The organism is Janthinobacterium sp. GW822-FHT07H11 (assembly GCF_058798615.1).
Window position 1 is genome coordinate 2,394,770 of sequence record NZ_CM179507.1, and the last position, 55,397, is coordinate 2,450,166.

At 62.4% G+C, this 55,397-nt stretch carries 51 protein-coding genes, 8 tRNA genes and 1 pseudogene (2 of these 60 running past the window's edge); 40 read left to right on the forward strand and 20 right to left on the reverse strand.

What is annotated here, in order from left to right:
• A protein-coding gene (locus AC3RCJ_RS10650) for a TonB-dependent hemoglobin/transferrin/lactoferrin family receptor (RefSeq protein WP_492962549.1) crosses the window boundary here: on the forward strand, nucleotides 1-207 show its final stretch. It extends 2,034 nt beyond the left edge of the window; the window shows 207 of its 2,241 coding nt (coding positions 2,035-2,241); its start codon lies off the left edge, out of view; the stop codon is at nucleotides 205-207.
• A gap of 103 nt (nucleotides 208-310) precedes the next feature.
• Here AC3RCJ_RS10650 and AC3RCJ_RS10655 read toward each other — a convergent pair whose 3' ends face one another.
• The 3 genes from AC3RCJ_RS10655 to AC3RCJ_RS10665 all read right to left on the reverse strand — a co-directional run bounded on the left by AC3RCJ_RS10655 (nucleotide 311) and on the right by AC3RCJ_RS10665 (nucleotide 4,560).
• Nucleotides 311-1,669, reverse strand: a complete 1,359-nt coding sequence (locus AC3RCJ_RS10655) for a diguanylate cyclase domain-containing protein (protein WP_492962547.1) — start codon at nucleotides 1,667-1,669, stop codon at nucleotides 311-313.
• Between the two features lie 546 nt (nucleotides 1,670-2,215).
• Nucleotides 2,216-3,409 carry an aminotransferase-like domain-containing protein gene (locus tag AC3RCJ_RS10660; protein ID WP_492962545.1) on the reverse strand — a complete coding sequence of 398 codons (1,194 nt, stop codon included), beginning with the start codon at nucleotides 3,407-3,409 and terminating at the stop codon, nucleotides 2,216-2,218.
• A 233-nt stretch (nucleotides 3,410-3,642) separates the two neighbouring features.
• Nucleotides 3,643-4,560: a DMT family transporter gene (locus tag AC3RCJ_RS10665; protein ID WP_492962543.1), complete on the reverse strand. Its 918-nt coding sequence runs from the start codon at nucleotides 4,558-4,560 to the stop codon at nucleotides 3,643-3,645.
• Nucleotides 4,561-4,686: 126 nt separating this feature from the next.
• Between AC3RCJ_RS10665 and AC3RCJ_RS10670 the strand changes: the two genes are divergently transcribed.
• The 4 genes from AC3RCJ_RS10670 to AC3RCJ_RS10685 all read left to right on the forward strand — a co-directional run bounded on the left by AC3RCJ_RS10670 (nucleotide 4,687) and on the right by AC3RCJ_RS10685 (nucleotide 9,096).
• Nucleotides 4,687-6,126 carry an aminotransferase-like domain-containing protein gene (locus tag AC3RCJ_RS10670; protein ID WP_492962541.1) on the forward strand — a complete coding sequence of 480 codons (1,440 nt, stop codon included), beginning with the start codon at nucleotides 4,687-4,689 and terminating at the stop codon, nucleotides 6,124-6,126.
• A gap of 89 nt (nucleotides 6,127-6,215) precedes the next feature.
• Nucleotides 6,216-8,135 (forward strand): molecular chaperone HtpG, encoded by a 1,920-nt coding sequence (htpG, locus tag AC3RCJ_RS10675; RefSeq protein WP_492962539.1) that lies wholly within the window; start codon nucleotides 6,216-6,218, stop codon nucleotides 8,133-8,135.
• 209 nt (nucleotides 8,136-8,344) lie between these two features.
• The gene (locus AC3RCJ_RS10680; RefSeq protein ID WP_492962537.1) at nucleotides 8,345-8,734 is read left to right on the forward strand and encodes a hypothetical protein; all 390 of its coding nucleotides are present in this window, start codon (nucleotides 8,345-8,347) and stop codon (nucleotides 8,732-8,734) included.
• Nucleotides 8,731-9,096 (forward strand): hypothetical protein, encoded by a 366-nt coding sequence (locus AC3RCJ_RS10685; protein WP_492962535.1) that lies wholly within the window; start codon nucleotides 8,731-8,733, stop codon nucleotides 9,094-9,096. Before AC3RCJ_RS10680 ends, AC3RCJ_RS10685 begins: the two co-directional genes overlap by 4 nt.
• On the opposite strand, the gene AC3RCJ_RS10690 is transcribed toward AC3RCJ_RS10685, so the two are convergent.
• Nucleotides 9,073-9,813, reverse strand: coding sequence for an alpha/beta fold hydrolase (locus AC3RCJ_RS10690; RefSeq protein ID WP_492962533.1), 741 nt, complete (start codon nucleotides 9,811-9,813; stop codon nucleotides 9,073-9,075). The two genes, AC3RCJ_RS10685 and AC3RCJ_RS10690, sit on opposite strands and share 24 nt — an antisense overlap.
• Nucleotides 9,814-9,955: 142 nt before the next feature.
• Here AC3RCJ_RS10690 and AC3RCJ_RS10695 point away from each other — a divergent pair, with 142 nt between their 5' ends.
• Nucleotides 9,956-10,990: a hypothetical protein gene (locus tag AC3RCJ_RS10695; protein WP_492962531.1), complete on the forward strand. Its 1,035-nt coding sequence runs from the start codon at nucleotides 9,956-9,958 to the stop codon at nucleotides 10,988-10,990.
• A 15-nt stretch (nucleotides 10,991-11,005) separates the two neighbouring features.
• Here AC3RCJ_RS10695 and AC3RCJ_RS10700 read toward each other — a convergent pair whose 3' ends face one another.
• The 5 genes from AC3RCJ_RS10700 to kynU form a co-directional block, all read right to left on the reverse strand.
• Nucleotides 11,006-12,031, reverse strand: coding sequence for a leucine-rich repeat domain-containing protein (locus AC3RCJ_RS10700; protein WP_492962529.1), 1,026 nt, complete (start codon nucleotides 12,029-12,031; stop codon nucleotides 11,006-11,008).
• A 2-nt stretch (nucleotides 12,032-12,033) separates the two neighbouring features.
• Nucleotides 12,034-14,100: a toxin-antitoxin system YwqK family antitoxin gene (locus AC3RCJ_RS10705; RefSeq protein ID WP_492962527.1), complete on the reverse strand. Its 2,067-nt coding sequence runs from the start codon at nucleotides 14,098-14,100 to the stop codon at nucleotides 12,034-12,036.
• Nucleotides 14,101-14,196: 96 nt separating this feature from the next.
• A complete protein-coding gene (locus AC3RCJ_RS10710) occupies nucleotides 14,197-14,745 on the reverse strand; it encodes an RBBP9/YdeN family alpha/beta hydrolase (RefSeq protein ID WP_492965508.1) in 549 nt (182 codons plus the stop codon).
• A 20-nt stretch (nucleotides 14,746-14,765) separates the two neighbouring features.
• Nucleotides 14,766-15,653, reverse strand: a complete 888-nt coding sequence (kynA, locus tag AC3RCJ_RS10715) for a tryptophan 2,3-dioxygenase (RefSeq protein WP_492962523.1) — start codon at nucleotides 15,651-15,653, stop codon at nucleotides 14,766-14,768.
• Nucleotides 15,654-15,661: 8 nt separating this feature from the next.
• Nucleotides 15,662-16,912 (reverse strand): kynureninase, encoded by a 1,251-nt coding sequence (kynU, locus tag AC3RCJ_RS10720; RefSeq protein ID WP_492962521.1) that lies wholly within the window; start codon nucleotides 16,910-16,912, stop codon nucleotides 15,662-15,664.
• Nucleotides 16,913-17,522: 610 nt separating this feature from the next.
• Between kynU and flhD the strand changes: the two genes are divergently transcribed.
• The 14 genes from flhD (at nucleotide 17,523) to cheY (ending at nucleotide 30,513) form a co-directional block, all read left to right on the forward strand.
• Nucleotides 17,523-17,840, forward strand: a complete 318-nt coding sequence (gene flhD, locus AC3RCJ_RS10725) for a flagellar transcriptional regulator FlhD (RefSeq protein WP_034758381.1) — start codon at nucleotides 17,523-17,525, stop codon at nucleotides 17,838-17,840.
• Between the two features lie 65 nt (nucleotides 17,841-17,905).
• Nucleotides 17,906-18,469: a flagellar transcriptional regulator FlhC gene (gene flhC / locus AC3RCJ_RS10730; protein WP_492962519.1), complete on the forward strand. Its 564-nt coding sequence runs from the start codon at nucleotides 17,906-17,908 to the stop codon at nucleotides 18,467-18,469.
• Nucleotides 18,470-18,573: 104 nt separating this feature from the next.
• Nucleotides 18,574-19,335: a class I SAM-dependent methyltransferase gene (locus tag AC3RCJ_RS10735; protein WP_492962517.1), complete on the forward strand. Its 762-nt coding sequence runs from the start codon at nucleotides 18,574-18,576 to the stop codon at nucleotides 19,333-19,335.
• Between the two features lie 219 nt (nucleotides 19,336-19,554).
• Entirely contained in the window at nucleotides 19,555-20,415 is an 861-nt protein-coding gene (gene motA / locus AC3RCJ_RS10740) for a flagellar motor stator protein MotA (protein ID WP_070219712.1), read from the forward strand.
• Nucleotides 20,416-20,473: 58 nt separating this feature from the next.
• Nucleotides 20,474-21,445, forward strand: coding sequence for a flagellar motor protein MotB (motB, locus tag AC3RCJ_RS10745; RefSeq protein WP_492962515.1), 972 nt, complete (start codon nucleotides 20,474-20,476; stop codon nucleotides 21,443-21,445).
• A gap of 47 nt (nucleotides 21,446-21,492) precedes the next feature.
• A complete protein-coding gene (locus AC3RCJ_RS10750; protein WP_492962513.1) occupies nucleotides 21,493-22,041 on the forward strand; it encodes a chemotaxis protein in 549 nt (182 codons plus the stop codon).
• Nucleotides 22,042-22,121: 80 nt separating this feature from the next.
• Nucleotides 22,122-22,487 (forward strand): response regulator, encoded by a 366-nt coding sequence (locus AC3RCJ_RS10755; RefSeq protein ID WP_065306416.1) that lies wholly within the window; start codon nucleotides 22,122-22,124, stop codon nucleotides 22,485-22,487.
• Between the two features lie 43 nt (nucleotides 22,488-22,530).
• The gene (gene cheA, locus AC3RCJ_RS10760) at nucleotides 22,531-24,744 is read left to right on the forward strand and encodes a chemotaxis protein CheA (protein ID WP_492962511.1); all 2,214 of its coding nucleotides are present in this window, start codon (nucleotides 22,531-22,533) and stop codon (nucleotides 24,742-24,744) included.
• A 17-nt stretch (nucleotides 24,745-24,761) separates the two neighbouring features.
• Nucleotides 24,762-25,268, forward strand: a complete 507-nt coding sequence (locus AC3RCJ_RS10765; protein WP_071324468.1) for a chemotaxis protein CheW — start codon at nucleotides 24,762-24,764, stop codon at nucleotides 25,266-25,268.
• Between the two features lie 185 nt (nucleotides 25,269-25,453).
• Complete coding sequence (locus AC3RCJ_RS10770; protein WP_492962509.1) at nucleotides 25,454-27,169, forward strand: methyl-accepting chemotaxis protein; 1,716 nt, start codon at nucleotides 25,454-25,456, stop codon at nucleotides 27,167-27,169.
• Between the two features lie 71 nt (nucleotides 27,170-27,240).
• The gene (locus AC3RCJ_RS10775) at nucleotides 27,241-28,113 is read left to right on the forward strand and encodes a CheR family methyltransferase (RefSeq protein ID WP_492962507.1); all 873 of its coding nucleotides are present in this window, start codon (nucleotides 27,241-27,243) and stop codon (nucleotides 28,111-28,113) included.
• A gap of 9 nt (nucleotides 28,114-28,122) precedes the next feature.
• Nucleotides 28,123-28,731: a chemoreceptor glutamine deamidase CheD gene (gene cheD, locus AC3RCJ_RS10780; protein WP_492962505.1), complete on the forward strand. Its 609-nt coding sequence runs from the start codon at nucleotides 28,123-28,125 to the stop codon at nucleotides 28,729-28,731.
• A gap of 164 nt (nucleotides 28,732-28,895) precedes the next feature.
• Nucleotides 28,896-29,966 (forward strand): protein-glutamate methylesterase/protein-glutamine glutaminase, encoded by a 1,071-nt coding sequence (locus tag AC3RCJ_RS10785; protein WP_492962503.1) that lies wholly within the window; start codon nucleotides 28,896-28,898, stop codon nucleotides 29,964-29,966.
• Nucleotides 29,967-30,114: 148 nt separating this feature from the next.
• Nucleotides 30,115-30,513, forward strand: a complete 399-nt coding sequence (cheY, locus tag AC3RCJ_RS10790; protein ID WP_010396677.1) for a chemotaxis response regulator CheY — start codon at nucleotides 30,115-30,117, stop codon at nucleotides 30,511-30,513.
• Between the two features lie 96 nt (nucleotides 30,514-30,609).
• Here cheY and AC3RCJ_RS10795 read toward each other — a convergent pair.
• A pseudogene (locus tag AC3RCJ_RS10795) lies at nucleotides 30,610-30,775 on the reverse strand (IS1595 family transposase); the annotation flags it as partial.
• Nucleotides 30,776-30,936: 161 nt separating this feature from the next.
• Nucleotides 30,937-31,689 (reverse strand): glucose 1-dehydrogenase, encoded by a 753-nt coding sequence (locus tag AC3RCJ_RS10800; protein ID WP_492962501.1) that lies wholly within the window; start codon nucleotides 31,687-31,689, stop codon nucleotides 30,937-30,939.
• Nucleotides 31,690-31,984: 295 nt separating this feature from the next.
• Between AC3RCJ_RS10800 and AC3RCJ_RS10805 the strand changes: the two genes are divergently transcribed.
• Nucleotides 31,985-32,476: a hypothetical protein gene (locus tag AC3RCJ_RS10805; RefSeq protein ID WP_492962499.1), complete on the forward strand. Its 492-nt coding sequence runs from the start codon at nucleotides 31,985-31,987 to the stop codon at nucleotides 32,474-32,476.
• 49 nt (nucleotides 32,477-32,525) lie between these two features.
• Here the strand turns inward: AC3RCJ_RS10805 and panC are convergent, their stop codons facing one another.
• The 5 genes from panC to metG form a co-directional block, all read right to left on the reverse strand.
• The gene (gene panC / locus AC3RCJ_RS10810) at nucleotides 32,526-33,365 is read right to left on the reverse strand and encodes a pantoate--beta-alanine ligase (RefSeq protein WP_492962497.1); all 840 of its coding nucleotides are present in this window, start codon (nucleotides 33,363-33,365) and stop codon (nucleotides 32,526-32,528) included.
• Between the two features lie 54 nt (nucleotides 33,366-33,419).
• Nucleotides 33,420-34,352 carry a segregation and condensation protein A gene (locus AC3RCJ_RS10815; RefSeq protein ID WP_492962495.1) on the reverse strand — a complete coding sequence of 311 codons (933 nt, stop codon included), beginning with the start codon at nucleotides 34,350-34,352 and terminating at the stop codon, nucleotides 33,420-33,422.
• Nucleotides 34,353-34,369: 17 nt separating this feature from the next.
• Nucleotides 34,370-34,579 carry a DUF3460 family protein gene (locus AC3RCJ_RS10820; RefSeq protein ID WP_492962493.1) on the reverse strand — a complete coding sequence of 70 codons (210 nt, stop codon included), beginning with the start codon at nucleotides 34,577-34,579 and terminating at the stop codon, nucleotides 34,370-34,372.
• A gap of 106 nt (nucleotides 34,580-34,685) precedes the next feature.
• Complete coding sequence (locus AC3RCJ_RS10825; protein ID WP_492962603.1) at nucleotides 34,686-35,165, reverse strand: GNAT family N-acetyltransferase; 480 nt, start codon at nucleotides 35,163-35,165, stop codon at nucleotides 34,686-34,688.
• 9 nt (nucleotides 35,166-35,174) lie between these two features.
• Nucleotides 35,175-37,331 carry a methionine--tRNA ligase gene (metG, locus tag AC3RCJ_RS10830; RefSeq protein WP_492962491.1) on the reverse strand — a complete coding sequence of 719 codons (2,157 nt, stop codon included), beginning with the start codon at nucleotides 37,329-37,331 and terminating at the stop codon, nucleotides 35,175-35,177.
• A 160-nt stretch (nucleotides 37,332-37,491) separates the two neighbouring features.
• Here metG and apbC point away from each other — a divergent pair, with 160 nt between their 5' ends.
• From apbC to AC3RCJ_RS10845, 3 genes are all read left to right on the forward strand, one after another.
• Nucleotides 37,492-38,580: an iron-sulfur cluster carrier protein ApbC gene (apbC, locus tag AC3RCJ_RS10835; RefSeq protein ID WP_128139888.1), complete on the forward strand. Its 1,089-nt coding sequence runs from the start codon at nucleotides 37,492-37,494 to the stop codon at nucleotides 38,578-38,580.
• Nucleotides 38,581-38,812: 232 nt separating this feature from the next.
• Entirely contained in the window at nucleotides 38,813-39,220 is a 408-nt protein-coding gene (locus AC3RCJ_RS10840) for a DUF4399 domain-containing protein (protein ID WP_492962489.1), read from the forward strand.
• A 137-nt stretch (nucleotides 39,221-39,357) separates the two neighbouring features.
• Nucleotides 39,358-41,037: an alkaline phosphatase family protein gene (locus AC3RCJ_RS10845; protein ID WP_492962487.1), complete on the forward strand. Its 1,680-nt coding sequence runs from the start codon at nucleotides 39,358-39,360 to the stop codon at nucleotides 41,035-41,037.
• Nucleotides 41,038-41,159: 122 nt separating this feature from the next.
• On the opposite strand, the gene AC3RCJ_RS10850 is transcribed toward AC3RCJ_RS10845, so the two are convergent.
• Both AC3RCJ_RS10850 and lysA read right to left on the reverse strand, forming a co-directional pair.
• Nucleotides 41,160-42,725: a phospholipase D family protein gene (locus AC3RCJ_RS10850; protein WP_492962485.1), complete on the reverse strand. Its 1,566-nt coding sequence runs from the start codon at nucleotides 42,723-42,725 to the stop codon at nucleotides 41,160-41,162.
• Between the two features lie 62 nt (nucleotides 42,726-42,787).
• Entirely contained in the window at nucleotides 42,788-44,044 is a 1,257-nt protein-coding gene (gene lysA / locus AC3RCJ_RS10855; protein WP_492962483.1) for a diaminopimelate decarboxylase, read from the reverse strand.
• Nucleotides 44,045-44,191: 147 nt separating this feature from the next.
• Between lysA and AC3RCJ_RS10860 the strand changes: the two genes are divergently transcribed.
• From AC3RCJ_RS10860 to AC3RCJ_RS10890, 7 genes are all read left to right on the forward strand, one after another.
• The gene (locus tag AC3RCJ_RS10860) at nucleotides 44,192-45,103 is read left to right on the forward strand and encodes a LysR family transcriptional regulator (protein ID WP_492962481.1); all 912 of its coding nucleotides are present in this window, start codon (nucleotides 44,192-44,194) and stop codon (nucleotides 45,101-45,103) included.
• 70 nt (nucleotides 45,104-45,173) lie between these two features.
• The gene (gene gltX / locus AC3RCJ_RS10865) at nucleotides 45,174-46,580 is read left to right on the forward strand and encodes a glutamate--tRNA ligase (RefSeq protein ID WP_492962479.1); all 1,407 of its coding nucleotides are present in this window, start codon (nucleotides 45,174-45,176) and stop codon (nucleotides 46,578-46,580) included.
• A gap of 124 nt (nucleotides 46,581-46,704) precedes the next feature.
• Nucleotides 46,705-46,780, forward strand: a tRNA-Ala gene (locus tag AC3RCJ_RS10870).
• A gap of 67 nt (nucleotides 46,781-46,847) precedes the next feature.
• A tRNA-Glu gene (locus AC3RCJ_RS10875) sits at nucleotides 46,848-46,923 on the forward strand.
• Between the two features lie 134 nt (nucleotides 46,924-47,057).
• Nucleotides 47,058-47,133 (forward strand) — tRNA-Ala (locus AC3RCJ_RS10880).
• A 36-nt stretch (nucleotides 47,134-47,169) separates the two neighbouring features.
• Nucleotides 47,170-47,245, forward strand: a tRNA-Glu gene (locus AC3RCJ_RS10885).
• A 50-nt stretch (nucleotides 47,246-47,295) separates the two neighbouring features.
• Nucleotides 47,296-47,371: transfer RNA gene (locus AC3RCJ_RS10890), tRNA-Ala, on the forward strand.
• A gap of 411 nt (nucleotides 47,372-47,782) precedes the next feature.
• Here AC3RCJ_RS10890 and AC3RCJ_RS10895 read toward each other — a convergent pair.
• Complete coding sequence (locus AC3RCJ_RS10895; protein WP_492965154.1) at nucleotides 47,783-47,983, reverse strand: hypothetical protein; 201 nt, start codon at nucleotides 47,981-47,983, stop codon at nucleotides 47,783-47,785.
• A gap of 113 nt (nucleotides 47,984-48,096) precedes the next feature.
• Nucleotides 48,097-49,032: a LysR family transcriptional regulator gene (locus AC3RCJ_RS10900; protein ID WP_492965158.1), complete on the reverse strand. Its 936-nt coding sequence runs from the start codon at nucleotides 49,030-49,032 to the stop codon at nucleotides 48,097-48,099.
• 204 nt (nucleotides 49,033-49,236) lie between these two features.
• On the opposite strand from AC3RCJ_RS10900, the gene lhgO reads away from it, so the two are divergent.
• From lhgO to AC3RCJ_RS10945, 9 genes are all read left to right on the forward strand, one after another.
• Nucleotides 49,237-50,442 (forward strand): L-2-hydroxyglutarate oxidase, encoded by a 1,206-nt coding sequence (gene lhgO / locus AC3RCJ_RS10905; protein WP_492965155.1) that lies wholly within the window; start codon nucleotides 49,237-49,239, stop codon nucleotides 50,440-50,442.
• 103 nt (nucleotides 50,443-50,545) lie between these two features.
• Entirely contained in the window at nucleotides 50,546-51,859 is a 1,314-nt protein-coding gene (locus tag AC3RCJ_RS10910) for an MFS transporter (RefSeq protein ID WP_492965156.1), read from the forward strand.
• A complete protein-coding gene (locus tag AC3RCJ_RS10915; protein ID WP_492965157.1) occupies nucleotides 51,859-52,095 on the forward strand; it encodes a hypothetical protein in 237 nt (78 codons plus the stop codon). Before AC3RCJ_RS10910 ends, AC3RCJ_RS10915 begins: the two co-directional genes overlap by 1 nt.
• Nucleotides 52,096-52,184: 89 nt before the next feature.
• Nucleotides 52,185-52,260: transfer RNA gene (locus AC3RCJ_RS10920), tRNA-Glu, on the forward strand.
• A gap of 122 nt (nucleotides 52,261-52,382) precedes the next feature.
• Nucleotides 52,383-52,458, forward strand: a tRNA-Glu gene (locus AC3RCJ_RS10925).
• Nucleotides 52,459-52,523: 65 nt separating this feature from the next.
• A tRNA-Glu gene (locus AC3RCJ_RS10930) sits at nucleotides 52,524-52,599 on the forward strand.
• A 99-nt stretch (nucleotides 52,600-52,698) separates the two neighbouring features.
• Nucleotides 52,699-53,868, forward strand: coding sequence for an elongation factor P maturation arginine rhamnosyltransferase EarP (gene earP / locus AC3RCJ_RS10935; RefSeq protein WP_492964916.1), 1,170 nt, complete (start codon nucleotides 52,699-52,701; stop codon nucleotides 53,866-53,868).
• Nucleotides 53,869-54,003: 135 nt separating this feature from the next.
• On the forward strand, nucleotides 54,004-54,579 hold the full coding sequence (locus tag AC3RCJ_RS10940) for an elongation factor P (RefSeq protein WP_070223695.1): 576 nt from the start codon (nucleotides 54,004-54,006) through the stop codon (nucleotides 54,577-54,579).
• 233 nt (nucleotides 54,580-54,812) lie between these two features.
• Nucleotides 54,813-55,397, forward strand: the 5' portion of a protein-coding gene (locus tag AC3RCJ_RS10945; RefSeq protein ID WP_492964917.1) for an amidase family protein. The gene runs 552 nt beyond the window's last position; the window shows 585 of its 1,137 coding nt (coding positions 1-585); it begins with the start codon at nucleotides 54,813-54,815; the stop codon falls past the right edge of the window.

Genomic DNA, 55,397 nt, shown 5'->3' on the forward strand with positions numbered 1-55,397 from the left:
GGCAGCGTGTACCGGCTGCCGCCGTCGAAGGGCTATGCGCTGCACGCGCTGTTCGCGTCATGGAATGGCAGGCAGGGTGTGTGGCGCGGCACGGAAGTGCGCCTGACGGTCGACAATATCTTCAACCGCAACTACATGCCCTACCTGAGCGAGGCGGTCACCGGCGTGGGACGCAACGCGAAGCTGAGCGTGTCCAGAAAATTCTGACCACTGCGGAAAACGGCGGGCCGGAGATGCTTGGCCCGGAGTGCCTTGGCGTCGGGCGTGGGCCTACGCTATGTTCGCTGGGTGTTGCGCTGAATTTCAAACCTTAACGTAACACCAATGCCTTGACTGTTTCCCAGGCCGTGCTGCCCGAGTGGGTGGCGCGCACTTGGTTGCGTCCCCCTTCCTTGGCCACGTACAGCGCGCGGTCGGCGGCGACAAACAGCGCCGCACGGTCGTCCAGCTGGTGCGGGTGGATGGTCGCCACGCCGATGCTGACGGTGATCCACGGCGAGGTGCCCGAGCGCGGATGCGGCAGCTGCAATTGCTCGATGTGGGCACGGATCGCCTCGGCCAGGGACAGCGCGCTGTCGGCATCCGTGTCGGCGAACAGCAAGACGAATTCCTCGCCGCCGTAGCGGGCCGCCAGGTCGCCCGAGCGGCAGGCATGCGAGGCGATGGCTTGCGCCACTTGCTGCAGGCAGGTGTCGCCGGCCGGATGGCCCAGGCTGTCGTTGTACAGCTTGAAATGGTCGACATCGAGCACTACCAGCGACAGCGCGCTGCCGCCGCGCACGGCGCGCTGCCACTCCTTCTCCAGGAAGCTGTCGAAATGGCGGCGGTTGGCGATCTTGGTCAGCGGGTCCAGGTAGGCGGCCCGCTGCAGCGCGTCTTCCGACTGCTTGTGGTGCGTGATGTCGTGCAGCAGGCCGATGTACAGGGGCTGGCGCAGGTACATGGGTGTCAGGGTCAGGTCCATGCTCAGCGCCTCGCCATTGCGGTGGCGGATCGCCACTTCGCGCGTGCCGTGGTTGTGCGCCGTTTCCGGCTTGGCCGCGTACATGGCAAAGTAGTCGAGGTATTCCTGCGTCACCAGGGGGCTGAGCAGTTCGCCGATGGAGCGCCCGGCCAGTTCGTTCTCGCGGTAGCCCAGGTACTGGTCGCAGGCGGGATTGGTGTACTGGATGCGTCCATCGGCCTCGATGATCAGCAAGCCTTCGGCCATGTTGTTGACGATGGTGCGCAGGCGCTCGGCCTGTTCCTGCTGGGTTTCATTGTTGCTGCGGATTTGCAGCTGGGCACGTACCCTGGCGCACACTTCTGCCATGCGCAAGGGCTTGCTGATGTAGTCGACGGCACCCACGTCGAAGCCGGCCACCACGTCGTCCGTGTCCGTCTTGGCGCTCATGAAGATGACGGGAATGCTGTGCGTCAGCGGGTTGTGCTTGAGCTTGCGGCAGGTTTCGATGCCATCCATGTCGGGCATCAGCACGTCGAGCAGGATCAGGTCCGGATGCGCGCGCTGGGCGATCGCCAGCGCCCGCTCGCCGGACGTGGCGACATAGGTTTGATAACCCTGTTCGCTCATGAGCTTGCGCAGCAGCTCAAGGTTGGCCGGCGCATCATCAACAATCAATATGGCGGCTTCACGCCGCTGGGAAAACCCCACACTGCCTGGACTCATTGCTACCGGCCTTTTCGGATGTGCTGCGCTGGGAGCCTGTCTCGGCAACCGAATACGCCTCTTGCTGGCGCCCTCGCAAGCGGGAACTGCGTCGAGCGTCGTCGCGTGGCTTGCCACGCGTGCTACTCACGCCCCGTCCGCGCTCGTGATGCGCTGCCTGCAGAAGACACTCCCTGCCGAGATAAGCTCCAGGCCAGCGTTTTGTTGCACTTTCGGTGATGCCGAAGCCCGACAGGCCGTGGCCGCCGCGCATGGGCGGTCGGGCTGGTGGCGCCGGGAGTGTTGCCCTGGCCGCAGACTGCGGACCATCAGCGCATGTACACGTGCAGTCAAAGGCTGACCCGATTCAAAACTCACGCTTTGGGCGAATCATACCGCTTTGCCAATTTGTTGGGTGAAAAATTGATGGTCTGCGAGGGGGTAAAATGTTGTATTTATGGTATTTTTAAAAATAAATACACGTAGTTGTTACCGTAAAGACTGTTTTTGGAGGGGGCGTGCCTGACGGCAGTGCGCCCCGCGGCAGGCGGGGCGCATGAGGGGAGCTTACACCTTGGCGGCGATCAGCTTGCCGAGGATGGCGATGCCCTCGCGGATGCGTTCCGGCGGCACCGTCACGAAGGACAGGCGCAAGGTGTGCGTGTCCGGCGTGTTCGCATAGAACGGCGCGCCCGGCACGAAGGCGACCTTGTTGGCGATCGCCTCATCGAGCAGTTTCATCGCATCGATGTGCTTGGGCAGCGTGACCCAGATGAACATGCCGCCTTCCGGCTTCGTCCAGGTGACGCCGGCCGGGAAGTGCTCTTCCAGGGCCGACAGCATGGCCTGGCACTGGTTGCCGTACAGGCTGCGGATGCTGGGGATGTGCCGCTCCAGGAAGCCGTCCTTGATCACTTCGTGCACGACCATCTGCGTCAGCTGCGAGGTGTGCAGGTCGGCCGCCTGCTTGGCCAGTTCCAGGCGGCGCACCAGCGGCATCGGCGCCACCACGTAGCCGAGGCGGATGCCGGGTGTGAGCACTTTCGAGAACGAGCCCATGTAGATGACGCCGTCCGGATTCATGTTGATCATCTTCGGATACGGCTCGCCGCTGTAGCTGAGGGCGCCGTACGGGTCATCCTCGATCAGCGGCAGGCCGTGGCGGGCGCAGGTTTCCACCAGTTCCACGCGGCGCGCCACGGACAGGCTGCGCCCGGTCGGGTTCTGGAAGTTCGGCAGCGCGTACAACAGGCGCGCGCCGTCGGCGACCGGGTCGATCGACGACGGCACCAGGCCCTCGTCATCGGTATCGACGGACACGAATGCGGGGCGGTAGACGGAGAACGCCTGCAGGGCGCCCAGGTAGCTGGGCGTTTCCACCAGCACGCGGCTGCCTTCGTCGATCAGCACCTTGCCCAGCAAGTCCAGCGCCTGCTGCGAGCCGGACGTCATCAGGACCTGTTCCGGCAGGATGACGCTGCCATTGCTGGAGAGCGAGTCGGCGATCCACTGGCGCAGCGGCAGGTAGCCGTCGGTGGGGCCGTACTGCAGGGCGACCTTGCCATTGTTCGACAGGACCTTGTCGAAGGCCGTCTTCATTTCCTCGACGGGGAAGGTGGCGGGCGACGGCAGGCCGCCGGCAAACGAAATGATTTCAGGGCGCTGCGTGATCTTCAGGATTTCGCGGATGAACGAGCTTTGCAGCTGTTCCGCGCGTTCGGCAAAGCGCCATTGGATCGGATTCGGATTTTCAATTTTCATACGAGTCTCACAGAAGATGCCGAGCTGCGCCGGCTGGTTTTTATGGTCCGCTTGTGGCGGTTCCTGAAAAAGCGGCACCGGATAGGCACCGCCCGAAATCGCTTAATGGACGGGAAACGACTTGTCCGCATTTTGTATGGCAAGCCTGGCCTGCCCGGCAAAGTGCTGCGGTATTGTACGACTTACCAGCGGCTGTGCCCACTTCGTGTGCGCGGCAACGTTGCAAACGGGCGTCACTTGAGCTTGCGTCCGATGGCGACGACGGCGATCACGGCGCCGGCAAACAGCAGGCTGGAGCGGGTCAAGGGCTCGTTCAGCAGCACGGCGGCGCCCAGCAGGGTGAGGAAGGGCTGCAGCAGCTGCGTCTGTCCCACGCGGGCCACGCCGCCCAGCGCCATGCCCCGGTACCAGAAGAAGAAGCCGATAAACATGGAAAAGACGGAGATGTAGGCGAACGCCAGCCACGCGGCCGGGCCGGCCTGGGCCATCAGTGCGCGCTGCGGCCATGCGTTCCATAGCACGACGGGGAGCACGAACGGCGCCGCCAGCACCAGCGCCCAGCTGATCACGTGCTGGCCGGGCATGCTTTGCGACAAACGTCCGCCTTCCGCGTAACCGAGCGCGCCCAGCAGCACGGCGGCGAACATCAGCACGTCGGCCAGGTGAAAGCTGCCGCCGCCCTGGCGCAGGGCGAACAGCACCACCAGCGCCGTGCCGGCCAGCGCCATCAGCCAGAAACCCACGGAGGGGCGCTCCTTGCCGCGCAGGACGGCAAACACGGCCGTCGCCAGCGGCAGGATGCCGACCAGCACGGCGCCGTGCGAGGCGGGCAGGCTGCGCATGGCGATCGAGGTCAGCCAGGGAAAACCCACCACGCAGCCCAGCGCCACCAGCGCCAGCGGCAGCCATTGTTCGCGCCGCGGCAGCGGCGCGCGCTGCAGCCACAGCCACAGTCCCGCCAGGCCGGCGGCCACCAGCGCGCGGCCCAGGGCGACAAACGTGGGGTCGAGTTCGGCCACCGCCAGGCGCGTAAAAGGCAGGGTCAGGCTGAACAGGACGACGGCGATCAGGCCCAGCAGCAAGCCCTTGCGGTCGTCGCCGAGGCGGGGCGGGTGGGCGGTGGAGGAGGCGGTACTCGAAGGTGAAGACATGGGTTTCCTGGTGCATAGGGTAAGGGAAGGCATGGATTTGTGTGTTCCATGCTGTTATCCTAGGCGCGAATAGCAGTACAGTACAAATACACTTCATCGCATAATTTCACATACTGTAATGGTCATATGAGTCATACACCCGCAGCGCCACCGCTGCCCTTGCTGTCGCGCGCCTCGGGCGAAACCCTGATCGACCAGATCGTCCGCTCGGTGGCGGCGCGCATCGACGACAAGCTGCTGCGCGGCGGTGCGCGCATGCCGTCGATCCGCCAGTTCGCGGCCAGCCTGCAGGTGTCGTGCGCCACGGTGGTGGCCAGCTACGACAAGCTGGTGGCGCGCGACTATCTGGAATCGCGGCGCGGCGCCGGCTTTTTCGTGCGTGAACGCTCGCCGCTGAATACGGCCATGCCGTTGGCGCCTGGCGCAACGGAGCAGGCGGGCGCGCAAAAGTTCGACGTCGTCTGGCTGATCCGCAATATGTTCCGCCAGACGCCGCCCCATCCGGCGCCCGGTTCCGGCATGCTGCCGCCCGAATGGCTCGATGGCGAACTGGTGGCGCGCGCCTTGCGCGACGTCAGCCGCCAGCCAAGCGCGCACATGCTCAGCTATGGCGCGCCGCAGGGCTTCTTGCCTTTGCGGCAACAGTTGCAGATGAAACTGGCCGGCCTGGAAATCGCCTGCCCGCCCGAGCAGATTGTCACCACGGTGGGCGTGATGCAGGCGCTGGATCTGGTGGCGCGCGAATTCACGCGTCCCGGCGACACCATCCTGGTCGACGACCCCGCCTATTGGCTGATGTTTGGCGCCTTCGCCGCCATGGGCATGAAGGTGGTCGGCGTGCCCCGCCTGGGCGACGGTCCCGACATCGCCGTGCTGGCCGAGATGGCCGCGCTGCACCGGCCCAAGCTGTACGTGATCAATTCGGTGCTGCACAACCCCGGTTCCGGCTCGCTGTCGGCGGCCAAGGCTTTCCAGGTGCTGCGCCTGGCCGAGCAGCACGATTTCCTGGTGGTCGAGGACGATATCTATTGCGACATGCATCCGGGCGGCAGCGTGCAGGCGGCCACGCGCCTGGCCGCGCTGGACCAGCTGCGCCGCGTGATTTACCTGGGCGGCTTTTCCAAGAGCCTGTCGGCCAATCTGCGCGTGGGCTTCATCGCCACGTCGCCCGAATGGGCGCAGCGCCTGGCCGACCGCAAGATGCTGGCCACGCTGACCACCAGCGACATCGGCGAGCGGGTCGTGTACAAGATCCTCTCGCAGGGCCTGTACCGCAAGCATGCGGAGCGCCTGCGCGCCCGGCTCGACAAGGTGCGCGAGGGCACGTACCGCCGCGCCGAGCAGGCCGGCCTGCGCTTCGATCCCGCGCCGGCCGGCATGTTCATCTGGGCCGATGCGGGCTGCGACACGAATGTGCTGGCCGAGAAGGCGCTGGCCGAAGGCCTGGTGCTGGGACCGGGCAGCCTGTTTTCGCCGCGCCAGCTGCCGTCGACCCGCATGCGCCTGAACCTGGCCACGGTGCAGGACGAGCGGGTCTGGGACTTTTTCGGCCGCGCGCTGGGATAAGGCGCGGCCTGAAACGGGAGCCCTTGAAATCGCTTATATAATCCCCAACTTCATCAAATCCGTCCCATCCACAAGACTATGAGGTAAAAATGGCTGTCTCCGAAAAGCAAACCCTGGGTTTTCAGACCGAAGTGAAGCAGATGCTGCACCTGATGATCCATTCCCTGTACTCGAACAAGGAAATCTTCCTGCGCGAACTGATTTCGAACGCGTCCGACGCGGCCGACAAATTGCGCTTCGAAGCGATCGATAACGATGCCCTGTACGGCAACGATCACGAATTGAAGATCAAGGTCAGCTTCGACAAGGATGCGCGCACCATCACCATTTCCGACAACGGCATCGGCATGACCCGCGACGAGGCGATCTCGCACCTGGGCACCATCGCCAAGTCGGGCACCAAGGAATTCTTCGGCAAGCTGTCGGGCGACCAGCAGCAGGACGCGGCCCTGATCGGCCAGTTCGGCGTGGGCTTCTATTCGGGCTTCATCGTCGCCGACAAGATCACGGTCGAAACGCGCCGCGCCGGCGTGGACGCTCTTGACGGCGTGCGCTGGGAGTCGGCCGGCGAAGGCGATTACAGCATCGAATCGATCGACAAGCCGTCGCGCGGCACGGACATCATCCTGCACCTGCGCGAAGGCGAGGACGAATTGCTGTCAAGCTGGAAGATCAAGTCCATCATCCGCAAATACTCGGACCATATCTCGCTGCCCATCGTGATGCGGAAGGAAGAGTGGGACGAAGAGAAAAAAGAAACCGTCCTGAAAGACGAATTCGAAACCGTCAACCAGGCCAGCGCCCTGTGGGCCCGCAACAAGGCCGACATCACGCCGGAACAGTACGACGAATTCTACAAACACGTGTCGCACGACTTCCAGTCGCCGCTCACGCACACGCACAACCGCGTGGAAGGCCGCAGCGAATACACGCAGCTGCTGTACATCCCGGCCAAGGCGCCGTTCGACATGTGGGACCGCAACAAGCGCGGCGGCATCAAGCTGTACGTCAAGCGCGTCTTCATCATGGACGATGCCGAGCAGCTGATGCCGACCTATCTGCGCTTCGTGCGCGGGATCATCGATTCGGCCGATTTGCCGCTGAACGTGTCGCGCGAAATCCTGCAGGAATCGCGCGACGTGAAAGTCATCCGCGAAGGCTCGACCAAGCGCGTGCTGGGCATGCTGGAAGAGCTGGCGAACGCGGACGAGCAAGACAAGAAAGACAAGTACGCCGTCTTCTGGAAGGAATTCGGCCAGGTGCTGAAAGAGGGCATCGGCGAGGACGCGGCCAACAAGGAACGCCTGGCCAAGCTGCTGCGCTTTGCCTCGACGGCCAACGACAGCGACGAGCAGATCACCTCGTTCGCCGACTACGTGGCGCGCATGAAGGAAGGCCAGGACAAGATCTATTACGTCACGGCCGACAACTACGCCGCCGCCAAGAACAGCCCGCACCTGGAAATCTTCCGCAAGAAAGGTGTCGAAGTGCTGCTGCTGACGGACCGCGTCGATGAATGGATGTTGTCTTTCCTGCAGGATTTCGAAGGCAAGGAACTGGTCTCCGTCGCCAAGGGCGGCCTGGACCTGGGTGCGCTGGAAGACGAAGCGGAAAAGAAAGAGCACGCAGAAACGGAAACCTCGTACGCCGACCTGGTGGGCAAGATGAAGGCGGCGCTGGCCGACAAGGCCAAGGACGTGCGCGTAACGTTCCGCCTGACCGATTCGCCAGCCTGCCTGGTGGCCGATGAAAACGAATTGTCGGGCAACCTGCTGCGCATGCTCAAAGCTGCTGGACAGAGCGCGCCGGAATCGAAGCCGATCCTGGAAATCAACCCGAACCACCCGCTGGTGACGCGTCTGAAATACGAGGACGCGGAAGGCGGCAAGTTCGGCGACTGGGCCAACATCCTGTTCGACCAGGCCATGCTGGCCGAAGGCGGCTCGCTGGCCGACCCGGCCAGTTTCGTCAAACGCCTGAACGAGTTGCTGCTCAATACGGCGAAGTAATCGCTGCAATGTAGGGAGGTCGGATTTGCGGGGCCGCCGAGGCCAAGCGTAATCCGACAGCCGCAGCGGCGACTGATGCAATGAAGCCGGCCCTTTCTTCGTGAAAGGGCCGGCTTTTTTTATGCTACAGTGCGCGATTACTTTATTTTATGGAAATAGTAATGGCGCATTGCCCGGCATGTGACAGTTCCAACATTCAACGCCTCTCCATGGTGCATGCTTCCGGCATTTCCGGCACCTCTACCCATATCTCGGGCAGGATCGATGGTGATTTCATCCACGGTCATGCGCATACGCGCAGCCAGACCTTGTTGTCGCGCCAGGCCGCCGGGCCGACGATGCAGACCCACCAGAAGGTGGGGCTGATCGTGCTGGGCGTGATCATGTTTATCATCGCCGCCGTCGTCTTTTACCAGGCCGGCGCAAATGGCCTGTTCTGGATCTTCGTGGCAGGGGGTGTCGTCTCCGTCGCCTTGTCGCAAACGTCCTTCGTCGCCAATTGGGACAAGGAGGCCGCCGCCTTGCAAGACAAGTATGCGCGTACCTTCATGTGCCATGCCTGCGGCCACCGCTTCATTCCTGTACTCAAGCAACCGTGAAAATTCGCCTGATGGCGGGCCTGGGCGCGCATGCGCTGGGCTGCCTGCTGTTTATCGCATTGAGCTGGCTGGGGTTTTATTTGTACACGCAGCTGTTCGGCAGCCTTGGCTCGCGCGGCGTGGCAGGCGGCCTTGCCCTGCTGCTGGTGTTTTATGTGTATGCGGGCACGAATCTGCTGCTGGCGCTGCTGCCGCCCGGCAGGTGGAAGCCTGCGCTGTGCGCCTTGCTGGGCGCGGCCGTGCTCGCGTATTTGTTGCCCCAGCATCCGCTGCGGGCCATCTACTTCAGCGTGCTGGCGGGCGGCTTGAGCTGGCTGGCCGTGCTGGCCGGCGCGCGTTTAAGCGGATACCTGCGCGGCTGACAGGCCATCAAGAAAAGCGGCGACGGCGCTGGCGGCCGCTTCCGGCGCCGCCTGCAGCAGCATGTGTGGCGCGGCGATGTCGACCAGTTGCGCGCCCGGTGCCAGCCGCAGTATCTGCAGCGCGTTCGCCGGCGGCACCAGGCGATCGTGGCGGGCGCGCAGATACAGCACGGGCAGGCTGCCGCGCGCGAAGCTGCGCGAGGCCTCCTTTTCCGGTATTTCCAGCACGGCGCACAGGCGCTGGCGCAGCACGCTGGGCGGCACTTGCGCCAGCGCCGCTGCCAGTTCCGCCTGCAGTTGCGGCGTGGAGCAGGGCGCCAGCAGCGCCTGGCGCAGGGCGAAGCCGGGCATGGCGCCAAAGGGCACCAGGCCAAGCAGGTGGCGCAGCGGCGCCAGCATTTGGCGCGGATTGCACACAAACGAACAGCACAGGACCAGGGCGCGCATGCCGGGTGGCGGATCGGCGCGCAAAGCTGCCCCCAGCGGTCCCGAAAACGATTCGGCCAGCACGACGAAAGGGCGGTCCCGCGGCAAGCGCGCGCGCACGAAAGCCTGCAGCGCCGCGTAATCGAGCGGTGCGGCCGGGTAGGCGATGGCCTGGGTGTCGATGGCGTTTTGCGCGCGCAAGGCGGCCTCAAAACGGTGGAATAGCCGTGCCGTGCCATCCATGCCGGGCAGGAGGACAAGGGCGGGAAGGGCCGGGGAAGGTATCGTCATCGCCGCCATCATAACAGCGGCAGCGGCGCAAGCGCCGTCCGCCAGCCGCACGGCGCGGGCCCGGGCGCCATGCTAGAATCGCCGACGCGCCGCGCCTTACGCGTGGCCGGAATAACGGCCGTATCCCCGGGCAGACAGAAACATGCATATCAAACTATCAAACTACCGTTCCCTGGGCGGCGCCTTGCTGGCCGCCGCCAGCATTCTTTCCCCGCCCGCCTGGGCCACGGCGGCGCCGGCGCCAGCGGGGAAAAGCCTGTCGTCGCTCTTGGCCGGCGGTCCCTTGCCGCGCCTGAGCGACGATGCGCAGGTGCGCGCCGCGCTGTTCGATTTCTTCGGCTATGCGCGCGGCAGCTACACGGAGGATGATGAACTGCTGCTGGAGCAGGCGCTCGAAGCGATCAGCGAAAAGCGCGATGCCACCCGCAGCGTGCTGCCCGATGGCCGCCAGCTGCTGGCGTCGATGAATGACCGCAAGCAGGGCCGCGAGCGGGGCGCCATGCTGCTCGACAGGCGCGGCGCCATCGTCGCCTTTGGCCTCGTCAACGGCCATTGCCGCCTGGAGGGACGGCCGCTGGCCAAGGTATGCAATGCCGATCCGAATGCCGTGCTGACGGTGTTCCACCGCAAGGGCATGCTGACCGGCGAGGCGGCACCCCTGCTGGCCTGGGCCCGACAGCTGCCGCCCATGCTGGCGCTGATCGCGGCCGACAAGGAGGCGGGCGCCGATGGGCAGAAGATCGCCAGCGTCGAATATGTGCTGGCGCAGCCGGCGCTGCCGGGCTGGAATCGCGCCCAGCTGCCGCCCGCCTATCCACCGGCGCTGTTGCCGCTGCTGCTCGATAAATCCACGGTGCTGACGTCGGCCGGCGCGGGCGTGTTTGCCTATCCGCTCACGCTCCGGGGCAAGAGGCAGAACAATGTGCTGGACCAGGCCGAAGGCCGCCCGCCGCGCGACCTGGAAGTGGCGCTGCGCAGCTATGCCAGCTTTGACGCCGTGGTCGAGCGCTACCGCCAGCTGGCCAAGGGCGCCCGCTTGCAGCGCAACGAGCGCACCGCCTACCTCGATGGCGACATGGGGCAGGGCAGCTACCGCGTGTACATCCGCAATACGGGCGCCGACGGCGTGATGATCGACGTGGCGCTGTGGCAGCGCAGGCTGGCGGCGGGCCGCTGACCTCAGCAACCGCAGTCAATCAAAGCGCGCCTTGGCGTAGCCCAGTGCTGCCAGTTGCGCCTCGATCTCTTCATCGCGCTTTCTTTTCCCGGTCGCCAGGGTCAGGTGTTTTAGGGCCGCCGGCAAGCCGCCGGCCAGCAGCGCGTCGATGTCGAGCTGGGTCAGGTACACGGCCAGGTTGTTCAGTGCGGGCAGGGGAGCGATGCCCGCCAGGCGTTCCAGCGTCTTGCAGTTGCGCAGGACCAGCCATGCCAGCGCGGTATTTTCACCCAGCCGCAGCTCCGCAAGCTTGATCTGGTCTTCCACCGACAGGCGCCGCAGCCGGGGAAAGCGGCCAAGGTCGCCCAGATCTTCCAGCCCCCGCACGCGCACCACTTCGAGTTCTTCCAGCAGCGGTGCCGTGACGTGGGCGATCGAAGTACGTCCGCCCAGGATGAAGCGCAGCCGCGTCAGCGCCGGCATGGCGCTGATGAAATCGACGGCGTCCTTGCTCTTGATTTGCGACAGCGACAGCTTGGTCAGCGCCGGCAGGGCCGTGATGGCGGCGATGTTTTTCACGTGGCCCGTGGTATGCAGCTGCGCCAGTCGCGGCCAGTGCCGCAGCGGCGCCAGGTCGATGTTGGCCTTGCGCGTCTCGCCCAGGCTCAGATACTGCAGCGTGCGCAGGTTCTCCAGCGCCAGGATGTCGTGTTCCTGCATCTCGTAGGCGCCCAGCTGCAAGCGCTGCAGGTGCCGCAGCTCGCCCAGGTGCCGTAGATTGACAGCACTCGTATGGCAGTCGAGCGACAGGTTGGCCGCATGCGGCAGGGCGCGCAGGATGGCCGCGTCGAACGGCGTGAAGTGATAGCCGAAGAAGCGGATTTCCAGCGCCGCGCCGCAGGTGGCCGCCAGCGCGTCGAGGTCCGCCAGCAGCGGTTCCGGCGCAAAGTGTTCGCCAAACTGCACGATCACCTTGCCGTCGGCGGCGATGGCGGCGCGCAGGGCGGCCGCGTCGATGCTGGACGGATTGTGGATGCGCTGCGGCTGTCTTGCTTGCGTCATGGTCACAGTCCTATCGGGTAGTCGACTTTCCTGGGGGGAGGGCAGCCTTCCGGCCCCGGGAACGTCTGCTTGCCCGTGTCATCGTAGCGCTTGCCGCATTCGACGAGCACGCGCTTGCGGAAGGTATAGATGCTGGCTACCTTGCCGTTCGGGTGGTAGCAGATATTGTCGCCGTCGCGGTCGGCCGAAGCGTAGCTTATCATGGTTTCGCCATTCACCGTGCGCGTGCTGTGGCCGCGGCGCGGCTCCGTGCATTTGAGCTGGCCGCTTGCATAATAGGCGTTGAAGACGGAAGTGTCGGCCGCGCGGTCGACCAGCAGTTCGTCCTTGCGCTTGCCGTCCGGGTAGTTCGAATAGCCTTCCTGGCGCTGGCCGTACTGGAAGGCATAATAGTACTGCGGCTTGCCGTCCGGGTAGTACATGTGGTGGTACTCGCATACGTCGTCGCGCGTGCTGCCGTCCTCCTTGAAGGTGCAGCGGTGGATGTCGTTCATCAGCTGGCCGTCCTCGTAGTATTCGCGCAGGTGCGTGAGCAGGCGGCCCTGGTCGACGATGGCCAGGCGTTCCGGCTTGCCGTTCGGGTAGTAGCGCGCATCGAGGCCCTGCTTCTTGCCCTTGTCCCATAGCGTATCGAGGCGCAGGACCTTGCCGCTGTCGTCGAACGCCTGTTCGCGCCCATCGAGCTGGCCATTGCGGTAGGTGGCCGTGTAGACCGGGTATTCCTTGCCGGCCGGGCCCAGGTAGCGCGTGCGGCTGCCATCGAGCACGCCGGCCTGGTAGTGGTCGCGCTGGCGCAGCGCGCCTTGCGCATCCGTGTCGAGGGCCTCCCCCTGTTTTTTGCCTTTCACGAAGGTGACGCTTTGCGTGACCTTGTCCTTGAGCTTGAGCTTCCACGGGCCGTCGCGCAAGCCGTCGATAAAGCTGCCGTCGCCGTCTTCCGTGATCCACGCGCCGTGGCGCGCCCCATTGACGTAGTTGCCGCGCGTGCGCACTTTGCCGCCCATGCGGCGTTCGTGCGGGCCGTTCAGCTGGCCGTCCGCGTAGGTGTCGAAACCCGTCACCTCCTCTTCATCGGCATAGTTGACGACCGTCCAGCGGCCTTCGCGCTTGCCGGTGCGGTACATGCCGCTCTCGCTTTGCCGCGGATAGTCGAATTGCCAGGTCCCTTCGCGCAGGCCGTTGACGAAATGGCCTTTTTCGCGGCCTTCATGCATGCCTTCGCGTACCCACAGTCCCTGGCGCTTGCCTTTCACGTACTGGCCCCGTTCGACGACTGAACCGTCGTCCCAGGCCAGGCTGTAGATGACGGACGGGCCGTCTTCGCTACCCGTGAACTGTTTCGGCGCCGTTTCCCACGTCACTTGCCACAGGCGGTAATTGGGCAGGATGCCCGCGCCCGCATCGCTGTACAGCGTGTAGCTGGCGGTGAGAAAACGCTCGCCCTTCTTCTGGAAGGTCTTCTTGTAGGTGATGGCATCCTTGCCGCCTGCCGCCACGGGCTTGCCGTCATCGCTGTAGTAGCCGACGATGGTGCCTTGCGTATGGTCGATGGCGTCGACATCCGCATTGCCGCTCTTGCCGCGCGCGACGCTGTAGTCCATCGGCGCCAGCTTGGCCAGCGCGGCCTTGACCTGGCCCGCATTGGGAGCGGCGCTTTGCGCCACGATGCGGTTCAGGGCCGGCTGCAAGCCGTCCAGGCGCCGGTATTGGCCGGAGCTGCGGTGGTAGCGGTAGGCGCGCAGGCCGTTCTTGTCGCCCTGGCGGAACAGCACCAGCATGGTTTGCACGCTGGTGTCCGATTCCTTGTCCAGCGAGGCGTAGAAGACGGAGCGGATGACGGCGTTGCCGAACTGGTCGAGCAGGAAGGTTTTCGAAGCGCTGTTCGTGCACTCGCAGTAATAGCCGTTGACGCCGTCTTTTTCCTTGAGGAAGGCGATGTCCGCGCCGCTGTCCTGCGAGGCGCTGATGGCGGGATGGGCGAGGCTCTTGCCTTCGTAGAAGGGCGCGCCGTGGGCCAGCGCGGAACAGAGGAGCAAGGGCAGCAGAACTGGCAAGAACGGACGTTTCATCGTAAGGCTGGCGCCGGGGCGCCGCAATGGAAAGGCCACGATTCTGCCTGCGTTCTTACTTGTGGGCAAATACAAGTCTATCGTGCGCGCCTGCGTTCAGGGCTGGTGCGCGGCGCAGAAGTCCAGCAGCAGCTGTTCGCCGTCCGGCCAGGGGCCGTAACCGGCATCGCCATTGATATGGCCCGCGTCGCCGATCATGGTGAAATCGCTGCCCCAGGCGGCGGCAAACGCGCGCGCCCGCGCGAAGCTGACGTAGGGGTCATCGCCGCTGGCGACCACCAGGCTGGGAAACGGCAAGGCTTGCAGCGGCATCGGCGCAAAGCCCGTCGTGCCGGACGGGTAGGAGGGCGCGTCCACGTCGCTGGGGGCAACGAGGAAGGCGCCGGCGATCTTGTGCGGCGAGCCGCTGGCAGCCCAATGGGCCACCAGCGCGCAGGCCAGGCTGTGCGCGGCCAGCACAGGCGGGCGCTCGCAGGCGGCGATGGCGCGGTCGAGTTCCATCACCCATTCGTCCTTGTCCGGCGTCTGCCATTCGCGGTGCGGCACGCGCGACCATTGCGGGTGGCGCGCTTCCCAATGGGTTTGCCAGTGCTGCGGCCCGGAATTCCACAGGCCGGCCAGGGTCAGGACGAGAGGCGACATCATTTCTCCTTTTGAAATTGAAATCAGAGCTCCGTGCGCAGGGCGAATAGTTCAGGGAACAATACCACGTCGAGCATCTTGCGCAAATAGCTCACGCCCGCCGTGCCGCCCGTGCCCGTCTTGAAGCCGATGATGCGCTCGACCGTCGTCACATGGCGGAAGCGCCAGAAGCGGAAGGCCGTTTCCAGGTCGACCAGTTTTTCGGCCAGCTCGTACAGGGCCCAGTGTTTCGACGGGTCGCGGTAGACTTCCAGCCACGCCGCCTTGACCGAGGCGTCGGCAGCGGTCGGCAGGGTCCAGTCGGCGTTCAGGCGCTCGGGCGCGATGGGCAAGCCGCTGCGCGCCAGCAGCTTGATCGACTCATCGTAGACGGATGGCGTGCGCAGGGCGGCGTCGAGCGTCTTGTAGGTATCGGGGGCCGTCGTATGCACGTTGAGCAGGGCGGCGTTCTTGTTCCCCAAAATGAATTCGATCTCGCGGTACTGGAAGGACTGGAAGCCGGACGAGGCGCCCAGGTAGGGCCGGATGGCCGTGTATTCGGGCGGCGTCATGGTGGCCAGCACGTCCCAGGCATGCACCAGCTGGTCCATGATGCGCGCCACGCGCGCCAGCATCTTGAACGCGGGCGCCAGGTCGCCGCTTTGCAGGTTGGCGCGCACGGCGTGCATTTCGTGCAGCATCAGCTTCATCCACAATTCGCTGGTCTGGTGTTGCACGATGAACAACATTTCGTTGTGGTTGGGCGACAGCGGATGCTGGGCCGTGAGGATGCGGTCCAGCGCCAGGTAGTTACCGTAGCTCATAGATTCGCTGAAATCCATCTGCGCGCCATGCCACTGCGCCTCCTGGGCGCCCGCATGCATGGGGCAGCCGCTGGTGTTTTCCTTGTTCATATTCTTGTCGTCGCTCATGGGATGGTTCAGGTGACGGCATCGCGCTTGGCGGCGATGTCGTAGGCTAGGGTGTCGAGGATGTCGCGCAAGATTTCCACGGCATCCCAGACGTCGGCAAAGCTCGTGTACAGGGGCGTAAAGCCGAAGCGCATGATGGCCGGTTCGCGGTAGTCGCCGATCACGCCGCGCGCGATCAGCGCCTGCATCACGGCATAGCCGTGCGGGTGCGTGAAGCTGACCTGGCTGCCGCGCCGCGCATGCTCGCGCGGCGTGACGAGGCCCAGCGGATGGCTGGCGCAGCGCTGCTCCACCAGTGCGATGAACAGATCCGTCAGGGCCAGCGACTTGCGGCGGATGGCTTCCATGCTCGTCTGCGCAAAGATATCGAGGCCGCATTCGACGAGGGCCAGCGAAACGATGGGTTGCGTGCCGCACAGGGCGCGGGCGATGCCGTCGGCCGGCGTGTAGCCCGGGTCCATGGCGAAGGGCGCGGCGTGGCCCCACCAGCCGGACAGGGGCTGGCGGAAGCGCGCCTGGTGCTTTGCCGGCACCCAGATGAAGGCGGGCGAGCCGGGGCCGCCGTTCAGGTATTTATAGGTGCAGCCGACGGCCAGGTCGGCGCCATCGCCATTCAGGTCCAGCGGCACGGCGCCGGCCGAATGGGCCAGGTCCCACAGCGCCAGCGCGCCTTGGGCGTGGCAGTGGCGGCTGACGGCGGCCATGTCGTGCTGGTAGCCGCTGCGGTAGTTCACGTGCGTGAGCATGGCGACGGCGCAATCGGCGGCGATGGCCTGCGTCAGCTCCTGCGGGCTGTCGACCAGGCGCAACTGGTAGCCCTGGTCGAGCCAGGCGGACAGGCCTTGGGCCATGTACAGGTCGGTTGGGAAGTTGCTGCGTTCGCTGACGATGATGCGCCGCGCGGCGCGCGCAGGATCGCTGGCCTGCATCTGCAGCGCGGCGGCCAGGGCCTTGAACAGGTTGACGGAAGTTGTGTCGGTGATGACGACTTCGCCCGTGTGGGCGCCGATCAGCGGCGCCAGGCGGTCGCCCAGACGCTTGGGCAGGTCGAACCAGCCGGCCGTGTTCCAGCTGCGGATCAGGTCCGTGCCCCATTCTGCCGCGATGACGTGCTGGGCGCGGGCCAGGGCCGCTGTCGGCCGCGCCCCTAGCGAGTTGCCGTCGAGGTAAATCACGCCCTGGGGCAGGTCGAACTGGCGGCGCAGCGGCGCCAGCGGATCGTCAAGGTCGCGCGCAGTGCAGTCATTGCGAGAAATCATGGTGGCTTTCATGTTGATATGGGACTCGGCAAATGCAATATGTTTTAGGTCTAAAATATTTTGCGGATGGCGAAGTGTAGCAAATTGCGCGGCAAAAGCGTCATGCCCGGCCGACGGCCGGGTACGGAAAAATACGGGTTTGCGGGGCGTAGGCAAAAAAAATCAGGATTTTTCAAAATATTTTCAAAAAACCCTAAAGTTCCCCGACAGGCCGCCGTAAATGAATACAGGAACGGCGGAAAACCGTCACTGGCAAGAAAAGCAGGTTTTTTAAAAGATTTTTCAAAAAAACCCTCAAGTTCCCGCCAAAGCAGCCGTTACTGAGTATAGATGTGCTTGATTCAGGTCAAGTTGTTGTAAAAAAGTGATATTAAATGCAGTTGAAAAGTCAGGAAATCCTGGCTCTTTGCATCAGCCCATATCCACGCGTTTACAGGCGTGCGACCATGATCGAGCAGTGTTTGTCAGACAAACACCTACGATCCCATCTCCTATTGCCCGACCAAAAATACAGCGCTACGCCTCTGTTGCGTTTGATGTTGCTCCTGCAGAATGTATCTCACTGGCAACACACACTGCCAGCTGAATTCAACGGATTGAGGAGATGGAAATGACTGCTAACGATATGATGGCTGAGATTCGCGACGCTAACCTGAGCTACCTGATGCTGGCCCAGCAGATGATTCGTGCGGACAAGGTAACGGCCATCTTCCGTTTGGGCATTGCCGCCGAAATCGCCGAGCTGATCGAAGGCATGAGCAATGCGCAGATCCTCAAGCTCGCTGGCGGCAACATGATGCTGGCCCGCTTCCGCTTCGATGACAGCGCCATCCTGGGCATGTTGACCAACTACAACAAAGACCGCTCGCTGGCCCAGTCCCACGCCGCCATCCTGATGGCCGGCCAGGGCGTCGAAGAAATCGCTTGAGCTGAGCCTCCAGCCTTGCATTTTGCCGGCAACCTTATCAATCAGTCCGTAGCGGAGCACGCAGCATGGCCAAGAAAAGTGTCGTATCGGAAGCGCAGGAAATCCAGCTGGCCATCGAGTTGATCCAGTTGGGCGCCCGCCTGCAATTGCTGGAGACGGAAGTGTCGCTGTCGCGCGAGCGCCTGTTGAACTTGTACAAGGAATTGAAGGGCGTATCGCCACCGAAAGGCATGCTGCCGTTTTCCACGGACTGGTTCCTGACCTGGCAACCGAACATCCATTCTTCGCTGTTCATCAATATCCATAAGTTCCTCGTCGAGCACGCCGGTGCGACCGGTATCGAGGCGGTGATGAAGGCCTATCAGCTGTACCTGGAACAAATGCCGCCCGAAGCGGGCGAAGAGCCGCTGCTGTCGCTGACGCGGGCCTGGACCCTGGTGCGCTTTTTCAGCAGCAAGATGCTGGCCATGGCGCCATGCGGCAAGTGCGGCGGCAAGTTTGTCGTCAATTGCCTGGATTTGAATGCCGATTATGTGTGCGGCCTGTGCCATATGCCTTCGCGCGCCGGCAAGACCAAGAAAGCGCGCGACGAGGCCGCTGCCAGCGCACCCGCCCGCCAGCCCGCCTGAAACGTCCCCTGTGCTGCCGTCAACCGGAGCCGGTCGCCAGATCGCGCTCCGGTTTTTTCATGGCGCTTTCGCTTACACTGGTGTTTTCCTTCCGTCACTGTCCCATGCTGCAACAAATCCTGCGCGCGCCCGCGCTCAAGGCGCTCCTGCTCCAGGCGCTGGCCTTTGCCCTGCTGCTCTTGCTCGTCTATGGCCTGGCACGGGGCGGGGTGGCACTGTCGCTGCCGGCCGTCGCCGGCCTGCAGGGCCTGCTGGCCGCGGCGCTCACGTGGCGCGCGGGCCTGGCGCGCTGGTGGTGCGCCATCGGCTTGCTGTTCGCGCCGGCCCTGCTGGGCGCCAGCCGCCTGGACTTGCCGCCCGCGCTCTTTCTGGCTGCCTTTGTTTTCCTGTTGAGCCTGTACTGGACCACCTTCCGCACGCAAGTGCCGTTCTATCCATCGGGGCCCAGGGTATGGCAGGCCGTGGCGCAGCTGATCGCCGGACGGCCCGGCGTGCGCCTGGTCGATATCGGCAGCGGCCTGGGCGGCCTGGTGCTGGACCTGGCGCGGCGACGCCCCGATGGGCAATTCTGCGGCATCGAACTGGCGCCGCTGCCGTGGCTGCTCAGCCGCCTGCGTGCGTGGCTGGCGGGCAGCCGCGCGCAATTCCTGCGGGGCGACTATGCGGCGCTCGATTTTGGCAAGCATGATGTGGTGTTCGCCTATCTGTCGCCGGCCGCGATGGCGGCCCTGTGGATCAAGGCGGAAGCGGAAATGTTGCCTGGAAGTATGCTTCTTAGTTACGAATTCAAGATTGCCGCGCGGGAGCCCGATAAGGCCATTGCCGCCACAGAGAATGGTCCCTTGCTCTACATATGGTGCTTTTAGGCAATTGTCTGCGTTATTTGCTTGCTCGGAGGACAATCTCACGTTATTGTAGTTCCACACGGCATTTTGTCGGGATTGCGTTGAAATGCGGGTCGTTTCAATCTACCTTCAGTTACTTTTTTTGCCGCTGTTCCCCGCCGCGGCGCAGCCGCCGGCCGCAGGGAGCTGGTTTGAGCATGCCGGGCGCAAAAGCCCGGCCATTATTGGGAGTCAGGGCACTTGTTAGTCATAATCGGATACATCATCGTCTGCGCCTCGGTCTTTGGCGGTTTCGCGATGGCGGGCGGCCATCTGGCGGCGCTGTTCCAGCCGCTGGAACTGCTGATGATCGGCGGCGCGGCCCTGGGCGCCTTCCTTGTTGGTAACAATAACAAGGCGATCAAGGCCACGATCGCTGCCTTGCCCAGCCTGTTCAAGGGATCGCGCTACACCAAAGACCTGTACATGGAGCTGATGTCGCTGCTGTTTGAAGTGCTGAGCAAGGTGCGCAAGGAAGGCCTGATGTCGATCGAGGGCGATATCGACAAGCCGGAAGAGAGTCCGCTGTTTTCCAAGTATCCGGCCGTGCTGGCCGACCATCATATCGTCGAATTCATGACCGATTACCTGCGCCTGATGGTGTCGGGCAATATGGATGCCTTCCAGATCGAAAACCTGATGGATAACGAGATCGAGACGCACCATCACGAAGGCGCCGTGCCGGCCCACGTGATCGCCAAGGTGGGCGACGGCTTGCCGGCCTTCGGTATCGTCGCCGCCGTGATGGGCGTGGTGCATACGATGGAATCGGTGGGCATACCGCCGGCCGAGCTGGGCATGCTGATCGCACACGCGCTGGTCGGCACTTTCCTCGGCATTTTGCTCGCCTATGGCTTCGTCGGGCCGCTGGCCAGCCTGCTGGAGCAGAAGCTGGAAGAGTCGAGCAAGATGTTCCAGTGCGTGAAAGTGACGCTGCTGGCCAGCTTGAATGGCTATGCACCGGCGCTGGCCGTGGAGTTCGGCCGCAAGGTGCTGTTTTCGACGGAGCGCCCGACATTCAACGAGCTGGAAGACCACATCAAGAAATCGAAAACGAAGTAAGCAGTGAAAGCACGCCTGGATATCATGAGTCAACTGCAGTACAGGGAAGGGGAACGCCATGGCCGATGAAGGCATGCGCCCGATTATCGTCAAGCGCATCAAGAAAACGGCCGGCGGCCATCATGGCGGGGCGTGGAAGATCGCCTATGCCGACTTCGTCACGGCCATGATGGCATTCTTTCTGCTGATGTGGCTGCTGGGATCGACCTCGAAGGGCGACCTGAACGGCATTTCCGAATTCTTCAAGACGCCGTTGAAGGTGGCGATGGCGGGCGGCTCCGGCAGCGGCGAGAGCAACTCCGTGATCCAGGGCGGCGGCCAGGACTTGTCGCGCCAGGATGGCGAGGTGCGCAAGGCGCAGGAAACCCAGCAGCGCAAATCGTTCGACCTCAATTCGGCCAAGGCCGCGCTCGAACGGGAAGAGGGGCGCCGTCTGCAGGCGCTGAAGGCGCGCATCGAAGCGACCATCGACGCCAATCCCCTGCTGAAAAAATACAAGAACCAGTTGCTGCTCGATATCACGAGCGAGGGCTTGCGCATCCAGATCGTCGATGAGCAGAACCGCCCCATGTTTGCGCTGGCCAATGCCAATCTGCAACCTTATACCAAGGAAATCCTGCACGCCATCGGCTTCGTGCTCAATGAAGTGCCGAACCGCATCGGCCTGTCCGGGCACACGGATTCGACCCCGTACATGAGCGATGCCGGCTACAGCAACTGGGAACTGTCGGCCGACCGCGCGAATGCGTCGCGGCGCGAACTGATTATTGGCGGCATGAATGAAGACAAGGTACTGCGCGTGGTGGGACTCGGTTCGGCCGCCCACCTGGACAAGCAGGACCCGTTCAATCCGATCAACCGGCGCATCAGCATCATCGTCATGAACAAGCGCACGGAAGAAAATGTCCTGCGCGATGGTTCGGCCATCGAGTTGCCCGTGACCGATGCCGCGGCCGCCGCTGTCACCTCGGGGTTGGCGGCCGGTTCGCCGCCCGTGGCGGCCCCGGTTCCGGCAGCGGCAAAGAAATGACGCGCATGGCCCGTCAGCGCGTGGTGTATTGAAACAATGAGACCTTTATGACAAGAAAGAAAATACTTGGCTCGCATGTAAAGCGCCTGTTGTCCGGCGTGTCGGACCATGGCCGCAAGCACTTGACGGAGGTGGAAACCGACCTGGTGCAGACTGGCATCTTGCTGGAAGAGGCGATCGAGAAGCTGTCCTTCAATTTCATGGCCATCCATGCGGCAGTTGCGGCACAGCAAGACACGATAGCCCTGCTGCTGGAAGGCGGCATGCCGGCCGACGAGCAGCGCGAAAAACTGCTGGCGCTGCAGGACGAGGTGGGTGGCTATGTGAATGCGGCCATCACCAGCATGCAGTTCCAGGACATGACCAGCCAGCTGATCGAGCGCACCCTGAAGCGGGTGACAGGCTTGCGCGAGTTTCTTGGCACGCTAGGGTCGCATGGCGCCGAGATGTTGCCAGAGAGTGACAACGAAGAAATTGTCGCCTTGCTGGGACGGGTCAGCATGGCGCTGGCGATTCAAAGCCTGGAACTGCGCAGCGTGCTGCGCAAGGCTGTCAGTCAACAGCATTTGGAAAGCGGCGACATCGAGCTGTTCTAGCATGGAAATGCGGAACGCTTGCGGTTGCATGGATCAATCAAATACTTGGGCAAGATGCCCGGAATAAAGTGGGAGCAAAGATGGCCAAAACGATACTTGCAGTGGACGATTCCAGCTCATTGCGCCAGATGGTGGCGTTCAGTCTGAAAGCCGCCGGTTACCAGGTGGTGGAGGCTGTTGACGGCCAGGACGGACTGGAAAAAGCCAAGCTGCAAACCGTGGACCTGGTGCTGACGGACCAGAACATGCCGCGCATGGACGGCCTGGAGCTGATCAAGCTGCTGCGCGAATTGCCAGCCTACCAAAAGGTGCCTATCCTGATGCTGACGACGGAGTCGTCGGATGAAATGAAGTCGAAGGGACGTGCCGCCGGCGCCAATGGCTGGCTGGTCAAGCCGTTCGATCCGCAACGTCTGATCGAAGTGGTCAAGAAGGTGATCGGCTGATGCCAGCCGCGCAGCGCAACGATGCAATTGACGGAGTCACCCTATGACCATCGATATTAGCCAGTTTTTCCAGGTCTTTTTCGATGAGGCCGAGGAACTGCTGGCTGAAAAGGAACGGCTGCTGCTGGCCGTCGATATTGCGGCGCCTGACGCCGAAGACCTGAATGCGATTTTCCGTACCGCCCACTCGATCAAGGGCGGGGCGTCGACGTTTGGCCTCTCCGACATGAGCGAGGTGACGCATATCCTCGAGTCACTGCTCGACCGCATCCGCCAGGGCCAGATGGCGCTGACGGCGGAACATGTGGATGCGTTTTTGGCAGCCAAGGATATCCTCAAGATGCAGCTCGACGGCCATCGCCTGGGCAGCGCCGTCGACCAGGATGCCGTGGCCAATGTACGCATGATGCTGCAGTCGTTCTCGCAGGACGTGCCGGTGGCCGCGCTCACGCCCGTCGCGCCGGCCTTCCACACGGCGGAAAAGGAAGTGGTCAGCCATGCCGGCGGCCAGCGCTTCCGCCTGGAGTTGCCGAAGATGGAGTCGCGCGAAGTCGATGCGCTGGCGGCCGAACTGGGCCTGCTGGGCGACGTGGCGGTGTCGACGCTGCCCGATGCGCGCAAGGTGCTGGAAGTGACGACGCATGAAAGCCTGGACGATATCCTGGCCATCTGCTCGTTCGTGCTGAACCCGGACGACATGGTCATCACCCAGGCGCCGCCCCTGGCGCCCGGCGAGGCCGATGCGGCCCGGGCGGCGCAGGAAAAGGCGCAGGGCTACGGTTTCTTCGATCCGCTGCCAGGCGCGCCTGCAGCGCAGGGCGCGGCGGACCCCGGTTATGGCTTCTTCCAGCCGCTCGAGGATATCCGCGCCGCCGCCGGCGTGCAGAGCGAAGCCGAACAGGGCTATGGTTTCTTCCAGCCGCTGGAACAGATCCGCGCCGACGCGGCCAAGGCTGGCGCCTCCACCGGCGCGGCTGCCGTGCAAGCCGTGGTGAACGCGGTGGCGGAAGTGGAGCAGGAAAAGAAACCGGCCAAAGGCGACAAGGCGGGTGCCGAATCGTCGTCGATTCGCGTCTCGATTGAAAAAGTCGACCAGTTGATCAATCTGGTGGGAGAACTGGTGATCACGCAGGCGATGATCGAGCAGCGCGCCAGCGCGCTCGATCCGATGGTGCATGAAAAGCTGCTCGACAGCGTCAGCCACCTGACGCGCAACACGCGCGACTTGCAGGAAGCGGTGATGTCGATCCGCATGATGCCGATGGATTTCGTTTTTTCCCGCTTTCCGCGCATGGTGCGCGACCTGGCGACCAAGTTGGGCAAGAAGGTCGACTTCATCACGAATGGCGCCGCGACGGAACTCGACAAGGGCCTCATCGAGCGCATCGTCGATCCGCTCACGCACCTGGTGCGCAACAGCATCGACCATGGCGTGGAAATGCCGGCAGCCCGCGTGGCCGCCGGCAAGACCGAGGCGGGGCGGCTGTTCCTGTCGGCCAGCCACCAGGGCGGCAATATCATCATTGAAGTCTCCGATGACGGCGCGGGCCTGAACCGCGAACGCATCCTGGCCAAGGCGCAGCAGCAGGGCCTGGACGTGTCCGAGACGATGAGCGACGCCGACGTGTGGCAGCTGATTTTCGCGCCCGGCTTTTCCACCGCCGAGGCGGTCACCGACGTGTCGGGCCGCGGTGTGGGCATGGATGTCGTCAAGCGCAATATCAGCGCCATGGGCGGCGTGGTCGATATCCGTTCGGCCAAGGGCTTCGGCACGACGATTTCCATCTCGCTGCCGCTGACCCTGGCCATCCTGGATGGCATGTCGATCCGCGTCGGCGACGAAGTGTATATTTTACCGCTGGGCTTTGTCATCGAATCGCTGCAGCCGGCCGTTGAGGATGTCAAGGACATCGCTGGCCGCGGCCAGGTGGTGAAGGTGCGCGGCGAATACCTGCCGCTCATTCCGTTGTACCAGATGTTCGATATCGCGCCGCGCTTCACCAGCCCATCCGAAGGTATCTGCGTTATCCTCGAGACGGAAGGCCGCAAGGCGGCGCTGTTTGTCGATGACCTGGTGGGGCAGCAGCAGGTTGTGGTGAAGAATCTCGAATCGAATTACCGCAAGGTGGTGGGCATTTCCGGCGCCACCATCCTGGGCGATGGCGGCGTGTCGCTGATTCTCGATGTCGCCGCCCTGATCCGTTCTTCTCGTCAGCTGGCTGACGAGTCCCTTTTCGCAACACAGATAGATAAATAACAGATAGGAAATCCATCATGTCAGATACTCAACAAACATCCGGAAGCAAACCGGGCGACGGCAAGGACATCGCCGGCCGTGAATTCCTGGCCTTTACCCTGGGCTCCGAAGAGTACGGCATCGATATCCTGAAAGTCCAGGAAATCCGCGGCTATGAAGCGGTGACCCGCATCGCCAACGCGCCTGAATTCATCAAGGGCGTGATCAACCTGCGCGGCATCATCATTCCCGTGGTCGACATGCGCATCAAGTTCAACCTGGGCACGCCCGTGTACGACCAGTTCACGGTGGTGATCATCCTGAACATCGGCGGCCGTATCGTCGGCATGGTGGTCGACAGCGTGTCCGACGTCACCACCCTGACGCCGGAGCAGGTCAAGCCGGCGCCGGAAATGGGCACGGCCTTCTCGACCGACTACATGATCGGCCTGGGCACCATCGACGAGCGCATGCTGATCCTGGTCGACATCGACAAGCTGATGTCGAGCAGCGAGATGGGCCTGATCGACAAGCTGGCGGCGTAAGGCCGGCGGGCGGCGCCCGGGGCGCCGCCGTTTTACCACGCAAAGAATCACTACAGATATGCATGTACCGGCGCGGGCAGTATTGGGAGGCGCGCCGGCAGGCTGCAAGGTCCGACAGAGACCCGGCCATAACACGGCGCCGTCCGGTTGAACGGGCGCCGTTCACATAAATATTGGAGACTGTAATGAGTTTGCGCGATTTCAAGATAGGTACGCGGCTGGGCATGGGGTTTGGCAGCATCCTCGTCATCCTGGCGGTGGTGGTGCTGTCGGCCAATGCCCTCAACTACCGCAACAAGGCCGAACTGCTGGAAGGGCTGGCGCTGGCCGGCGAGAAGAATACGCAGGCGTCGCAGATGAAAAGTGCAATGCTGGAAACGGGTATCGCCATGCGCAATATCGGTTTGCAGGGCGACGTGGGCCTGATGCAGGCCGAAGAGAGCAAGGTACGCCAGCACCGCAAATTGTATGACGGCGCGCGCGACAAGCTGGCCGGCCTGGGGCTGTCCGATGGCGAGAAGGCGCTGCTGGCCGATATCTCCAAGGTCGACGGCGAAGTCGATGCCGCCTTCAAGGAGGCGATGGGGCAGGTGCTGGCGTTTAACAGCGAAGGCGCGGCCAAGGTGATCGCTACCCGCATCGATCCGCTGAACCGCAAGACCCTGGCCGACATCAACAAGCTGCTCGACCTGCAGCATGTGGCGCAGCAAAGCTTCATGGACGGTTCGCTGGCGGCCGATGCGCGGCTGATGCTGGTGCTGTTCGTCCTCGGCGGCGCGGCGGTGGCGATCGGCGCCTGGTGCGCGATCTTCATCACGCGCTCGATCACGGTGCCGCTGTCGGGCGCCCTGGCGGTGGCGCAGAAGGTGGCGGCAGGCGAACTGACGTCGCATGTGGCCGTCGAAGGCAAGGATGAAACAAGCGCGCTGCAGCAGGCGCTGAAGGACATGAACGACAGCCTGGCGAAGACCGTCAGCGACGTGCGCAATGGCACGCAGACCATCACCGTGGCCTCGCGCGAGATCGCCAGCGGCAATGCCGACCTGTCGGCGCGCACGGAAACGCAGGCCAGCTCGCTCGAAGAAACGGCATCGTCGATGGAAGAACTGACATCGACAGTGAAGCAGAATGCGGACAATGCGCGCCAGGCCAACCAGCTGGCCGTGTCGGCGTCGTCGGTGGCGGAGCAGGGCGGCAACGTGGTGGCGCAAGTGGTCGACACCATGGGCTCGATCAAGGACAGCTCGCGCAAGATCGTCGATATCATCGGCGTCATCGATGGCATCGCGTTCCAGACGAATATCCTGGCCCTGAATGCGGCGGTGGAAGCGGCGCGCGCGGGCGAGCAGGGCCGCGGCTTCGCGGTGGTGGCGTCGGAGGTGCGCAACCTGGCCCAAAGATCCGCTGGCGCGGCGAAAGAGATCAAGGGCCTGATCGGCGACTCGGTGGAAAAGGTCGATGCGGGCAGCCGCCTGGTGGACGAGGCGGGGCAGACCATGGGCCTGATCGTCACGTCGATCCGGCAGGTGGCCGACATCATGGGCGAGATTACGGCTGCGACACAGGAGCAAAGCCATGGCATCGAGGAAGTCAACCAGGCCATCGCGCAGATGGACCAGATGACGCAGCAGAATGCGGCGCTGGTGGAGGAGGCGGCAGCGGCCGCCGAGAGCATGCAGGAGCAGGCGCAAAAGCTGGCCGATGCGGTCAGCATCTTCAAGCTGGGCGGGGAACACATGGCGCCTGAGGTCCGCGTGGCGGCGGTGCCGGTGCGGGCCGCCGCTCCTGCGGCAAAGGCGCCGGTGGCGCGCGTGGGCGTGGCGAAGGCCGCGCGCATGGCGGCGCCGTCGCCCGCGAAAAAGCTGGTGGCAACCAGCGGCGACGATTGGGAAGAGTTCTGACGCCAACCCGGTCCCGCTAGTTATACTTGCAAAGGCATTGGTCAGAGTAGTCATGGAGAGGTAAAAACAAAATGCCGCAAACTAAAACGGATTCGGTCAAGGAATTTGACTTCACTGGCAAGGACTTCGAACGGGTCCGTGCCATGATTTACAAGCGGGCCGGCATCGCGCTGGCCGACAGCAAGCAGGAAATGGTCTACAGCCGCCTGGCGCGGCGCCTGCGGGCGACCGGCATTTCTTCGTTCGTGCGCTACCTGGACGACCTGGAGGCAGGGCGCATGGGTGACGAGTGGGAAGCGTTCACGAACGCGCTGACGACGAACCTGACGTCGTTTTTCCGCGAGGCCCATCATTTTCCGCTGCTGGCCGAGCATGTGAAAAAACTGAGCGGGCCGATCACCATCTGGTGTTCGGCCAGTTCCACCGGCGAGGAGCCGTATTCGATCGCCATGACGGTGTGCGAAGCGTTCAATACGCTCACGCCGCCGGTGACCATCATCGCCACCGATATCGACACGAATGTGCTGGCCACGGCCGCCAATGGCGTCTATAACCTGGACCGGCTCGACAAGATGCCGGCCGACCGGGCGCGGCGTTTCTTCTTGCGCGGCAAGGGGGATCGCGAGGGACAGGTCCGGGTGCGTCCGGAACTGCGCCAGATGATCACCTTCAAGCCGCTCAACCTGCTGGCCGACGGCTGGCCCCTGACGGGGCAGTTCGACGTCATTTTCTGTCGTAACGTGATGATTTATTTTGACAAGGCGACGCAGCGCAAAATACTGTCCCGCTTTGTGCCGTTGATGAAGCCGGATGCCCTGCTGTTTGCCGGCCATTCGGAGAATTTTCTGTACGTGTCGGAGTCATTGAAGCTGCGCGGCAAGACAGTTTATGAGCTCGATCAGCCGCGGGGCAGCGCACCCAAAGCATCGTCGCATCGTACATGAGAGTGAAATATGAGCCTGGAACCCAAAGAGCAGTTTGCCACTAACGTCTATTTCGACCGGACGTTCAATTGTGACGCCGCCAAGATTTTGCCCGGTGAATACTACTTCACCAACAAGGATATGCTGATCGTCACCGTGCTTGGCTCCTGCGTCTCGGCCTGCATCCGCGACCGCGTCACGGGCCTGGGCGGCATGAACCATTTCATGCTGCCCGACGGCGGCAGCGATACCAACAGCCCGATCTCGGCATCGATGCGCTATGGTACCTATGCCATGGAGATATTGATCAATGACTTGCTGAAGGCCGGTGCGCGGCGCGAGAACATGGAAGCGAAAGTATTCGGCGGCGGCGCCGTGCTGCGCGGCTTCACGGCGATCAACGTGGGCGAGCGCAATGCGGCTTTCGTCATCAATTACCTGAAGGCGGAAAAGATGCGCGTCGTGGCGGAAGACCTGAACGACATCCATCCGCGCAAGGTGTACTTCTTCCCGCGCAGCGGCAAGGTGCTGGTGAAGAAGCTGATGCAGACGCATAACGATACGCTGGTACGCCGCGAACTCGATTACGCAAGCCGCCTCAAGGTCGCGCCGGTGGGCGGCGAGATCGAGTTGTTTTAAACGCCAGGCAAAAACCTGCTGCGCGCTGCACTTTGCGGCCTGCGATGCCCGCCGTGCCTTGTCACGGCTGCGCTCCCGGCCACGAATCACTGCCGCCCGCGACGGTTTTGCCAGGTGTTCTTACTGATACAGAATAAGGGCCGCAAGGCCTGGAAGGGAATGAAATGAAGATCAAGGTTTTGATCGTGGATGATTCGGCACTGATCCGCAGCGTGATGACGGAAATCGTCAACAGCCAGCCCGACATGGAAGTGGTCGGCGCGGCGCCCGATCCGCTGGTGGCGCGCGAGATGATCAAGCAGACCAATCCCGATGTGCTGACCCTGGACGTCGAGATGCCGAAGATGGATGGCCTCGATTTCCTCGAAAAGCTGATGCGCCTGCGCCCGATGCCGGTGCTGATGGTATCGTCCCTGACCGAGCGCGGTTCGGAAATCACCATGCGCGCGCTGGAACTGGGCGCCGTCGATTTCGTCACCAAGCCGAAGATTTCGATCCAGAGCGGCATGCGCGAATACACGGACATGATCGCCGACAAGATCCGCGCCGCCTCCAAGGCGCGCATCCGCGCGCGCACGCTGCCTGCTGCCGGCGACAAGACGGCGGCGCCGCTGCCGGCCCTGCGCAGTCCCCTGACGTCGAGCGAAAAGCTGATCATCGTGGGCGCCTCCACGGGCGGCACGGAAGCGATCCGCGAATTCCTCATGCAGATGCCATCCGATTGTCCCGGCATCCTCATCACCCAGCACATGCCCGAAGGGTTTACGCGCTCGTTCGCGCGGCGCCTCGATTCCTTGTGCAAGATCTCGGTGCAGGAAGCGGCCGGCGGCGAACGCGTCTTGCCGGGCCACGCCTATATCGCGCCGGGCCACTCGCACCTGACCTTGACCCGCAGCGGCGCGAACTACATGACCAAGATCGACCAGGGCGAGCCGGTCAACCGCCACCGTCCTTCCGTCGACGTGCTGTTCCGTTCGGCCGCGCAATCGGCCGGCAAGAACGCCGTTGGTGTTATCCTGACAGGCATGGGCAAGGATGGCGCGCAAGGGATGCTGGAGATGAAGGCGGCGGGAGCGTATAATTTTGCGCAGGACGAGGCCAGTTGCGTGGTGTTCGGCATGCCGCGCGAAGCCATCGCCATCGGTGCCACGCATGAGGTTGGCGCCCTGACGGCGCTGCCTGGCATGGTGCTCGGATACCTGGCCGCGCACGGCATGCGTGCTTTGCGCGTGTAAGCCACGTTTTCATATGATGTAAGGCAAGTTTGTTCGCCTAAAAGCAACGAAAATGCTATCCTACAACTTGCTGCCGTAGTGTCGACCATAATGTCGGCATTCATGTCGATATTATTAACAAACCGCTACAGAAACAACGGAGTTATTCATGGCTGATCCAAAGATGAAATTTTTAGTCGTTGACGATTTTTCGACGATGCGCCGCATCGTCCGGAATCTGTTGAAGGAACTGGGTTATGCCAACGTCGACGAGGCGGAAGACGGCGTCATGGGCCTGGCCAAGCTGCGCGCGGAATCCTATGATTTCGTCGTCTCGGACTGGAACATGCCGAACATGGACGGCCTGACGATGCTGCAGCATATCCGCGCCGATCCGGCACTGGCCAAGCTGCCCGTGCTGATGGTCACGGCCGAAGCGAAGAAGGAAAACATCATCGCTGCCGCGCAAGCGGGCGCCAGCGGTTACGTCGTCAAGCCGTTCACGGCCGCGACCCTCGATGAAAAGCTGAACAAGATTTTCGAGAAGCTGGAAAAAGCCGGCGCCTGAGCGGTTTTCCCCGGCTGGCCGGCCGCCTCGTTTTCGAGGCGGCGCAGCCATGTAAAAAACGTTGCCAGTTCGCACTGGCAGCGTTTTTTTTTGCCAGGTCACCGTCAGGGGCGGGAATGCTCCCAGCGTTGCCTTCAATAATGTTTCTGCAGAGTGGATGCGCCCGGCATCGCGTCTCCGGCGCCACCCCGGGTGATTCGGCACGTGGCGCGTGGCCACGCCGTGGAAGAGGCGGCCAGCCGCGCAAGCGGCTCAGATATGCAGCGGGCCAGTTGAATATGCCTGGCATTTCCCTGCTTGCCGGGGACCGCGCTTTTTTGCCCCCGGCCTGGCTTCAGCCGGGCGGCAGGCCGCCCATGCGCATGCATGAGCACCCGCCCTGGCGCCTGAGCACCGGGCGGCGTGCAACCGGCCGCTCCGGTGCTATACCAGGCCGCCGTTGGCGCGCAGGGTCTGGCCATTGATCCAGCGGCCATCGGGGCCGGCCAGGAAGGCGACGGCGGCGGCGATGTCTTCCGGCGTGCCCAGGCGCGCCAGCGGCGCCATCTGGCTCATGCGTTCTATCGTTGCTTCCGTCTTGCCGTTCAAGAACAGGGCCGTGGCCGTGGGGCCGGGAGCGATGGCATTGACGGTGATGTTCTTGCCGCGCAATTCCTTGGCGAAGATATTCGTCATCGTCTCGATGGCCGCCTTGGTGGCGCCGTAGACGCTGTAGCCGGGCAGGGCCAGGCCAATCACGCTGCTCGAGAAATTGACGATGGCGCCGCCGTGGCGCAGGCGGCTGGCCGCCTGGCGCATGGTGTGGAAGCTGCCCTTGACGTTGACGGCGAACAGCTTGTCGAACGTGGCGTCGTCCGTCTCGGCCAGCAAGGGCAGCACGGGCGGCATGATGCCGGCATTATTGACCAGTACGTCGACGCCGCCAAAAGCCGCTTGCGCCGCATCGAACAGGGCCAGCACCTCGCTGGCATCGGCCACGTCGGCCTTGACGGCGATGGCGCTGCCGCCGCCGGCAAGAATGGCCGCCACCAGATCGTCCGCTGCCTCCTTGCCGCTGGCGTAGTTGACGACGACGCGCATGCCGTCGCGCGCCAGGCGGCCGGCGATGGCCGCGCCGATGCCGCGCGCGGCCCCCGTGACGATGGCAACCCTGGCCGGTATGGCTGCTGTGTTCATGCTTGTTCTCCTGTGCTGGTGGGAGGCCCGCATGCTGTTGCTGCGTGCCAGTACAGTCATTGTGGTCTTTATTGGCGCATGGATAAAGATGGGTTTGATGGCATCAGTGTGCAAATTTCATGAACAATCATGATGGGCCTGCCTGGCGCACAACGGACACGGCCCCGCCGGAGCATGTAATTTCTCAAATGAATTAAATATTTCCCAAAGTTAACTTTACACTTGAAATCAATTGGCCCATGATCGCTGCACTGTTTCCACCTCTGTCCCCGACCCCGACAAGAAGGAGCGCACCATGCGCCGACTATCCCTATTATTTTTCGTCCTCGGCACGGCCGTGCTGGCGGCTTGCGGCGTGAGCGTCGAGCAGGCCGGCGAGCGGCCCGGCGGCCAGGCTGCCGTATTGCCGGCGGAACCGGAGGCCCGGCCGTCCGGTGCGCCTGACGCGGACCTGCACCTGGCCGTCGATGACAGGCATGCGTATCTGTACCGGGTCGGCGGCAGCGATTATGTCAGTCTCGGCGCGCGCGCGCCGCACGGCGCCCGCCTGCCATTGAAAGCGGCGCGCGGGCAGGCGAAGGCCATCCGCCTGCTGGCGGCCGATCCGGCCCAGGCGCGCGCCATCCTGCGCAGCCTGAAGCTGCCGGCAAGCCAGCGCAAGTTATGGATGGGGGAGGAAATCGTGCTCGATGCGGCCAGCTATGAAAGGCTGCGGGTCTTGAGTGGCAAGGGGCAGCCCCTGTTGATGGCGCAGATGGAATTGCAGGCGGTGCGCCTGGAAAAATAAGGTGGAAAGGGCGACGGGGAGCGGGTGGCCACGTCGCGCCCGATGCCGTTCAGATTTCCAGGTTGTCGATCAAGCGCGTCTGGCCCAGCTTGGCGGCGGCCAGCACCACCAGCGGTTCGCCGGCGGCCAGTTCGGCGGCGCTCGGCGCCTGCAGGTTGGCGCGCTTGCGCACGGCAATGTAGTCCGATTTCCAGCCACGGCCGTCCAGCACCCGCATGGCGGCCTGTTCCAGTTCGCCCACGGCCAGGTTGCCCTTGCGCACTTCCTCGGCCACGAAATTGAGGCCCTTGAACAGTTCCGGCGCTTCCGCGCGTTCGCTTTCCGACAGGTACATATTGCGCGACGACAAGGCCAGGCCATCATCGGCCCGATACGTTTCGGCGGCGATGATTTCCGTCGGCAGCGCGAACTGGCGCGCCATGTTGCGGATGATCATCAATTGCTGGTAATCCTTCTTGCCGAACACGGCCACACGTGGCCCTACGCAGGAAAACAGCTTGGTGACGACCGTACACACGCCTTCGAAGAAGCCGGGGCGGAATTCGCCTTCCAGCGTGTTGCCCAGGTCATCGGGCGGGCGCACGCGGTATTCCTGCGGTTCCGGGTACAGTTCCTTTTCCGTCGGGGCGAACAGCACGTACACGCCTTCCTTTTCCAGCTTGGCGATGTCGGCTTCCATGGTGCGCGGATATTTTTCAAAATCTTCGTTCGGGCCGAATTGCAGGCGGTTCACGAAGATCGAGGCGACGACGGGGTCGCCATGCTTGCGCGCCAGGCGCATCAGCGACAGATGGCCTTCGTGCAGATTGCCCATGGTGGGGACGAACGCCGTGCGCAGCTGTCCGCTGAGCTGGTCGCGCAATTCTTCGATGTCGGAAATAATTTTCATTGATTGCTTTCGCTAAAACCCCGTTGTACGGTGGTCAGTGACAAAGGGAAGGGGTCAGGCGGGCGAATAGGCCAGCCGGACGTAAATGGGCGCAAACGGTTCGGCCTGCGTGATTTCGATCAGGGTTTCCTTGGCCAGTTCCAGCAGGGCCACGAAATTGACCACCACCACTGGCACGCCGCCGGCAATGTCGAACAGGTCGCCAAATTCCACGAAGCGCGACGATTGCAAATGCCGCAAGATGCTCGACATGTGCTCGCGCACGGACAGTTCCTGGCGGCTGATGCGGTGATGCTGGGTCAGCTTGGCGCGTTTCAGCACGTCGAGCCACGCCTGCTGCAGGTCCACTGGCTCCACCTCGGGCCAGGTGGGCGTCAGGCTTTGCTCGATGAAGATCTGCGTGCGCACGAAGTCGCGCTCGAACTGGGGAATGGCGTTCAGGTCGTAGGCGGCCAGCTTGATCTGCTCGTACTCGAGCAGGCGGCGCACCAGTTCGGCCCGCGGGTCGCCGCCATCTTCCTCGACTTCGCTTTTGCGTGAAGGCAAGAGCATGCGCGACTTGATCTCGATCAACATCGCCGCCATCAGCAGGTACTCGGCGGCCAGTTCCAGGTTGCGCACGCGGATCTGGTCGACATATTTCAGGTATTGCAGGGTCACCTGCGCCATCGGGATGTCGAGAATGTTGAAGTTTTGCTTGCGGATCAGGTAGAGCAGCAAGTCGAGCGGGCCTTCGAAGGCTTCGAGGAAGATTTCCAGCGCGTCCGGCGGAATGTACAGATCCGTCGGCATGCGCAGCATCGGCTCGCCATACAGGCGGGCGATGCCCAGCGGATCGGCGGCGGGCGCCGCGTCCGTCACTGCCGTGGCGGATGTTGCAGGGTCGCCGCCGCCGTCGCCGCTAGCGACAGGTTCGGGCGACTCGATGACTGCGCCGGCACCGGAAGCGTCGGCTTCCGGCGTGACTGCAGACTCTTCAGGCAACATCGTGCCGCTTCCAGATCTTAGTTCTTGTTCTGGTAAACGTAAGCCTGCTGCTTGACGGCCGACGCCAGCTGGCGCTCCTGCTCATCCAGGCTGACGGGCGGCTTGTCCCATAGCAGGGCGCGGCCCGCTTGCTGGCCTTGTTCCATGGCGGGGTTCTTGGCCTTCAGTTCGGCGATGAACAGGGTGTGGTCGGATACGTAGTTGTTGTGTTTTGCAGGCAGTTTCATATTCTCTTCTGAGTGTCTGATAAGTAAGGTCAGCAGGCCACATTTTACCGCGCCAGGGGGCGTGGCGGGACATTCTGGCGGCGAGCCACGGGGAAAATGCTAAAAATCAATAACGCAGCAAGCGCCGCATCACCATGGGAGCCGGTTCGGCGGGATTGGCATGCGAATATTCCAGCTCCTCGGCCAGTTCGAACTCGAAGGCCGCATAAAAGTCGATCAGCTTGCGCTGGTCGCGCCGCACGGCCAGGCGCAACTCTTCGGCCTGGCACGACAAGCCATGGTGGATCACGGCTTCGAGCAAGTGTTGCGAGACGTGGCTGCCGCGGAAGGCCGGCAGCACGCCCATGCGCGAAATCTTCCAGATGGCCGGATCGCTGTCGAGCGGCATCCAGCGCAGCGAACCGGCCGGTACCTCGTCGACCAGCAGCAGGAAACCGCCGCCGCTGCGCAGCTGGCGCTCCACCTGCTGCGCCGTTTCGTGGTGCCCGCTCGATGAGGCGGCCACCTTGCCGGCCCATGCCGCGCGGGTCAGGTCAGCCATCAGCTGTGCATCGGCGATGCCTGCTTCACGCACCACGATATTCATCATCGGCCCTTAGCGGATGCGCATGCCAGGTTCCGCGCCTGGCCACGGGTTCAGGATGTAGATGCCCGGATTGGCCTTCTCGTCGGCGGCGGAGGCGGCCATGACCATGCCTTCGGAAATGCCGAACTTCATCTTGCGTGGCGCCAGGTTGGCCACCAGCACCGTCAGCTTGCCGACCAGTTCTTCCGGCTGGTACGCCGAACGGATGCCCGAGAACACATTGCGCAAGCGGCCTTCGCCCGCATCGAGGGTCAGGCGCAGCAGCTTGTCGGAGCCGTCGACCAGTTCGCAATTGACGATCTTGGCGATGCGCAAGTCGACCTTGAGGAAATCGTCGATCTTGATCTCGGGCGCCAGTTCCTCGATGGCGGCAGCAGCAGCGGCAGGCGCTGCGGCGTCGTTGGCGGCGTCGCCGGCCGGTGCCGCGATGGCGGTGGCCGCTTGCGGCGCGTCAAACAGCGCTTCGATCATCTTCGCATCCATGCGCGTCATCAAGTGGCTGTAGGCGCCGATGGTGCGGCCCAGCATGCTGTTCGAGACGGCGTCGCCGAACACTTGCGTATCCGCCCAAGTGAACTCGGCGTCGTTGAGGAACGATGCCACGTTCTTGGCCACGCCCGGCAGCACCGGCGACAGCAAAATCGTCAGCTGGCGGAACAGGATCAGGGCCGTGGTGCACACGTCGTGCAGCTCAGCGGTTTTTTCCGCATCCTTGGCGAGGATCCACGGTTTGTTTTCATCGACATACTGGTTGGTGATATCGGCGATTTCCATGATTTCGCGCAAGGCCTTGCCGAATTCGCGGTTCTCGAAGTGCGCGGCGATGCTGGCCTGGCGCTCGACGATGACGCCGTTGACGTCCGCCGTCAGCGCGCGGTTGATCCAGCTTTGCGCGCCTTCCGACAGCGTCGAGGCCAGCTTGCCGTCGAAACGCTTGGCGATGAAGCCGGCGCAGCGGCTGGCGATGTTCACGTACTTGCCGATCAGGTCGCTGTTCACGCGGGCGACGAAATCTTCGCCGTTGAAGTCCAGGTCTTCCACTTTCGAGTTCAGCTTGAAGGCGATGTAATAGCGCAGCCATTCCGGATTCATGCCCAGGTCCAGGTAGCGCAGCGGCGAAATACCGGTGCCGCGCGACTTCGACATCTTTTCATTATTGACCGTCAGGAAGCCATGCACATTGACTTTCAGTTTGTCGATCACCGGGTGATCGGCGAACTTCAGCATGGCGGGCCAGAACAGCAAATGGAAGGAGACGATGTCCTTGCCGATGAAGTGGATCTGTTCCGTCGTCGGGTCATTCAGGAAGGCGTCGAAATCGATGCCTTTCTTGTCGCAATAGTTTTTCAGGCTGGCCAGGTAGCCGACCGGCGCGTCCATCCACACATAGAAGAACTTGCCCGGCGCATCGGGAATCGGGATGCCAAAGTAGGGCGCGTCGCGCGAGATATCCCAGTCGGCCAGCTTTTCACCCGCTTCGCCCAGCCATTCGCTGACCTTGTTGACCATTTCCGGCTGCAAGCGGCCTGGCGTATTCAGCCAGCTTTTCAGGAATTCGAAGCAGCGCGGGTCGGACAGCTTGAAGAAATACTGTTCCGACGGCTTCATCACGGGCGTCGCGTTGGTAAACACGGAGAACGGATTGACCAGGTCGGTCGGCTGGTAGGCGGCGCCGCACACTTCGCAATTGTCGCCGTACTGGTTCTTGGCGCCGCATTTCGGGCATTCGCCCTTGATGTTGCGGTCGGCCAGGAACATGCCCTTGACCGGGTCGAAGAAGCGGTCGACGGTTTTCGTGACGATCAGGCCCGTATCGCGCAGCTTGCGGTAGATCGATTGCGACAGATCAACGTTTTCCGGCGAATCGGTCGAATACCAGTTGTCAAAAGCGATATGGAAGCCATCGAGGTACTGGGCGCGGCCGGCGGCGATGTTGGCGACGAATTGCTGCGGCGTGATGCCTTCCTTTTCGGCGGCGATCATGATGGGCGTGCCATGCGTATCGTCGGCGCCCACAAAGTGCACTTCACGGCCGGCCGCGCCATCGCGTTGCATTCGCTGGAACCGGACCCAGATATCAGCCTGGATGTATTCCATGATGTGGCCAATGTGAAAAGCGGCGTTTGCGTAAGGCAGGGCAGTGGTGACGAACAGCTTGCGAGTCATGATTGATGCACTTTTGGGATGGATAATAGGACATTTTAACAGCGGAAAGGCAATATGAGCAGATGCAGCGCCGGCAAGTGATGCTTTTGCCGCCATCGCACCATGCAAATTTGCGCTAGACTGCGCGTATTGCACATATGTAGTACACACGGAGATTTACATGAGCATCACAGTAGAAGACGTCAAGGCCGCGCTGGCCCAGGTTATTGATCCAAATACACATAAAGATTTCGTTTCCAGTAAAACCGTCAAGAATCTGAAGGTCGATGGCAATGATATTTCGCTCGACATCGAGCTGGGCTACCCCGCCAAGAGCCAGATCGACCTGATCCGCAAATCCGTGCTGGCCGCCCTGCGCGTGCTGCCGGGCGTGGGCAACGTCAGCGTGGGCGTGTCGTCGAAAATCATTTCGCACACGGTGCAGCGCGGCTTGAAGCCGATGAGCAACGTGAAAAACATCATTGCCGTCGCTTCCGGCAAGGGCGGCGTGGGCAAATCGACCACGGCCGTCAACCTGGCCCTGGCCCTGGCGGCCGAAGGCGCCACCGTGGGCATGCTGGACGCCGATATCTATGGCCCGTCGCAGCCGATGATGCTGGGCATCAGCGGCCAGCCGAAGACGCTCGACGGCAAGAGCATGGAGCCGATGGAAAACCACGGCCTGCAAGTGTCGTCGATCGGCTTCATGATCGATCCGGACGAGCCGATGGTGTGGCGCGGCCCCATGGTCACGCAAGCCTTGCAGCAGCTGCTGGACCAGACCAACTGGCGCGACCTCGATTATCTGATCGTCGACATGCCGCCAGGCACGGGCGACATTCAGCTGACCCTGTCGCAGAAAGTGCCCGTCACGGGCGCCGTGATCGTCACGACGCCGCAGGACATCGCGCTGCTGGATGCGCGCAAGGGTCTCAAAATGTTCGAGAAGGTCGGCATTCCGATCCTCGGCGTGGTGGAAAACATGAGCACGCATATCTGCTCGAACTGCGGCCATGCGGAAGAAATCTTCGGTGCCGGCGGCGGCGCGAAGATGTGCGCTGACTTTGGCGTGGAATTCCTCGGCGCCTTGCCGCTGACCATGGCCATCCGCCAGCAGACGGATTCGGGCACGCCGACCGTCGTGGCCGAGCCGGAAGGCCCCGTCGCCGTGATCTACAAGCAGATCGCCCGCACCATCGCCATCAAGGTGGCGGAAAAGGCGAAGGATATGACAAGTAAATTCCCGTCGATCGTCATCAAGAACGACTAGTGGCTGGGTGGCCTTGCAAACCTACTGCGCAGCTCACTTTCGGGTCGGCGTTACTCACCGTACTAAAGTACGGTTGCGTTACTCAACCCGACATTGAGCTTGCTCGCTACGGTTTTCAAGGCCACCATGGCACCATTGGATTTATCCATTGGCTTAACTCTTCCCTGGCGCCACGACCGCCAGGAATATGGTTTCATGCAGTCCGTATTGTTATTAAACAAAAGGAGACATCATGCAATTGAGCACCGTATTCCTGCGCCAGGCCGCAGTCCTGCTTGCCGGCAGCCTGCTGGCCGCCAGCGCCTTTGCCCAATCCGTGTCGTTCGTCGAGCCAGTCGATGGCGCGACGGTGACCAGCCCGTTCAAAGTGAAATTTGCCGTCAGCGGCATGGACGTCAAGCCGGCCGGCGACATGACGGCCAAGACGGGCCACCATCATCTGCTCATCAATACGGGGCCGATGAAGGCGGGCGAAATGATACCCATGGATGACAAGCATTTGCATTTTGGCAAAGGACAGACGGAAACGGACGTCACCTTGCCGCCGGGCCAGTACACGCTCACCATGCAGTTCGCCAACGGCGCGCACCAGTCGTATGGGCCGGAGTTGAGCAAAAGCATCAAGGTGACGGTCAAGTAAGTCCGATATATTGTCTGTTGCGACAAAGGCCGGGTTCCAGCGATGGAGTCCGGCCTTTTCTTGTTATTGCTTTCTGTCATCATTGCGTCATATAGTCGACGTATGCTGCCCGGTGGCCTAACTTTTGATGAGCGGATATGACGAAACATTTCTTCCTTTCCCGGCAACTGGCGCAGGCGCTGCTGCTGGTCGCTGGCGTGGCGGCCTGCCAGGCGCAGGCGGCCAAGATTGCACCGGCCACTGCGGCGCAGCCGAAGCTGGTGGTGGTGCTGGTGGTGGACGGCTTGCCGCAAGAGCAGGTGACGCGCTACCGCGAGCAGTTCGGCCAGGGCGGCTTCCGCCGCCTGCTGGAGCAGGGCGCGTGGTTCAGCGATGCGCACCAGGCGCATGGCATCACGGTGACGGCCATCGGCCACTCGGCCGTGCTGTCGGGTGCCTACCCGTATCAGCATGGCGTGATCGGCAATAACTGGATCGATCCCGTCACGAAAAAATCCGTGTACTGCACCGAAGACGGCAATTTCCACTACATCGGCGAAGAAACGAAACCCGATGACGGCACCTCGCCCGTGAAGCTGCGCGTGAGCACCCTGGGCGACGAATTGCGCTATGCCACGGGCGACCAGGCCAAGGTCGTCACCGTGTCGGGCAAGGACCGGGGCGCCATCCTGCTGGCCGGGAAAACGGGCACGGCCTATATGTACATGGAAAAGACGGGCAACTTCGCCAGCAGCACCTACTATATGCAGCAGCACCCGCAATGGGTGCAGCGCTACCAGGCCAGCAAGCCGCAGGACCGCTACTATGGCAAGAGCTGGACGCCGCTGCTGGCCGATGCGGCCTATGCGCGCGACGCCCGCGACGATCTGGTGGCGGCCAAGCCGGGCACGCGCAACAGCTTCCCATTCGCCTATTACAGCGACAGCGGCAAGCTCGATGGCGAATACTACAGCCGCTTGAAGTCCGGTCCCTTCCTCGACGAGCTGACGCTGGAATTCGCGCGCGCCGCCATCGATGGCGAAAACCTGGGCCGCAACCCGGCCGGCGTGCCCGACATCCTGGGCGTGAGCCTGTCCGCGCACGACTATGTGAACCACGCCTACGGCCCCGAAAGCAGGATGTCGCACGACCACCTGCAGCGCCTGGACCGCATGCTGGCCGGTTTCTTTCTTGATCTCGATAAAAAAGTCGGCATGGATAACGTGCTGGTGGTGCTGACGGCCGACCATGGTTTTGCCAACGTGCCGGAATTTACGGAAGCGCGCGGCGGTTTCTCGGCCAAGCGCATCGACGGCGCCAAGCTGGTCGATGCCTTGAACCAGCACCTGGCGACAAGCCTGGGCATCGAAAAGCTGGTGACGACGTCGTCGCTGCCGAATATCTACCTCGATTACGCGCTGGCGGAAAAGAGCGGCGTCCAGCGCGCCGACCTGGAAGACGCGGCAGCCCGCTTCCTGCTGCAGCAGGACGGCCTGGCGCAAGTCTACACGCGCACGCAGATGGAAACAGGTGCCGTCGCCACGCGCATGGATACCCTGATGCGCCGCGCCTGGAACCGCCAGCTGTCGGGCGACCTGATGGTCGTCACGAAGCCGGCCTGGTACTTCGGCAAGGGCAGCGGCGGCACCTCGCACGGCACGCCGTACACGTATGACACCAACGTGCCGCTGATGGTGCTTGGCCCCCGCTGGATCAAGCCGGGCGCCTACGGCCAGTACGCGGAAGTGGTCGATATCGCCCCTACGCTGGCGCATCTGCTGCGCATACGTCAGCCGTCGGCGTCGGAGGGGCGGGTGTTGACGGAAGCGGTGCGGTAAGGGCGGTGCTGCGCGCTTGTCGGCTTACGCGCTTGGCGCTAACCCGACCTACGATGACCTTGTAGGTCGGATGACGCGGGGCGCAGCCACGCGTCATCCGACAACATCGTCGGCAAAACCGCTTACAGCAGCCAGTCGATCGGCAGCACCGACAGAATCGCCACCCCCATGCGCTTCCACACGCTGGTGCCCGGCTCCGTGTCGTAGCGCGTGGTGGTGCCGCTGGCGTCGCGGGCGATCCAGTACAGCGCGCCGTCGTCGCCAAGCAGGACTTGGTAGGCGCGTTGCGGAATCGTCGTGCGCATGGCCAGGCCCAGCTGGCGGGCCAGCACGGGGCTGTCGATGACGAGGCCCATTTCCGTATTCAATTCGATCGAGCGCGGGTCGAAGTTGAACGAGCCGACGAAGATGCGCCGGTCGTCGACGGCAAAGGTCTTCGCATGCAGGCTCGATGCCGAGCTGCCGAAGCGGCCCGGCTGCTCGCGCGCGTCGCCGGCCTCCCACGAGCGGCGCGATTCATACAGCAACACGCCCGCTTCCAGCAGCGGTTTTCGCCACTTCGCATAACCCGCATGCACGGCCGCCACGTCGGTCGCTTCCAGCGCATTCGTCAGGATGCGCACGCCCACGCCCTTGTGCGCGAGGTCGGCAAAGGCCTGCGTGCCGCTCTTGCCGGGCACGAAATACGGCGACACCAGGTCCACCTCCTTTTCCGGCACGCCCAGCAGGTTTTGCAGGTTCTCCGCCACGCCCGAACCGGGTTTTGCCTTGTCCAGCACCTTGGCCGGGTCGTCGCTGACCATGCGCGTCTTTGCCCATTCGAAGGGCAGGGTGCGTTCCATCATCTGTCTGACGAAGGGCGAAGTGCGCAGCGCCTGCACGTATGCCTCGGCCGCCTTGCTGTCGTCGATGCGGTCCGCTTCGGCCGCGATGGTGCTCGCGTCGCCTTGCGCGGGAGCCTTGATCAGCAGGGCAGCCGGGTAGGCCGAGGCGCTGTTCCAGTAGCGGTCGAAATCCTGCGAGACCTCGTCGACGACGGGGCCGATGGCCAGCACGTCCAGGTCGGCGAACAGCACGTCGCCGGCCGCGCCGAAGTATTCGTCGCCCACGTTGCGCCCGCCGACGATGGTGGCCTGGTTGTCGGCCGTGAACGATTTATTGTGCATGCGCCGGTTCAGGCGCGAGAAATCGGCGAGAAAGGCCAGCGCGCGCGGCGAACGGGGCATGAAGGGATTGAACAGGCGGATTTCCAGGTTGGCCTGCTTGCCCAGCAGGGCCAGGGTCTGGTCCAGGCCCGAAGTGTTGTTATCGTCGAGCAGCAGGCGCACGCGCACGCCCCGCTCGGCCGCCTGGCGCAGGGCGTCGAACAGCAGGGTGCCGGTGATGTCCTTGTGCCAGATGTAGTACTGCACGTCCAGGCTGCGTTGGGCCGCGGCGGCCAGCAGGGCGCGCGCGGCAAACGCATCGCGGCCGTCGGCCAGCGGATAGATGCCCGAGACGCCGGGATGCTGTGCCGCCATCGTGACGACGGCTACGCCCAGCTGCGTGCCGGCTGTGTCGGTAATCGCCAGGCTGGGCGTGCGGCCTTCCAGCGAGGGCAGGGAAGCGCAGCCGGCAAGGACGGCGGATAGCAGCAGGGGCAGCAGCAGCCGGGTGGCGCTGCGGAAGGGAAGTGCTTGGACGGGCATGGCGGGCTTTCATCGGGTTGCCCCGATGTTAGCAGATGCGCATGCCCGCACGGGGCGCGGTGTTAGAGCTGTTCCAGCGCGATCAGTTCTGCCACCGTCTGGCGGCGGCGGATCAGCCGCGACGGGTGTTGCTCATCCACGCCATCGACCAGGTATTCGGCCGCATGCGGGCGGCTGTTGTAGTTCGACGACATCGACGCGCCATACGCGCCGGCGCCTTCGAAGACCACGTAGTCGCCCACCTGCGCTGCCGGCAACAGGCGCGTTTCCACCACGCCGCCATCGCGCTGGGTAAACACGTCGCCCGATTCGCACAGGGGGCCGCCGACGACGGTGGCGCATGCCGGGCTGGCGTCCAGCGCGCGGCCGTCATGCGCGATGACCGACATTGCATGGTAGCTGCCGTACATGGCGGGGCGCATCAGTTCATTGAAGCCCGTATCGAGCAAGGTGAAGTGGTTGCCGCCCATTTGCTTGGTGGCGCGCACTTCGGCCACCAGCAGGCCCGCGTCGGCCACGAGGAAGCGGCCCGGTTCGATTTCCAGGTGCACGCGATGGCCCAGGTGCGCCTCGATCTGCTTGCGCGCCGCATCCCACAGCTGGAAGTAGTGGTCCGTGTCGACCGGTTGCTCGCCTTCGCGGTAGGGCACGGACAGGCCGCCGCCCGTGGAAATGGCTTCGATGTCGTGGCCCATGTTCTTGACCAGGTCGACCATGGTGCCGCAGACGGTTTCCAGGTGGCTGTAGTCGACGCCCGAGCCGATATGCATGTGCAGACCCACCAGGTGCAGGCCGTGCGCGCGGATGACGGCCAGCGCCTCGGGCAGCTCTTCGTGCCAGATGCCGTGCTTGCTGTTTTCGCCGCCCGTATTGGTCTTGTTGCTGTGGCCATGGCCATAGCCGGGATTGATGCGCAGCCAGACGCGGTGGCCGGGCGACACGGGGCCCAGCTGGCGCAGCATGTCGACGGAGCCGCAATTGACTTCGATCTTGGCCGCCGCCACGCGCGCCAGGGTGGCGCGGTCGAACAGGTCGCAGGTAAACACCACGCCGGCGGCGCCGTTCGTTTGCGCCGGCGCAAAGCCTGCCTGCAGCGCGCGCTCGATCTCGCCCAGCGAGACGGCGTCCACGTGCACGCCCGCCTCGCGCATCAGGGTCAATAAATGGATGTTCGAATTGGCCTTTTGCGCGAAACGCACGGTGTCGAACTGCGCCAGCTGCGCGATGCGCGCGCGGATGGTGGCCGCGTCATACACCCACAGGGGCGTGCCGTGTTCCTGGGCGAGTTGGGCGAGGGTGGCGTCTGGCACTGGTTTCATGGCGGTGGTCTTTATTATGTGATGGGTGGTGTCGGATTGCGCGGGCTTTGCCCGCTAATCCGACCTGCGATGCTGGTCATGATGGGGGTTTTCTGTGTAAACATAAAATATCCATTTAAGTCTACCTTATTCATTTATGATATGGGTATGACTATCTCCTTGCGCCATATCGAGGTTTTTCGGGCCATCATGACGACGGGCAGCGTGACGGCCGCCGCCGCCATGCTGCACACCTCGCAGCCCACGGTCAGCCGCGAGCTGGCGCGCCTCGAGCACTTGACGGGCTTGACCCTGTTCGAGCGCGAACGGGGACGGCTGCGCCCCACGGCGCAGGCGCTGCAGCTGTTCGAGGAAGTGCAGCGCGCGTATTTCGGCCTGGAGCGCATCGTCAGCACGGCGGCGGCCCTGCGCCAGTTCGACCAGGGGCAGCTGTCGATCGCCTGCCTGCCCGTGTTTTCCCAGTCGCTGCTGCCGCAGGCGTGCAAGCGCTTCATCGCCGATTTTCCCAAGGTGAGCATCAGCATCACGCCGCAGGAGTCGCCGCTGCTCGAGGAATGGCTGTCGGCCCAGCGCCACGATATCGGCCTGACGGAAGTGGGCAATGCGCCGCCTGGCACGGCGCTGGCCACCCTGATGTCCGTCGATGAAGTGTGCGTGCTGCCCGATGGCCATCCATTGGCAGCCAAGATGACCTTGGCGCCGGCTGACTTTGCGGGCCAGTCTTTCATCAGCCTGGCCGCCGTCGACCCCTATCGCCAGCAGATCGACGCCATCTTCGCGCAGGCGGGCGTGGAGCGGCGCATGGCGCTCGACACGCACAGCGCCGCTTCCGTGTGCGCCATGGTGCGCGAAGGCGTGGGGCTGGCCATCGTCAATCCGCTCACGGCACTCGATTATGCGGGGCAGGGCTTGCAGATCCGCCGCTTTGCCGTTTCCCTGCCGTTCACGGTAAGTCTCGTGAAACCCTTGCACCGGCCCCTGTCGCAACTGGTCGCCCTGTTCGAGCAGGCGCTGCAGGCGCAGGCGGGCGAGGTGAAAAGGCGCTTGCTGCAGCTGTGACGGCGCTTGTGGAGCGGCGGCGGTCAACAGAGTAAAATGGCGTTTTACTTATTCAGGCCTGATTACTTCGATGACCACAACCGCTACTCCCGTCCGCACCCGTTTCGCTCCCAGCCCCACCGGCTATCTCCACCTGGGCGGCGCCCGCACCGCCTTGTACAGCTGGGCCTTTGCCCGTCACTTCGGCGGCACCTTCGTGCTGCGCATCGAAGACACGGACGTGGAGCGTTCGACGCCGGAAGCCGTGCAGGCCATCATCGAAGGCATGCAGTGGCTGGGCCTGGACCACGACGAAGGTCCGTTCTACCAGATGGCCCGCATGGACCGCTACCGCGAAGTAGTGGCGCAGATGCTGGCCGAAGGCACGGCGTATCACTGCTATTCGTCGCCGGAAGAAGTCGAGGCGATGCGCGAGCGCATGCGCGCCGCCGGCGAAAAGCCCCGCTATGACGGCACCTGGCGTCCGGAGCCGGGCAAGACCCTGCCTGCCGTGCCAGCGGACCGCAAGCCCGTCGTGCGCTTCAAGAATCCGCTCGACGGCGACGTGAGCTGGGATGACGTGGTCAAGGGCACGATCACGATTTCCAACCGCGAGCTGGACGACCTGGTGATCGCCCGCCCTGACGGCACGCCCACGTATAACTTCTGCGTGGCCGTCGATGACTGGGACATGGGCATCACCCACGTGCTGCGCGGCGATGACCACGTCAACAATACGCCGCGCCAGATCAACATCCTGCGCGCCATCGGTGCGCCGCTGCCGCTGTACGGCCACCTGCCGATGATTTTGGGTTCGGACGGCCAGAAGATGTCGAAGCGCCGCGATGCCGTCAGCGTGATGGACTACCCGGCGCAGGGTTTCCTGCCCGAGTCGATGCTGAACTACCTGGCGCGCCTGGGCTGGAGCCACGGCGATGATGAAGTATTCTCGGTGGAGCAGTTCTGCGAGTGGTTCAACCTCGATCACCTGACCAAGTCGGCCGCGCAGTTCGACCTGGAAAAGCTCAAGTGGCTCAATAACCAGTACATCAAGCAGGCAGACAATACCCGCCTGGCCGACCTGGCGCGCCCGCAGATGGTCGCCGCCGGTGCCGTCTTCGAGGGGGCGCCTGATCTGGCGCAAGTGCTGGGCATGATGAAAGAGCGCGCCAATACCGTCAATGAACTGGCTGCCGCCTCGATGCTGTTCTTCCGCGAGCCGCAGCCGGAAGCGGAGCTGGCAACGCAGCACATCACGGACGCGATCAAGCCCGTGCTGGCGCAGTTTGCCGAGCGCATCGCCACGGTGGAGTGGAGCAAGGAAGCCGTGGCCGCCATGATCAAGGAAGTGCTGGCCGCCAACACCATCAAGATGCCGCTGCTGGCCATGCCCTTGCGCCTGATTCTGACGGGTCAGCTGCAGACGCCGGCCATCGACCAGGTGGTGGTGATGTTCGGCCGCGACACCGTGCTGGCGCGCCTGGCAAAGTGGCTGTAATCGCCGCGCCGAATTGATCGTGTAAACGCAGTGCGGAAACCGCCCCTATGAAAAGTTGCTCATAGACGAAAAAGGGTATTTGCAGAGTGAAACTTCTTTGCTATACTCTTGTTTCTGCACCAACGGGGGTATAGCTCAGCTGGGAGAGCGCTTGCATGGCATGCAAGAGGTCAGCGGTTCGATCCCGCTTACCTCCACCAGCAGCAAAATCGCAGTCAGGTTTTGTTAGTCGTTGAAGTGGTGCAGTAGTTGTTAGGAAGTTCCGCGGTCCCCATCGTCTAGAGGCCTAGGACATCACCCTTTCACGGTGAGTACAGGGGTTCGAATCCCCTTGGGGACGCCAGGTAGTTGTGGTATAGTAGTGGCAGTTGTTTGTACTGATTGTTGTAAGTTCAGGCCCGTTAAAAGCGGAATCTGGATGGAAAGCAAGTAGTGGAACAAAGTCGCCAAGTGCGGCTTTTATTATTTCTGCGCCCGGGGGGTATAGCTCAGCTGGGAGAGCGCTTGCATGGCATGCAAGAGGTCAGCGGTTCGATCCCGCTTACCTCCACCAACAGCGCAGAAGTAAGGTGGTAACTGTAGTACCAAGGTCCCCATCGTCTAGAGGCCTAGGACATCACCCTTTCACGGTGAGTACAGGGGTTCGAATCCCCTTGGGGACGCCAGTTCATTCTGGTGTTGTAGTCGTAAAGAAGTAGCAGTGTTTCTGCGCCCGGGGGGTATAGCTCAGCTGGGAGAGCGCTTGCATGGCATGCAAGAGGTCAGCGGTTCGATCCCGCTTACCTCCACCAATAGCGCAGAAATCACGTGATAATCAAAGTCGCCTCGAGCGGCTTTTTTTATTTCCGCGACACTTCCCGCCATACCCCTCGGGGGAATATGGCTAAGCTGTTAGCGCGCTTGCATGGCATGCAAGAGGTCAGGGTTGGCTCCCGCTTACCTCCACCAACAGCGCAGAAACGGGTAGGTAAAGCAGTAAATAAATCAAAGTCGCCTCGAGCGGCTTTTTTTATTTCCGTGACACTTCCCGCCATACCCCTCGGGGGAATATGGCTAAGTGGCGTAGGTCGGATTAGCGTAGCGTAATCCGACAGCACCATCTTCTGAAGCCAACATCCGTATCCATGCCGCCTCCACCAACAGCGCATAAATCACATGATAATCAAAGTCGCCTAGGGCGGCTTTTTTTATTTCCGTGGCCCTTATCGCCATACCCGACAGGGGAGTGTGGCGTAGGTCGGATTGGCGTAGCGTAATCCGACGGCACCATCTTCTGAAGCCAACATCCGTATCCATGCCGCCTCCACCAACAGCGCATAAATCACATGATAATCAAAGTCGCCTCGAGCGGCTTTTTTTATTTCCGGGCCAATTTCGCCATACCCTTCGGCGAGCGTGGCCAAGCTGTTAGCGCGCTGGCATGGCATGCAAGACGTCGCGCTTGGCTCCCGCTGATGCCCATGCATGGGTTGCTGGACGTCGAGGTGGCCAGCGGGCGGCGCATGGCCGGCAGTTATCAGCGTTCCCTTATGCTGCCCAGCGGTCGCGATAGATCGGCAGTGAAGTCGACATATTGGGTGGAAAGCCCGCGTAGCTGGTCGAGCAGTGGACGGTTGTCTCCGCGCCGCCACTGAAAAGAATAGATTACCGGCGCTGGCATTTCGGCGGCGGCGAGCGGGAGCAGCAGCCCCTGGTCAACCAGCTTTTGACTCCAGCCAGTGGGCAGTATGCCGATCCCGACAGAGGCAATCAGCATGCCGGCAATGGCCCCCCAATTATTGCAGCTTATACGCTCAACGGCAGCGATGCCGTGAGCCAGTAGCCAGTCATCAATCAGTCGCGTGGTGCCAGCTGATGGCGGCAAGGCAACGATGGGCTGTCCAGCGTCAAGTAAATCGGCGGCGCCACGTAAGCCAGGCGGGCTGTCAGATACGGCCAGGGTTGGCGCGGCAAGCCAGATGAATTGTGCTTGGCTGACTGGTTGCGACAGGATGCCGTGGTGCGATGAGCGTCCGGCAATGATCGCAAAATCGAGCTCGCCCTTGGTGACACGGCTTTCCAGAACTGAGCCCACGTCGACATAGGGTTCGAGCGTCAATTTGGGATGCAGTGCCCGGACTTGCGCAATGAACTGCGGTAGCCAGGTCAGCGCGCTGAGTTCGCCAACACCAAAGGTGCAACGGCCAACTAGCCCGGCAGAGGGGGCGAAGGCGGTACGTATTGCGGCGGCGTCATCGAGCAGCGCCAGCGCGCGTGGCAGCAATGCCTGGCCAGCATCGCTGAGTACGGCGCGGTGGCCACTCCGGTCGAACAGATTGATGCCAAGCGCTTCCTCCAGTTCTGAAATGCGCTTGGAGAGAGACGATACGGACAAATGCAGGCGTTCGGCGGCAATCGCAAAGTTGGCGCAGGTGGCGGCCCAGTAGAACGCTTCGAGTTGCTTTAAAGTCATGGATATCACTTGTTCTCTTTTTTCGAAATTAATTGTACATAATTTTTCGCTTTTATCTAAATTGTGCTTGATCAAAAATGCTTGACAGGGCAAATCGCGTCGGTGCCAGGCGTTGGGCGGGCGGCATGTGCAGGCCATCGCCCTACGCCAAAGTGATGCATGTAGCAGTGAAATGACGAGTTTGCTATTTTTTTGAGAGGCGCAATGAACAAGAAGCGTTATGCAGTGATCGGCGGGGGGATAAATGGCCTCGCAGTCGCACGTCAGTTATTGTTGGATTTTCCCGACGCCACGGTGGTGCTGTTCGAAAAGGAGGCGAGTGTCGCCAGTCATCAATCCAGCCACAATTCGGGTGTGGTCCATGCCGGTCTGTACTATGAGCCGGGGGGACTCAAGGCACGACTTTGCAGGCGCGGGGGCGAATTGATTGGCAACTATTGCCGCGACAATGCGATCCCCTACGACGAGTGCGGCAAAGTTGTCGTCGCGCTACAAGAGGAAGAGTTGCCTCGCCTGGAGGCGATTTATCGGAAAGCGCAGGCCAACGGTGTGCCTGGCGTGCGGCTGATCGGCTCAAATGAGCTGCGCGAAATCGAGCCCAACTGCATCGGCCTGGGCGCCTTGCATTCACCGAAAACGGCGATTGTCAGTTACGGTCAAATTGCGGCCCGAATCGCCGATGAAATCAGGGAACGTGGCGGGCGCATTTGTCTGAATTCGCCGGTTGAGCGCCTGCTTGAGCAAGGCGGCGAAGTACGGGTCGAACTTGCAGACGGAGCGGTCTTCGATACGGTATTCGATCAGGCAATTGCCTGCGCGGGTTTGCAGTCCGATCGCCTGGCAGAGCGTTCGGGCGATCAGGACACGCCACGCATCGTACCGTTCTTCGGCCAGTATTACGTGATCGACGAGGCTTTCAAGTCGCATGTCAAAGGCTTGATCTACCCGGTGCCGGACCCGCGCTTTCCTTTCCTCGGGGTGCATTTCACAAAGCGTATCGACGGACAGATGACGATCGGCCCGAATGCTTTCATATCCTTCGGTCGCGAGAACTATGACGGCCGCAGCATGAACCTGGCCGACATCTTCAATTTTGCCAGCTACCCCGGCTTTTGGAAGTTTGCTGCCCGTAACCTGCCGGCGACGTTTCGGGAACTGAAGACTGTGGTCAGCGAGGCGAGCTTTGTCCGCGAGGCGGCGCGCTATGTGCCGACGCTTGCCTCGGTCGGTATTGTCCCGGCGGTTCGTGGGATCCGTGCCCAGGCAATGGAGGCCAATGGTGCGCTGGTTGACGATTTCGTGATTCGCCAACACGGCAACATTACCCACATCCGCAATGCACCGTCACCAGGGGCGACATCGTCGCTAGCCATTGCTGAATACATTGTGCGTGAAGTGATGCGGCGCTGAGTTTGCGTGGCGGACAACGTACGGTTGTCTGTCGCTCCCCACCCAGCCCCAACTCGAACGCGCTAGGCGAAAAATAAAAAAATTAATTCATGAAGGAGACATTTTGAACATTCAAAAAACGGAACAGGAAACCCCGGCACAGACAAAAAGTCGTTTGCGCAAAGTGGCGGCAGCGACCATCGTCGGCTCAATGTTGGAGTGGTATGACTTTTATCTTTACGCGACGATGGCGTCGATTGTCTTCAGCAAGGTCTTCTTCGATACCTCGGACCCGGCGAATGCATCGCTGCAAGCCTTTGCCACCTTCGCCATCGGCTTTGTGGCGCGACCGATCGGGGGGCTGTTCTTCGGCTACTTCGGCGACCGCTACGGGCGCAAGAAAATGTTGTTCGTTACTTTCTGTATGATGGGTTTGTGCACGACCGCCATTGGCCTGGTCCCTTCCTATGCCAGCATCGGCGTTTGGGCGCCCCTGTGCCTGGTGCTGATCCGTATTGTGCAGGGCCTGGGCGCCGGTGCCGAACTGGCGGGGGCGGCGGTAACTTCCTACGAGCATGCGGCCGACAACAAGAAGGGACGACAAGGTGCGTGGCCTGCATTGGGGCTGAACCTTGGCCTGTTGCTATCGTCGCTGACCGTTTATCTGCTGACCGTCAATGGCGACAAGTTTTTGCTTGCTGGCGGTTGGCGCATTCCCTTCATCCTCAGTTTCGTGCTGGTACTGGTCGGGCTCTGGGTGCGTGGGAGTCTGCCGGAAACGCCAGAGTATCACCACTTCGAGGAAAGCCATCGCCAGAAGAGGCCGTTCCGCGAATTGTGGAAAACCAATCTTAAGGGCCTGGGCGTCGTCTTCTTTGTCGCCATCGGTTACAACGCACTGAGCTATGTCTTCAAGACCTTCTCGCTGGCCTACCTGACCCAGTTCAAAGGCATTTCGGCCAGCGTGACATCGCTATCGGTGACACTGGCCAGTCTGGTCGCAATCTTTACCGTCCCGCTCTTCGGCTATCTGTGTGACAAGTTCAGCAGCAAGAAGCTGCTGATCGTCGGCGGCCTGCTGTCAGCATTGTTTGCGTACCCGTTCATGCAGTTGCTGGGCAGCGGCGAGAACCGGCTGATTTACCTGGCGCTGATCGTCGGCACCGGGGTGCTGGCGCCGATGATGTTCGCCCCACAGGGCTCTTTCCTCAGTCGCCAGTTTGCCGTGCAAAACCGCTCGACGGGGGTCGGTTCGGGGCGTGAAATCGGCACTGCCATTGCCGGCGGTATTGCCCCGTTGTGGGCGTTATCAATGGTTGCCCAGTCTGCGACTCGTGACACGAGCGCAGTGGCCTTGATGCTCACGTGCTCCGGAGTGATCGTCGCATTGGCAGCATACTTCGACCAAGGTTATCGCTTCAGCCATTACAAGAACTGATGCTCAAGGCGGCGGGCCAAGCATGCTCAGCTCCTCCCGCCGCCCAAGCCTTGTATGACGCGGGTTTGGGCCAGTACAAACGAAGGGGGCAAGAGGCTTTTCCTTTTGCTGGTCTGGCTGCTGTTGCTGAGGACCTGTACCTCGCCCGCGCCGCCGATCGATTGCACATTGAGCAATCGCCGCCGGGAACGGTTTCCTCCATGGAAAATAAGATGCGCCTGCGGTTGATTTTGTGAATGGCTCCGTGCTATACTTCGCGCACGCTTTTTTGAGGGGCTAAGCAAAGCCTTCAACGAAGAGTCCGCTGAGAGTAAAGCCAGCACAGGTCCCCATCGTCTAGAGGCCTAGGACATCACCCTTTCACGGTGAGTACAGGGGTTCGAATCCCCTTGGGGACGCCAGGATTGAGTTGTAAAGCAAGAGTGCAGTGCTGAACGGGCCTGACAAGTCAGGCTTTTTTTGTTTCTGCGATTGCTGCAGTACCGGGTCAGGATGCAAAGTAGTGCATTCAGGACAGATTTCTGTCCCCATCGTCTAGAGGCCTAGGACATCACCCTTTCACGGTGAGTACAGGGGTTCGAATCCCCTTGGGGACGCCAGATTCGCCAGCAGTAAGCAAGTAACAGGTCGGGATGCAAAGCAGCGCATTCAGGACAGATTTTCTGTCCCCATCGTCTAGAGGCCTAGGACATCACCCTTTCACGGTGAGTACAGGGGTTCGAATCCCCTTGGGGACGCCAGACCGGCTGAATCAGCCAACAAAAAAGCCGCCTGGTAACAGTGCGGCTTTTTTGTTTTTCGCCGTCATCTCAACGTTGTTTCATTTTTCTTCGTCATCCATGTCCCTAGCTGCTGATCGTCCGCCATCGTTGGCTATCTTCTGTAAAGTCGTTGATAACTACGGCGATATCGGCATTTGCTGGCGTTTGGCGCGGCAGTTGCAGGGCGAGCACGGCGTGGCCGTTACCCTGTGGGTCGATGATTTACTTAGTTTCCAGCGCATTTGCCCCGGAATCGACGTGACGGCGGCCGCGCAGCAGGCATCGGGCGTCACGGTGCGCCACTGGCGCGACCAGGACGGCGAGTTCGCGCCCGCCGATATCGCCGACATCGTCATCGAATTCTTTGCCTGCGACATTCCGCCCGGCTATATCGCCGCCATGGCGCGCTGTGCGCCGCAGCCCGTGTGGCTGAACCTGGAGGGCTTGACGGCCGAGGAGTGGGTCGAAGGCTGCCATACCTTGCCGTCGCCGCGCCACGGCATGACCAAGCATTTTTTCTTTCCCGGTTTTACGCATAAGACGGGCGGCTTGCTGCGCGAGGCGGCGCTGGAAGAAAAACGCCTGCTTTTCCAGGCCGATGCGGCTGCCATGGCGGCATTCCTCGGGCAATTCGGCGTGACGGCGGCGGAAATGCGTGCCTTGAAAGTGTCGCTGTTCTGCTATCCGTCCGCGCCCGTGGCCGACCTGTTCGCCGCCTGGCAGGCGGGTGAGCAAGCTGTGGTGTGCCTGGTGCCGGAAGGCGTCGCGTTCGACGCTGTTCAGGCATTTATCGGCGACGATGCGGCCAATGCCGGCGCGGCGCGCACGCGCGGCGCGCTCACCGTGCGCGTGCTGCCTTTCGTGCCGCAGGACGATTATGACCGCCTGCTGTGGGCTTGCGACGTCAATTGCGTGCGCGGCGAGGATTCCTTCGTGCGCGCCCAGTGGGCGGGCAAGCCTTTCCTCTGGCATATCTATGTGCAGGATGAAAACCTGCATCACGTCAAATTGCGCGCCTTCCTGCAGCGCTACGCGGTGGACGCGGAAGGGGCGATGAGCAGTCTGGCGCAGGCGGCCCTGGCCTGGAATGGCGCCAGTGCGCAGGCCCTGGCCTGGCCAGTGCTGTGGTCCGCATGGCAGGCCGATATGCCGCGCATCGGCGCGCGCGCGCACGACTGGCAGCGGCAGATGCAGGAAAATGGCGATCTGGCAAGTAACTTGCTGGCGTTCGCCGCTGCGACGAGATAGGCGCTTGCCAAAAATTAAGGTAAAATGCCCGGTTATTTCTAACGTATTTTTAACCGATCAAACGCAAGTTTGTGGCGCTGTTGGCGCCCAGGCGGCAGATGGTCTTCATGCAACCCACTTTTTACGTACATTCCTATGAAACCCGCAAAAGAAATTCGTGTTGGCAATATCATCATGGTCGACAGCAAGCCAATGATCGTGTTGCGTTCTGATGTCAACGGTTCGAGCCGCACGGGCTTCACCTACAAATGGAAGATGAAAAATCTTCTGACGAACACCCCGATGGAAAACGTGTTCCGCGGCGACGACAAGTTCGACGTGGTTGTTCTGGATAAAAAGCCAGTGACGTATTCGTACTTCGCCGATCCGCTGTTCGTCTTCATGGACACCGAGTACAACCAGTACGAAATCGAAGAAGAAAACCTGGGCGATGCACTGCATTACCTGAAGGACGGCATGGAATGCGAAGCCATTTTCTACGACGGCAAGGCTATCTCCGTTGAACTGCCGACGACCATCGCCCGCCAGGTGGTGTACTCGGAGCCTGCGGTCAAGGGCAATACCTCGGGCAACGTCCTGAAGGAAGCCAAGATCGAAAACGCCATCGACGCGCACCGCCACACCGTGCAAGTGCCACTGTTCGTGGCACAGGACGATGTCATCGAAATCGACACCCGCACCAACGAATACAAGCGTGTCGTGCGCAACTAAGAGGGCCTCGGACTGCGTTGCATGCAGGGTCCGGCATATGCCGGCCTGGCTTGTTCCCGCAATTGACTCTCAAGAAACGCTGCCTATGGGCAGCGTTTTTTTTGCTTAAAAAATAATTCCTTTTAACAACTAATTCTGTGCAAGGGCTGCTATGCTATGGGCTGGATACTGTTGCGGTAGAAACATTGATGTTCCCCGGAGATAGCATGCAGCGCAGTCACATGGCAGGCAATATGCGGTCCCGCAGCGCAGCGCCCAGCGTGGCGGCCGTGCCCATGCGCGCGGCCCGTCCCGTGCTCGCCCGTCCCACCGTGCCGGCCAGTCCCATGGCGCACCTGCTCGATGCGGGCGTCTTGCCGCAGCAGCAGATGATGCAGGCCGGAAAACTCAGTTCGCATGCGCTGACCTCGCAGTACCTGGTGCGCATCCGTTCCCTGTGCAGCATGGGCGCGCGCGCCTATCCCGGCATCGAGATCAACCCGGACGCCTTGAAGATTGCGCTGGAGATGGACCGCGAGCGCCAGGTGCGCAAGGTGCGCGGCCCCCTGCATGGCATTCCCGTCGTCTTGCGCGACAATATCGCCACCGGCGATCGCATGAAGACGCGCAGCCAGGCGCCCCTGGCGACGAATGCCAGCTGCGATTCGTTTATCGCGGCCCGCTTGCGCGCGGCCGGCGCCGTCATCATCGGCAAGAGCAATTTGCGCCAGTGGGCCAGCGTCAGCGTGCCGCACGCCAGCGCGAGCTGGGCCGACCTGACCATCCTGGCCGTGGGCAGCGAAGTCGACGGTTCCATCGTCGCGCCGGCCGCCACGTGC

Excerpts from the sequence above, each read along its gene's own strand:
- AC3RCJ_RS10655 (WP_492962547.1), bottom strand. The coding sequence starts at position 1,669 with ATGAGTCCAGGCAGTGTGGGGTTTTCCCAGCGGCGTGAAGCCGCCATA.
- AC3RCJ_RS10660 (WP_492962545.1), bottom strand. The coding sequence starts at position 3,409 with ATGAAAATTGAAAATCCGAATCCGATCCAATGGCGCTTTGCCGAACGC.
- AC3RCJ_RS10665 (WP_492962543.1), bottom strand. The coding sequence starts at position 4,560 with ATGTCTTCACCTTCGAGTACCGCCTCCTCCACCGCCCACCCGCCCCGC.
- AC3RCJ_RS10670 (WP_492962541.1), top strand. The coding sequence starts at position 4,687 with ATGAGTCATACACCCGCAGCGCCACCGCTGCCCTTGCTGTCGCGCGCC.
- htpG (WP_492962539.1), top strand. The coding sequence starts at position 6,216 with ATGGCTGTCTCCGAAAAGCAAACCCTGGGTTTTCAGACCGAAGTGAAG.
- AC3RCJ_RS10680 (WP_492962537.1), top strand. The coding sequence starts at position 8,345 with ATGGTGCATGCTTCCGGCATTTCCGGCACCTCTACCCATATCTCGGGC.
- AC3RCJ_RS10690 (WP_492962533.1), bottom strand. The coding sequence starts at position 9,813 with ATGACGATACCTTCCCCGGCCCTTCCCGCCCTTGTCCTCCTGCCCGGC.
- AC3RCJ_RS10695 (WP_492962531.1), top strand. The coding sequence starts at position 9,956 with ATGCATATCAAACTATCAAACTACCGTTCCCTGGGCGGCGCCTTGCTG.
- AC3RCJ_RS10700 (WP_492962529.1), bottom strand. The coding sequence starts at position 12,031 with ATGACGCAAGCAAGACAGCCGCAGCGCATCCACAATCCGTCCAGCATC.
- AC3RCJ_RS10705 (WP_492962527.1), bottom strand. The coding sequence starts at position 14,100 with ATGAAACGTCCGTTCTTGCCAGTTCTGCTGCCCTTGCTCCTCTGTTCC.
- AC3RCJ_RS10710 (WP_492965508.1), bottom strand. The coding sequence starts at position 14,745 with ATGATGTCGCCTCTCGTCCTGACCCTGGCCGGCCTGTGGAATTCCGGG.
- kynA (WP_492962523.1), bottom strand. The coding sequence starts at position 15,653 with ATGAGCGACGACAAGAATATGAACAAGGAAAACACCAGCGGCTGCCCC.
- kynU (WP_492962521.1), bottom strand. The coding sequence starts at position 16,912 with ATGATTTCTCGCAATGACTGCACTGCGCGCGACCTTGACGATCCGCTG.
- flhD (WP_034758381.1), top strand. The coding sequence starts at position 17,523 with ATGACTGCTAACGATATGATGGCTGAGATTCGCGACGCTAACCTGAGC.
- flhC (WP_492962519.1), top strand. The coding sequence starts at position 17,906 with ATGGCCAAGAAAAGTGTCGTATCGGAAGCGCAGGAAATCCAGCTGGCC.
- AC3RCJ_RS10735 (WP_492962517.1), top strand. The coding sequence starts at position 18,574 with ATGCTGCAACAAATCCTGCGCGCGCCCGCGCTCAAGGCGCTCCTGCTC.
- motB (WP_492962515.1), top strand. The coding sequence starts at position 20,474 with ATGGCCGATGAAGGCATGCGCCCGATTATCGTCAAGCGCATCAAGAAA.
- AC3RCJ_RS10750 (WP_492962513.1), top strand. The coding sequence starts at position 21,493 with ATGACAAGAAAGAAAATACTTGGCTCGCATGTAAAGCGCCTGTTGTCC.
- AC3RCJ_RS10755 (WP_065306416.1), top strand. The coding sequence starts at position 22,122 with ATGGCCAAAACGATACTTGCAGTGGACGATTCCAGCTCATTGCGCCAG.
- cheA (WP_492962511.1), top strand. The coding sequence starts at position 22,531 with ATGACCATCGATATTAGCCAGTTTTTCCAGGTCTTTTTCGATGAGGCC.
- AC3RCJ_RS10765 (WP_071324468.1), top strand. The coding sequence starts at position 24,762 with ATGTCAGATACTCAACAAACATCCGGAAGCAAACCGGGCGACGGCAAG.
- AC3RCJ_RS10770 (WP_492962509.1), top strand. The coding sequence starts at position 25,454 with ATGAGTTTGCGCGATTTCAAGATAGGTACGCGGCTGGGCATGGGGTTT.
- AC3RCJ_RS10775 (WP_492962507.1), top strand. The coding sequence starts at position 27,241 with ATGCCGCAAACTAAAACGGATTCGGTCAAGGAATTTGACTTCACTGGC.
- cheD (WP_492962505.1), top strand. The coding sequence starts at position 28,123 with ATGAGCCTGGAACCCAAAGAGCAGTTTGCCACTAACGTCTATTTCGAC.
- AC3RCJ_RS10785 (WP_492962503.1), top strand. The coding sequence starts at position 28,896 with ATGAAGATCAAGGTTTTGATCGTGGATGATTCGGCACTGATCCGCAGC.
- cheY (WP_010396677.1), top strand. The coding sequence starts at position 30,115 with ATGGCTGATCCAAAGATGAAATTTTTAGTCGTTGACGATTTTTCGACG.
- AC3RCJ_RS10800 (WP_492962501.1), bottom strand. The coding sequence starts at position 31,689 with ATGAACACAGCAGCCATACCGGCCAGGGTTGCCATCGTCACGGGGGCC.
- AC3RCJ_RS10805 (WP_492962499.1), top strand. The coding sequence starts at position 31,985 with ATGCGCCGACTATCCCTATTATTTTTCGTCCTCGGCACGGCCGTGCTG.
- panC (WP_492962497.1), bottom strand. The coding sequence starts at position 33,365 with ATGAAAATTATTTCCGACATCGAAGAATTGCGCGACCAGCTCAGCGGA.
- AC3RCJ_RS10815 (WP_492962495.1), bottom strand. The coding sequence starts at position 34,352 with ATGTTGCCTGAAGAGTCTGCAGTCACGCCGGAAGCCGACGCTTCCGGT.
- AC3RCJ_RS10820 (WP_492962493.1), bottom strand. The coding sequence starts at position 34,579 with ATGAAACTGCCTGCAAAACACAACAACTACGTATCCGACCACACCCTG.
- AC3RCJ_RS10825 (WP_492962603.1), bottom strand. The coding sequence starts at position 35,165 with ATGAATATCGTGGTGCGTGAAGCAGGCATCGCCGATGCACAGCTGATG.
- metG (WP_492962491.1), bottom strand. The coding sequence starts at position 37,331 with ATGACTCGCAAGCTGTTCGTCACCACTGCCCTGCCTTACGCAAACGCC.
- apbC (WP_128139888.1), top strand. The coding sequence starts at position 37,492 with ATGAGCATCACAGTAGAAGACGTCAAGGCCGCGCTGGCCCAGGTTATT.
- AC3RCJ_RS10840 (WP_492962489.1), top strand. The coding sequence starts at position 38,813 with ATGCAATTGAGCACCGTATTCCTGCGCCAGGCCGCAGTCCTGCTTGCC.
- AC3RCJ_RS10845 (WP_492962487.1), top strand. The coding sequence starts at position 39,358 with ATGACGAAACATTTCTTCCTTTCCCGGCAACTGGCGCAGGCGCTGCTG.
- AC3RCJ_RS10850 (WP_492962485.1), bottom strand. The coding sequence starts at position 42,725 with ATGCCCGTCCAAGCACTTCCCTTCCGCAGCGCCACCCGGCTGCTGCTG.
- lysA (WP_492962483.1), bottom strand. The coding sequence starts at position 44,044 with ATGAAACCAGTGCCAGACGCCACCCTCGCCCAACTCGCCCAGGAACAC.
- AC3RCJ_RS10860 (WP_492962481.1), top strand. The coding sequence starts at position 44,192 with ATGACTATCTCCTTGCGCCATATCGAGGTTTTTCGGGCCATCATGACG.
- gltX (WP_492962479.1), top strand. The coding sequence starts at position 45,174 with ATGACCACAACCGCTACTCCCGTCCGCACCCGTTTCGCTCCCAGCCCC.
- AC3RCJ_RS10900 (WP_492965158.1), bottom strand. The coding sequence starts at position 49,032 with ATGACTTTAAAGCAACTCGAAGCGTTCTACTGGGCCGCCACCTGCGCC.
- lhgO (WP_492965155.1), top strand. The coding sequence starts at position 49,237 with ATGAACAAGAAGCGTTATGCAGTGATCGGCGGGGGGATAAATGGCCTC.
- AC3RCJ_RS10915 (WP_492965157.1), top strand. The coding sequence starts at position 51,859 with ATGCTCAAGGCGGCGGGCCAAGCATGCTCAGCTCCTCCCGCCGCCCAA.
- earP (WP_492964916.1), top strand. The coding sequence starts at position 52,699 with ATGTCCCTAGCTGCTGATCGTCCGCCATCGTTGGCTATCTTCTGTAAA.
- AC3RCJ_RS10940 (WP_070223695.1), top strand. The coding sequence starts at position 54,004 with ATGAAACCCGCAAAAGAAATTCGTGTTGGCAATATCATCATGGTCGAC.